Source organism: Eubacterium sp. AF19-12LB (genome assembly GCF_003479125.1).
Classification (GTDB): Bacteria; Bacillota; Clostridia; order Lachnospirales; family Lachnospiraceae; genus Eubacterium_U; species Eubacterium_U album.
Genome location: NZ_QUGP01000010.1, coordinates 1 through 57671, shown reverse-complemented (window position 1 = coordinate 57671; position 57671 = coordinate 1). Strand labels below are relative to the sequence as shown.

Below are 57671 nucleotides of genomic sequence, written 5' to 3'. Positions count from 1 at the left end.
CTAAATTTACTTATCACATTACTAAATAAACTATCCCCTTTCAAAATTAAAAATATCAAAAAATTAAATAACTGTTTTAATTTATTTTTTCAACTACTACTTTGACTACCTGAATTATAACGGTTGGCACAAATGCTAATGCAATTATTTCAATAATCTGAATACCCGTTAACGGAGCAATCATAAACATTGAATGCATAAATTTTACAAAAATTACAAATCCAAGCATTAAAGTTCCGATAACAAATGCTGCTACACTCCATAAATTACTTTTAATTCCAATTTTAAAAATAGAACTTTCACTTCTACAATTAAATCCATGAAATAATCTGGCAAGTGTTAATGTTGCAAATGCCATTGTACTTGCAGTAAGCGGATTAATCTTATCCCCTATATAAAAAGCACTTAATGTTACAGTTCCTATTAATATACCGTAAACTATTAACTTTATAGATATATTTCTTGTAAAAATGCCTTTCTTAGGATTTCTTGGTTTCTTCTTTAATAATAAGTTATCAGATGGCTCCATCCCAATTGCAAGTGCCGGCAAAGAATCAGTAAGCAAATTAATAAATAGCAAATGAACCGGTTTAAATGGAACGTCTAATGCCATTAATGAACAATAAAGTACTACTAAAATAGCTGCCAAATTTCCGGATAATAAAAACAATATTGCATTCAAAATATTTCTATATACATTCCTTCCATTTAAAACTGCCTTAATAATAGTTGCAAAATTATCATCTGCTAAAATCATATCAGCAGCGTCTTTTGAAACCTCTGTTCCTGTTATTCCCATAGCTATTCCTATATCCGCTTTCTTTAAAGCCGGCGCATCATTTACACCATCTCCTGTCATTGCAACTACATTTCCTTTTTGTTGCCATGCATCAACTATTCTTATTTTGTTTTCAGGTGATACTCTCGCATATACAGACACCTTATCTAATACATTTTCAAGCTCATCATTCGTCATTTCATCAACTTCTTTACCTGTAAGTGCCACATCTCCTTCTTTATATATTCCTATAGATTTTGCTATGGCAGTGGCTGTTACTTTATGGTCACCTGTAATCATTATAGGCTTAATTCCTGCCTCTTTTGCTTTCTTTACTGCCTCCATTGATTCTTCTCTCGGCGGGTCTATCATTGAAACTAAACCTATAAAAGTATAACCATGCTCGCTTTTTGTTGATAAGCAATGGCACTCTTCACATTCCTTATATACAAATGCAAGAACCCTAAGTCCATTCTCCGAAAAAATTTGATTTTGTTTTATAATCTTTTCTTTGTCTTCTTTCGTTATTTTTCTGACTCCATTGCTTGTCGAAATATTTTCGATTCTATCAATTAAAACATCTACTGCCCCTTTTGTAAGAATCGTTGGTACCTTATGAATTTCATATTTGCTACTCATAAGTTTTCTTTCTGAGTCAAATGGAATTTCTTCTAATCTTGGCATCAATATTCGTATATCTTCATCTGAAATTCCCATTTTATGCAAATCTGTTTTCTTAACCATTTCAAGCAAACAAGTCTCTGTAGGATCTCCAATATTATTTCCGCCCTGAATTGATGAATCATTATTTAAAATTGCATCATATAGCAAATACCTGTGTAACTGATTATTAACATCCAATTCTTCGGGAATAATGCATTTGCCATCTATATAAATCTGCTGTACGGTCATTTTATTCTGTGTTAGTGTTCCTGTTTTATCCGAGCATATTACAGAAACGCAACCTAAACTTTCCACTGCCTTTAATTCCTTTATAATTGCATTATCCTTTGCCATTTTTCTCGTTCCCATAGCCTGAACAATTGTTACTATTGAACTTAACGCCTCAGGAATTGCTGCTACAGCTAATGCAACTGCAAACATAAGTGAATCTAGTATTTTATTTCCCTGCCATAACGAAAGTCCAAACACGACAACACTTATCCCCATAATTATTAATGCAAGTTTTTTACTAAAATTATCAAGGCTTATCTGCAAAGGAGTCTTTTTATCCTGAGTCATATTCATTAAATCAGCGATTTTTCCCATTTCAGTATTCATTCCTGTAGCAGTTACTAAAACATTTGCCCTTCCATAAGTAACAAGACTTCCTGAATAAATCATATTGCATCTGTCAGCTAATGACACTTCACTTTGAATATTCTTATCAAATTTATCAACATTCGTTGACTCTCCCGTAAGCGAGCTTTCATTTACCTGCAATGAATAATTTTCAATTATTCTTCCATCGGCTACAACCATATCTCCAGTTTCTAAAATTAAAATATCCCCGGGAACAACATACTTAGATTCTAATTCCTGTTTTATTCCATTTCTAAGGACTTTTGTTTTAGGTGCTGATAATTCTTTCAAAGAATCTAATGATTTCTCAGCTTTTACATACTGAACAGTCCCTAATATTGCATTCATAACTATAACTACTATTATTACAACTGTACTTTCTGAATTTCCTGTCATCATAGACACTACGGCGGCTATAATAAGAATAATTACAAGCAAATCCGCAAATTGTTCTAAAAACACTCTTGCAACACTTTTTTTCTTTTTCGAAATTAATATGTTTTCACCATACTTTTCAAGATATTCACTTGCTTTTTCATCATTTAGTCCCTGCGAATTTCCATACTCATTAAATAATTCTTCTTTTGTTTTTTGATACACTTCTTTCATAGCAACCTCCTGATAATAAAAAAGAGACCTTTTGTGCATAAACATTGCACAAAAAGTCTCGTTTAACTTACTTAAATTTAATTAATTATCAAATGATAATTTTATAAATCAAAAATAGTTCTCTGACCTCCGGTTCTTATAGAACGTACTGACGAAAATCAGAACATGCATTGCATGCAACTACTCCCTCTCTGTTATAAAAAATTTATCATAATTTAGTATATGTGTCAATCAGAAAATATCCCCATATTTCGCCTAATTTTTGCTCTCTGTTTTCAAAATAATATTTTTCTATTGTATAACTATCTTTGTACTCTTCCAATCCTTTTAATCTTTTTATTCTGCGAAGTTTAATTCCACATACATCGCATATCTGATCAATTCCTGCTTCCACAATTATATTTGACACCCTTATTTCTTTTGGTGCTCCAAATCGAAAAATAAAACCTATCAAAACATATTCTGGCGAAAGATTCAGACTCTCCTGCATGTTAAGCATCAAAAAGCTATTTACCCCCTCATAACCTTCATAGCCAACTATTCCATAACGATAGTAGCAACCTTACCTGAACCTACTGTTCTACCACCTTCACGGAATTATTTCATCATTGTTTGGTATATCTTGTTTTATTTTCGTTGTTTCCATTGTGTATTGTTGCTGTTTATGTTGTCATTATTTCTACTTGCGTGAGAAAATGACGACAGTTTGACGACACTTTCTTACTACTTATTTCCAATTGTCAACTTGGGATACCAAATGTACGATATAACTATGCTCTACTATCAACAAGCATATGCAAAAAAGGCTGGCTTCATCAAAGGCGTTAAACGAATTACACTCTTTATTCCTTAAATAAGAAAACTCCTTCCAATATTACACATAATAATGCAATACCTAACCCAAAGAAATTACACGTATGTACATTATATATACCAATAAAATTTCCCAATATTTCACTTAATGCAAAAGAAGTAACAATAACACATTCAATAACAAAATGATTACATTTTCCTAATTCATTCTGCTTTCTTTTTTCAAAAAATCGAATACAACAAAGCAAATAAAGCACGTTAATAAAACCTGTATAGGACTTGCCCTTGATAACTTAAGTGAAGCCGTTTTATTAGCCGACAGTGTTGTTAGTTCTTCCGGTAACTCCATATTATTGCACTATTTATTTATATTACTGTTAATTGTGGGAATCGGATTGATTGTACATGGGCTAATGCACATTGAAGATAAATAAATTTAAGGGAGCATACTACAGCTGCTTGTAAATCGCTAATGTAGTATGCTCCCTTTTTTAATTATAGTGTCTCATCGTAAATTGTTTTTTTACCTTTATAGCCAATTACTTTTACCTCTTTTGTAACTGACAATTTCTTTAGATTCTTGTACTTTTTCAAATTAACTTTTTTAATCTGTGTATTGCATATTTTTAGAGTTTTTAATGTTTTTGGATTAAAATTACATTTTTCATAATTGCTAATAAATGTACAATTTAGGTTAGCATTTTTTATTTTGTTATTTTTTCCCAGTGTAATTTTTTTAACTCCGCTTCCGTATAAATTAATCTTTTCTAAATTTTTGTTTTTCGTAAGATTAATTTTTTTCAACAAAGGATTATATGCAAGCTTCAGATTTTTCAATTTGACGTTCTTAGATAAATTCAGTTTTTTAAGTTTTGTACTTTTTATACATAACCTCTCTAAATTATTTAATTTTGTGAAATCATAATTACTGTTATTAACACCACTAATTTCCAAGTTCTTTATCTTCGTCAATTTTGTTAAAACTTTGATATTTTTTATGTTGCCATACTCACTTACATAAGTATCACAATATGTTGTAAGTTTTACTTTTTCAACATTTGTAAAAATTTCTAAGCCTTTGCCGTCTATTATTTCATAATCTTCTTTTGGCTTCTCTTTATTCTCCCAATACAAATTATTCTTATCAATAGTGATTGTTTTCACTGCTGATATTTCTTTTTTGCTAAGGTAACCGTCATTATTTTTATCGATTTTTTCTGACACATATTCTCTTACTATTGTATCTGGAAAATTCTTTGCGTTAATTTTTACATTTCCGCTTTCCTTTGCCTGGCATGGAAATGTAGTTAACATTATACCTGCACAAAGTGCTGCAATTGCAATTGTTCTTTTCATAGTCCTTCCTCCACCATCAATGTAAATAGACACCTAATGCCATCAACGTTCCCATTTCTTCACTTGTTTCTGGTTGTGTTCCTAACCCTAAATTTAAATAATATGAATTATAGTTAGGTTCATTTTTACTATTATCACTTGCATAAAACATCAATCTTTTCAACTTAAATGTTCCGTTATAATAGTTTGAATCAAGTGCCATTTGTTCACTCATAAAGTAATTTGAAGAATATGGTGCTGATGTTTTAATACATTTTTTTAATACATTTGTTCATTATATTTTCTATAACTTTCTTTGCTGCATCATATCTTAATGGAATTTTTCCTGTATCATATGTATCTGGGCTTCCAATATGTACCCAATTTACTGAACTATTTTTTGTCCATGACCTATGTGCATAAGTATCAGAAGTTATATGCATTAATGCTCCCCATAATAAGAAACGTTTATTAGTATCTATCTCTTTATATGTAAAATTATACTTTGATTGAATATTTGCCCAATTCATATTCATAATATCATTTTTCATATAATTCTGTTGTCCCTGACTCATACCATTATTCAAATATGATACATTATTAGCATTACAATCCTTTGTTTTAATTACCTTACTTACATAATATGCACCTGCTATGTAATTCGGATATGCAATATTCTGACTATAAAAATTTTCTTCACATTATCATCAATAGTGTAAAATATCTTATATTCTTTATAGTATGTTTTATGTATTCCTAATTCTGCTAATATAGAATCATCGTCTAGTTCATAACTGGCTGGAAAAACTTCCAACTTATTTATTTGTTCCCTAATACCTTTTACCATATTTTCAGCAGCAATAGGATTAAGCAGTTTAAATGCAATATAATCACCTGCGTTTTCTAAATCTTGTTCAGCTAACTCGCTAATTCTGATTTTATACTGCTGCATTTCTATATTTTTTCTCCAATCTGTCGCATACCTCGTTAAAATCTTTTGTCTTACCTTCTTTAATATTTTCCAAACCTGCAAGAACCATATTTCTAACTTCTTTCTGTTGTTCCTTCAATGCAATATCATAATTATTTTTTACTGCTACTGCCATATAACCATCCTTTCTTGTATGGCTGAAAATGTTTATCTACCTGTCTTTATTGTATGCAATTCAAAAATAAATAGCAACTATTATTTTGATTCTTTCAAATTTTCCAATTAATATAAATTACATTCTCTTATCGCTCATTGTGCTGCTCGCTATCCAACAACACGATAACATGCTTTAGCTTTGTTATATCAATAATTTTATTTAATGCATCTACAACCCCAATGACACCTTATATCGTAATACCATCTTTATTGACAATTCTTGTAGACATTCCAAGAACATCTGAAACGGTAGATTATGCCCATCTACAATAAAAAATTATTTTCATCCTCAAATCCTTTTACCGTAAACCATTACTGAAAACCCAAGAATAAAACAATTGCTTTTTAGGTTTTAAATAGTCATACTCCATTTTTATTTCCTTATGTTCAATTATCTCTAACGCTTCTATGAAAACCTGCTCAACTGTTTTTCCTGCAATATCCAGTTCAAACTCATTCACCAAGCATTTTCTTGCATTAATTTTTTGACTCATTTTCTCTAACAATTCAAAATCTATAAGTCCATTTCCTCTATTTTTCATCTGTTCATAATTTTGTCTATAATCACTGCAAACAAGTTTTATCGTAATATAATTAAATCCTTTGAACACCTCTGGAATATCTCTTGTTCTTAAATCGTCAAAGTCTAGAGCAACAATATTTCTTATGCCAAGTTCCCAGAACTTTTTCACTTGAGTCACACAAGACTCCCAGCAAACCCGCTCTTCAAACAAACCCTCATCAACACCTTCAGGCACTCCGAACTCTGGAATCATACTCATTTCAACATACGCACCCTTGTAATGTTCATATAATTTCGTTGCTAGTGTCGTTTTTCCAATACCACTGGCTCCTATAATAAATATAAAATCTCTCATAGTAAAATCATCCTTTTTGTTCAAAAACTAAAACTAACTTTTGTAACATCTCTTCTGTCAGATTTTTTGTTGATGGAATATGGACAAAGACTACATGTCCATTCATCTTTTTCAACATATAAAAGTAGGCTTCATTACATAAATAATGCGTCGAATTGTGCGATACACTGTATGGGATTGCATTATTTTTCAAACATTCTTCTATTCCAGATAACAGCATTTGCGTATAAATTCGTTCTCCATCTTTCTCAGCACATTTTTCTATACGAACCGAATCCTTTAATGCTTTATCCAATCCAAACATATAAACCTGTTCATATTCTCCCACCAGATTTTCAATATCCCTTTTTAATCCCTCAAAGGAGTTTGTCAGAAAATATTTTTCTCCTTGAAGATTCCGAACTAATTTGTTAGAAGAATTATGAATACCTTTAAATCCTACATATAATGTTTTCAAATAACCTACTCCAATCTCAACTTTTTTGCAAAATTTATCTGCTCCTTCTTCTTTTCAAAGCCAATACTACTATAAAACTTGTGTGATTCTTCTTGTTTTTTTCCAGATGTAAGCCTGATAGCATCTGCACCAATATTCTTCGCCCATTCTTCAACCGAATCCATCAGTTTTGTTGCAATTCCATTGTGTCTATATTCCTCTAACACTGCCAATCCCATAATGTTTACCATTGAATTTGCGTACAATAAATCATACTTTGTCGCATGAACATAACCAACCACTAAATGTTCTATTTCAGCCACAAAAATTTTTGGGTTACCATCACACAAAACTTTCTTTAATTAATATTGTGTCTTTTCTTCTGGATAGTCATATCCCATTGTATATTTATTGATTCTGCAAATAAATTCCGTATCTTTGTTCGTCGCCTCCCGAATGACATATTTCATTTCGCAATTTCCTTTTTCCTTATTTGTACCATAATTTTCATAAACTTCAAATCCTCTGAATTAGGATTGTCAATTCTAAAAGTACATCCACAAACTTTTTCAAACTCTTTTCCAAAAATCACTTTCCGTGTACCACCACTACACGAACCGCAATTTCCACATAAATCTACATGTTTCCAGGCAAGTTCCTTAATTTCTTCATGATTTTCCTTTCAATTTCGCATTTACTTCACTAAAATATCTAACGTATGATTACTTAACCCTATCACATCACTTCTTTCGCATATAGAAAAATGGTATTTTAAATAGATCTCATATACTTCATCGGACCATTCCTCAATCCGCTCTTTGATATAGTTCGAAAACATATCTGTTCCAATAAACTTAATTCTAGTTAATTCACATTTTTCACTTAGTCTTTCAATATCTTCTACTCTAACTAATTCAAATAAATCAGCTGGTTTGGAAATACAAGCAAAATCGTCCGTCAACATATTATTTGACAAACTCTCCAGCATATTATTGCCATCGTCAGCAAATGCCCATTGGATTATCGTTGGTTCATTCATGCAGTAAGCCACGAAAATATATCCATCCTTCTTCAAAATCCTTTTTGCTTCGTTCAATACTTGTACTTTATCTTCTTCGTTGTATAAATGATACATTGGGCCCAAAATAAGTATCGCATCAAAGTAATTATTGTCATAGACTGATAAGTCTAAGGCATTTCCCTGTTTGATATCTATATGTTCATTATCCGTCAACTTAGATTTGAAAACTTCAATATTATGTTCTATTAATTCCATTGCCTGCACCTGATAGCCTTCACGTGACAATGCAATAGAATATCTTCCGGTTCCCGCTCCAACCTCAAGAACTTTTGCTCCCGGCTTTACATAATCATGTATGTATTTCATCGTAGTAATGAATTCAACCTTACCATGCTTTGATGACAATCTTCCATCTTCATCATATAAATTATAATATTGCTCCAAAAAATTATTTTCCATCATTCGTCTCCTGCATTTTTCAAAGTGATATTTTTTGTTTTTCAACATCATTTATTGTTTAATCTATTTCTTCCGATATATCTTATACCCCTTGCAAAATAATTCGACTACATTTTCTTTTCTCACAGATACCTTCCCTGTACTTCTTGTAGCATCTATAATAATTATTTCTTTTTTCTCATCATCCACAAACTCTTTGAAAAACATAACATGACTTCCTATTTTAGCTAATACATCTCCCTGCTGAATTTCATCAATGCTTTCAATTACATTTGCGTAATCAGGAATAATTCTCGTAGATATTTTTTTAGGCAACTCCCAACACACAGTCAACAAGCCAGAGCAATCTACTCCTACACAATCGTAGCTTACGTCTCTTGATTTATCTTCCGGTACATTTCCAACATATTTTCCTTCGGAAATTCCTTTTTTAAACTCCTCTATAGTAGAAGCTAATCCCCATCCGTATGCCACACCTATATTTTTTTGATTCGGTTTCCACCAACCACAGTTCAAAATTTTACCTTTCCAAGTGGTATCCGGTGTATCTACTTCTACGCCATTAGAATCTGTCCCATGCTTTAAATTCTTTTCTGTTGCAATCCATTCGTAGTTAGCATATTCTAATGCTTTCTCAATAACTTTTTTACCCCATTCCATATAAATATCCTCCCGATAATAAAATCTTTTATTTTTGTATTTTCTTTCTTGCAATCAAACCATTCGGAATTTCAATAATATCAAATCCCTTATTTACATACATTGATACTGGACCACCACAATCATTTATAGAAAATTCTCCCCGTGACGGATACCCTTCAATATAATCGTATCCATTTTTCTTTGCATACTGACAGGCACAATCCAGCAGTGCTTTTGCAATTCCTATCCTACGCATATCCGGCTCAACGGTAAAGCATACAATAGAAAGAATTTTATCCCTTTCATCAACACCATTCCAACTATGTGGATCCGTTTCCCTGCTTAATCGAAAATAATTATCTTTTGTGTCTGCATTACAAAATCCAACAATTTGATTATCATAGACGGCTACAAAGCCATTCAAGATACCATTTTCTATCAATTCTTTTGCATAATCTCTTTTACGATACGGTCTTTCATTCTCCGGCATTAGACTCCGCTCCTGCTCATGCTTATCCGTCCAATGATGCCAGACGCAATAACAGCCTTTTTGAATGTTTCCATCAGAAAATGCTCTATGCTCAAAATAGTCAATGTAATCATCTGACATATCTTTTGTGAGTTTGCACACTTTGAAATTCATAAAAAATACCTCCTTGCTTGGATATTCATGTAACAAACTAATTCTTTCCATTCTCAAGAAATGATAGGTAATTCAAACCATTCCATATCCACTGCTTCAATTCTACCATACGCATCAATACATTCACACCCTAATTTTACCAATCTTGCATCTTCATTTCCCAGTTTTTCGCTTTAATAAAATTTTTCAAAAATTACCCATTTTTCCCCTTACTGTCCTTGGCAAGATACGCACTTTGTAAAGAAAAGTGCCTCTTGCTAGGGGAACAGCCCCTAATACCCCTGCTCCATACGGAAATATAGTGATATCCATATAGGAATAAATTTTCCACTATAAATTTTCCACTATAAATTTTCCACTATAAATTTTCCGCACGGATTCCATATGATTTTCCAATTTCCACTACTAATAAACTTTAACAACCATACGGTTAAACCATACAACAATGGATTTTCCGCTATTGGATTTCCGGATGGTTTCTATACAGAAATCTGAAATGCACTACATAAAAAGAAACAGCCAAAATTTCACCTTTGACTGCTTTCATTTCTTATTTTATCTTCATTTTCCTATGAGCAATTACTTACCAATTCTATTGTTTTTCGTCACGGAATTTTTTTGGGTAGTTGTCACTCACCCCGTTTTCCTTTCTTTTTAATTTATGAGGCTTTTACCTCATTTTTTGTTTTTTTTTTGTTTTTGATTTAACCATTCTTCTTCTAAAAAACTCCAGTCTTTTTTTTGCCATCGCTTCGGATGACTTTTCCTTGCCTCTTCATAGACCTTCTTCCTAATTGTCAGAAAAAAGGCATCCCCAAACAACTCTGGGAATGCCATTCATTCATGCATACATTTCTTAATGATTGCTCTGCAATCCTTAAGCTCGCGGCATTCATAGAATGCCCACTTAAATTTATACAAGCAATTCTCTTATCATCTTTGCGTTAAATTCAACTGAATCCACGTCATTTACTTCTATCTGATATAAAGCGTTTGCAGCTATATGTTCTGCTGCCTGCTCTAAATCTCTTATACCACTTGTATTCTTATAAATTTCAATAACTTCATCTAATGCTTCATCTGTCATAATGCATTCATTTTCCTTAAGACTCATACGTTTCAATACTTTTGGAAGTGCAAATTTAGAAAAAATAATCTTCTTTTCTTCTGATGTATAGTCAGGAATATCTATAACTGCAAATCTTGACATTAATGGAGCACTAATCTGATCCTTTTCATTTGCTGTAGCAATAGGATAAACACCTACTGTAGGAATCATACATTCCATGTAATTGTCTGTGAAGCCTAAATTGTCAAGAAGCGTAAGCAATACATCTGCAGGATTTCCATTTCCTTTTCCTGATGATGCCTTATCTAACTCATTAATAATAAATACAAGATTAGACTCTCCTGCCATTGAAAATGCATCCATAATAATTCCCGGTTTCGCATTTGAATATATACGTGAACTTCCTGTAAGTTGTTCAGGGTCATTAATTGAGCTCATATCAAGTGTTGTCCATGGAAGTCTTAATATTCTTGCAACTGCATATGCAATCTGTGATTTTCCTGTTCCGGCAGGTCCTACTAATAAAAGTCCATATGCAGGAAGCGTATGTGTACGATTAATCTGAATTATTGTTTCCATAATTCTCTGTTTAACACGTTCCATACCATATAACTCTTCATCTAATATTCTACGTGCTTCATCAGGATCAATTGCTTCAAAATAATTATTCTTCCATTGAATATTCATCATTATTGAAAGTGCTCTTTGTGCATGATGTCTTTCCTCCTGAGATACCTCGCTTGAGCGTGCAACTGCAAGATTTCTTCTTGCCCATAATCTGATATTATCAGGTAATGTTCTTCCGGCGCAATTCATAAAATCAGTGATGCTTTGAATACTTGTAAGCTTCATGCTGTCTCCTTCTTCATCCATATCATCATCAATGACTTCTTCTGAAGGTGCATTACTTGCTAACAATCTGTCAATCATAAACTGAAGGAATCCGTCTTCTGCTGATAGTTTTGTACCACCACCTGATAAAGTTTCTCTAATCTTATATACTGCATAACCTTCTTCGTTATTTTCTCCCGAAAGACGAACATTAATATGATTTTCTCCTAACCATTTAAGCAAGCTTACAAATCTTGAATCTATCTTTAAAATATCAGCACTTACAATACCATCATCTTCGTTAAATTCAAATGAAGTTCTTTTACATGGATTTGTAAAAATTCCACTTGAATGATGGTTCCATTTCTTCTTACTATTATCAAGCACCATTATAGGTTTATCACCTGTTGGAACTGAATTGTTCGATTGAAATGTTGTGTATGTACATATTGCTTCTTTCTTATCTACAGGTGCGCTGCTAAAATCAAATACCGGCATTTGTTATCTCCTCTAACTTATTAAAATAAAGTAACTTACTTCTTAAAAATTGTTACTCTTCCTTTATTCCACAACGTATTTTACTATTTATTTTGCAAATGAACAACCATTGATATTATTTTTTGTGCTAATTTCTAAACATTTTATTTTTTTTACTTAATTCTAATTTTACACAACACTGCTACTTTTTAAATCTGCAAGGTCGAATTAGTGCAGAAGGATTACTTATGTTTGGAATTGGTGGGCTTGCAATCGTATATTTTATTGCCCCTATTTTAGACAACATGCTTGCCAAAATACGACTACGTTATATTTCTATCATATTTGGAATTTTATTTGTCATTTGTTTAAGTGATGTCATTTATTCAAATTTTCATCCAAATATTGGTCACGGCATTACTGATTACACAAATTATAATTCCATTACAAACACGACGTTTTTTTGATGCGTGTTTGTATTCTCATTCTATATTATAAGTGTTATAATATGTCTATATTTATATTTGGAAACAATATTTATAAAATTCATATTTTACCAATGTTTCCTACTAACAGCCACCGTAAAAAAACGGAGCAATACAATACAGGAGGAATTTATAATGAACAACACTTATATTTCAGATTCAATAAAATATATCGGAGTTGATGATATTGATATTGATTTATTTGAAAGTCAATACATTGTACCTAACGGTGTTTCTTACAATTCTTATTTAATTCTTGATGAAAAAACTGCTGTTATGGACACTGTTGATGCGAGAAAAACTGATGAATGGTTTTCTAATCTTAACTCTCAATTAGCTGGAAGAAACGTCGATTATCTTATTATTTCACATTTAGAACCCGACCATTCTTCTAATATAAAAAATCTTATAGACAAATATCCTAATGTCAAATTAGTTCTTAGTGCTAAAGCATTTGCTATGTTGCCTCAGTTTTTTGATATTGAAAATCTCTCTGACCTTTGTTTAGTTGTTAAAGACGGAGATGAACTTGATTTAGGTTCTCATAAATTAAAATTTATTATGGCTCCAATGGTTCACTGGCCTGAGGTTATGGTTGAATACGAAGTAAGCGAAAAGATTCTTTTCTCTGCTGATGGATTCGGCAAATTTGGTGCTTTATCTGCTGATGAAGACTGGGCTTGTGAAGCAAGAAGATACTATTTTAATATTGTCGGCAAATACGGTGCACCCGTTCAGACATTACTAAAAAAAGCTTCTACTCTTGACATAAAAACCATTTGCCCATTGCATGGTCCAATACTTAATGCGAATTTAGATTACTATATTGGAAAATATCTTACATGGAGCAGTTATGAACCTGAAGATGAAGGTGTTCTTATCGCCTGTGCATCAATTCATGGTAACACAAAAATGGTTGCTGAAAAACTCGCAGATATTTTAAAAGAAAAGGGGTGCAAAAAAGTTGCATTTACTGACTTAGCAAGAGATGATATGGCTGAAGCAATTGAAGATGCTTTTAGATATGATAAGTTAGTTTTAGCTGCTGCTACATATGATGGTGGTGTATTTCCACCTATGGAAGATTTTCTTAACAGACTTGCTCACAAGAATTATCAAAAGCGTAAAATTGGAATCATTGAAAACGGTTCATGGGCTCCAATGGCTGGAAAGTCTATGAAATCTATTCTAGACGGAATGAAAGATTTAACCTATTGTGAAAATATGGTAACAATCAAATCAACTTTAAAAGATACAGACATCGTTTCTCTCGAAGCTTTGGCTAACGAACTCATATAAAAATTTATATGGTCGTGTTATTTATAATAATCTGTACTCTACACTATATAATATGCTTAAATACAAAAACTTCCTGTGAAATTTGATATATTTTTCTTCATTAAATATCCAAAAAAAATATCAAATTTTACGGGAAGTTTTCATGTTAAGTTTATTTTATTTTTATTGATATATATCCTTATAATCATCTGGCAAAAATCTATGATATATTATATGGAAGCCTTCATTTTTAAAGCAATAATAATACGTATCTTCACTATCCTCCTCAAAATATATAAGTGTATCAAACTCATTATCTTCCATCTTTTCTATATGGACTTTTGATGCTTTAGAAAGGAATAAATTTTCTATATCCTGCATCTTTGTTTCATGCTTTCCAACCAATTCAATTAATTTTTTAATAAACTCATCTTCTTTAGTATTATTATGAACATATTCAACACCTTGTTCACTTATATAAAAGCAAAATCTATCAGCCTTATTTGACACGTTTATTTTTCCTAATGTTTCATTAGTATACTCTGACAGTTTTTTCAATCTTTCCGCCATTTCATAAACATTATCTTTACTCGAAAACATATTATTAAGTGAACTTACAGGATAATACAATCTGATTTTTTCCTTTCGATATCCAAGTTTTGCCTGTTCTTCTTTTATTATATCTATAAGATTATTTTCTAATATTTTGTAACCGTTCATTTTTTCATTCCTCTTTTTAATTAATTATCTATCATTCATATTTAAATACAATGATGCCAGGAGCAAAAGCCCCAAACTTTGATTCCAACAGATTGTTCCGTGCTATACTTAATTCATTTCAAATTTTAACTTCTATTTTCTCATTTTTCAACATATATTGACATAACTGTTAATATCTTTTATAGTTTAGAGGTAACAAATTATCTATATGATGTATATTATATTAATACATTAAAAAAAATGGAGGGCTTATGAACGAATTTGAAACATCTACACAACCAAAGAAAAAGAAATTTATACCTGTAATTATTATTGCAGTTATACTTGTCGCCATAATTGGTGGTTCTGTTTACGCTTCAAGAAGCGTTATTTCTAATATTTTTCAGGAAAAATTTGCTAAACCTGAAGATTATTATCACAGAGTTGAAAACAATAATATTAACAATGACATTGATAACAGTATTAAATCCTACTCTACTGCTTATAAATTAATAACTTCAAAAAAATACTCATCAACTGCATCTATACATTTAGATTTTAGTGACGAATTAAAAGATCAATTAGTAAAAATAAATTCTAAATTAAATCAGATTAATTCAGCAGAATTGACTTACAAATCTTCATTTGACAATTCAAAAGAAGCTGTTACCTTAGCTGCAAAAATCAATGATGCTAACCTTGTTTCAGGTAATGGTTTTATTGATTTTGACAATGCAAAAATATATGGTCAGATTCCTGAAATTTCTGACTCTTATTTAGATTTTTCTTCATATCTTAACTCTGAGGAATATGATGTTAATATTGATTCATTAAAATCACTTGGTTCTTTTTCTGATTTATACCCTGAACCTGAAAAACTCGAATCTATATTAAAAAAATATTCAACTCTTTTTGTCAACTCAGTTAGTAATGTAGAAAAAACTAAAACAACTATAACTGCAAATAGTATAACTCAGGATTGTGTAGGACTTACCGTTAAAATGAGTGGTCAGGAACTTTATGATTCTATTCATACTATATTAGAAACTGCTAAAGATGATAAAGATATACAATCTATCATTGATGATATGATTAATTACATTAAATCAATTGATTCTTCTTCAGACTTAAATGATGTCACTTCTAAATCATATTCTGAAAATATTGATTCACTTATACAGGAACTTGAAGAATCAAAAGATGAATTTACAAAATATGAAGACTTATTAGATATGTTTGTTTATGTTGATAACAAAGGAAATATTATTGGACGTACAATAACTATTACAGCTGATAAAACATACACCATAGAATATAAACGTGCTATAAAAGCAACTTCTTTAGGAATTGAGTCAACTATTAAAGAAGGCGATAAGGTAGTATTTTTAGTTAAAGGAAAAGGTTCATCTACATTAACTGAATTTAGTGGAGATTTTGTAATTACTTTCCCAACTGAAGAGGTAACAATAAACGCAACAGTATCTAATGGTGATGTTTCTAAATTGTTAGATGGAACATTTAATGGTGATATAACTCTTACTACTACTTACAAAGATTTAGAAGACTATAAATTGAATTTATCAGTAAAAACATCTCTTTTAAGCAGTTTGGTTAAAGTTGAAGCCCTAGATAAAGAAAACAGTTGTGGTATATTAACACTTAAACAGGAATCTACAAACAAAGCTGATATCGATTTTCCTGATACTAATTCAACATTTATCGATGTTTCTGACTCAAATGCGCTAGATAACTATATTTCTAATTTTAACATTGAATCATTTATTAATGATTTTGCTTCAAGAGCAAATCTTGATATTTCATACTCAGATATAGTATCAGACACTTTAGGTTATTATTCATCTTTAAAGAATGACTATAATGCATCTGATTATAATTTCTCTGATTTTGATGCATCTGATTATAATACTTCTGACTTTGATATATCGGACTACGACTCTTCAGATTTTGATTCGTCAGATTCCTATATTTCTGACTATACATCTGACCTTGATATTTATTAAAAATAACTATTTTCATTTGTTATTGTATCAGATGTGGCTTTAATTAATTGAGATTTATAATTTATTAATATTGAAAATCACTGTATTTAATGTTAAAATAATTTAACTAGTGCCTAATTGGACTATATAATAAATAATTTTACAAATTGTTAAATTATAAATTTATTTTACAAGGAGAATCAAATGCGCACAGCTATTATGACTGATACCAATAGTGGTATTACAACTGAAGAAGGAAAATCTTTAGGAATTTTTGTCATTCCTATGCCGATAATTATTGATGATAAAGTTTATTATGAAGGTATAAATATAACTGAGAAGGAATTCTATGAAGCTTTGACCGGTGGTAAAAATCTTTCCACATCTCAGCCTTCTCCCGGAGAAGTAATGGATATGTGGGACTCTATCCTTGAAAGTGGAGATTATGATCAGGTTGTATATATTCCTATGTCAAGCGGATTAAGCAATTCATGTTCTGCCGCTATGGGACTTGCTCTTGAATATGAAGATAAAGTATTTGTAGCAGATAACCACAGAATTTCAGTTACAATGAGAGAATCTGTTTTATCAGCAAAAGAACTTGCTGACGAAGGCAAATCTGGTGCTGAAATTAAAAAGGCTTTAGAAGATGATGCTTATAACTCAAGTATATATATTTCAGTTAATACGTTGGAATTTTTGAAGAAAGGTGGCCGTATCACTCCTGCTGCTGCAATGATTGGAACAATGCTTAATATTAAGCCTATCTTAACAATACAGGGTGAAAAGCTTGATTCATTTGCAAAAGCAAGAAGTATGAAAAAGTGTCAGGATAAGATGCTTGAAGCTTTAAAGAGCGAAATTGCCGGTCGTTTTTCACATAATGATATGTCTCAATTAAAAGTTGGCGCCGCAGGTGCCGGATTATCAGAAGAAGGAATTGAAAACTGGCTTGGAATGGTAAAAGAAGCTTTTCCAAATGCAAAAGTTTTCTATGGACCTTTATCTGCAAGTATTGCATGTCATACCGGTCCCGGAGCTGTTGGAATTGGAATCAGTTTTTAAATCAACACTATTGTAATTAATTTAATAAATAATAAAAAAGATAGATTTAGAAATTTCATATCGCTTCGTTTCATATTTAATTAAACGATTAATAAGCGATACGTTAATTCCAAAATCTATCTTTTTATTATTTTAATAATGAGCGACTTAACCTTTAACTATTAAAATAAACTCATATTTTTATCTTTCACTATTAAATAAACTTTTTTAATATTTCACAAATGAATTTAATTTTTTAATATTATAATTTACTTTCAATCCATGCTTCTATTATTTCTTTAGGCTGGAATCCTGTTCTTGTAGCAATTTTTTCACCATTAATAAACATTGTTACGGCCGGAATATTTTCAACATCATATTTTTTAGGTGATTCCTGATTTATTGCAATATTAGCTCTATAAAAATCAACTTTTCCTGCATATTCATCTGCTGTTTCGTTAATTATCTGTTCCATTATCTGGCATGATTCATTTCCTGTAACTGAAAAATTAACTATCGCTATTTTACTTGCTTCTACTTCGCTAAAATCATTGTTTTTAATTTTCTTTACCATTTTATTGTCTCCTTTGTAAATTTATAGTCTGTCCATCATTTCTGACGGAACATATGCCTCAACATAAATTCCATCATCTCTATATTCTTCTTTCAATAATTGTCCATATTTTCTTATAAGACCGGGCTTTCCGGCATCAGCATAAGAAAATACCTTTTCAATATGAACTCTCATTGATTTAAGAGCTTTACTTATGGCATCGTTTAATTCCTCAATACCGACTTTATTTTTTATTGCAGCATTAACAATATAATCAGCCTTAAAATCTCTTAAAATCGGCTTATTTTCAAGTCTGTCCTGCTTGTTAAATACTGTAATTATAATTTTATCTTTTACATCTAACTGTTCTAATGTTTCATATACAGCATGTATATGCTTATCCATCTGTGGATTAGAACTGTCTATTACATGAATAATAATATCTGAATATTTTGCTTCCTCTAATGTACTTCTAAACGCATCTATTAAATGATGTGGAAGTTTTCGGATAAATCCAACTGTGTCTGTAAGCAAAATTTCCTGTCCGTCAGGAAGTTTATAATTTCTTGTTGTAGGATCAAGCGTAGCAAATAACTTATCTTCCTCTAAAACTTTTGCATCCGTAAGAGTATTTAATAATGTAGATTTACCTGCGTTTGTATATCCAACAATTGCTGCTACAGGCACAGGGTTCTGAGATCTCTTAGCTCGTGTAACATTTCTATGTGCTTCCATATCTTTAACTTCTGCTTTTAACTGAGAAATTCTGTCCCTTATTAATCTTCTGTCAACTTCAAGTTTCTTTTCTCCGGGACCTCTTGTTCCGATTCCACCACCCTGTCTTGATAGATTTTTCATACCAATAAGTCTTGATGATCTGTATCTAAGCTGAGCAAGTTCTACCTGTATTTTTCCTTCTGCAGTTTTTGCCCTGCCTGCAAAAATATCTAATATAATTAAGGTTCTGTCCATAACTTTTACGTTAAGTTCATCTTCTAAATTTTTATATTGAGCAGGTGTTAACTCATCGTCACACACAATAGCTGTTGCCTGTGTCTCCCATATCAACTCTTTTAATTCTTCGACTTTTCCCTTACCTACATAAGTTCCCGGATGAACTGCCTCTCTATTTTGAATTGTTCTTCCAACTACCTGTGCACCTGCAGTGTTTACAAGTTCTTCTAACTCATCTAATGATTCATCCGCATCATTGCTATCATCTAATGATACAGCCACAAGAATAACTTTTTCAATTTCTTCTTTATTTTCAATTAATTTTGCCAAATACATCACCTCGTTTTATTGTTAGTTCTCACTTATCTTTGAAATTACATTTAATTTTTTCCATTTGCCACGTTTATATCTTACTAAACTTATTGTTCCGTTTAAGAACCATGTAAGTCCTGTTGCAAAAAATACACCATATCTTCCAAACATAGGCACCATCGTAAGTGGTCTTGCAAGGAATATTCTTCCGCACATTTCTACTATTCCTGTCATTAATGAGAACATTGCATCTCCTGCTCCATTCAAGACATTTCTAGTAGTATAAATTAATCCTAAAAATGCTAAAAAGCAACTATCTATTCTAAGACCTACAGTACCTATTGCAATTACATCCGGGCTCTTTCCGAATATAGATATTATCTGTGGTGCAAATCCCCAGAATATTGGTAATACAGCCAATGCAAATACTGTACTTATAATTGTACCAGAGAAAAATCCCTGTTTTACACGCTTTACATTTCCTGCTCCCATATTCTGTCCTGTAAATGTAGAAATGGCTGAACCTAATGACATAAATGGCTGCTGAACTAACTGTTCAATTCTTGCAACAACTGTAAATGCCGTTGTAAATGTTGCACCAAATCCATTTACTACTCCCTGTAAAACAATAAGTGAAACAGCTATCAATGCATTTTGCAATGCAACCGGAATTCCTAACTGTAAGCATTTATATAATATTGCTTTTTTTATCTTTAAGTTTTCTTTTGTAAGTCTGAAAAATGTTGTACATTTAACGGCATATATAATACATGCCACTGCTGATATCAATTGTGCAAATGCCGTAGCTACTGCAACGCCAACAACACCCCATTTAAATTGGAGTACAAAAAGCAAATCTAATGCTACATTTATCAAACTGGCTACAATTAAAAATGTAAGTGGTGTCTTAGTATCTCCAAGTGCTCTTAAAATACTTGATACACCATTATACATTCCTACACAAATAAAACCAATTGCAGTAACTTTTAAATATATAACTGCATCTTCTAATATTGCCGGATCAGTATTCATTAATACAAGTGCCGGTCTTGCAAGGAAGAATCCTACTAACGACATTAATACTGAGCAAATCGAAATTGCCCATATTGCGTTACCTATTGTATTCTTTACGTTTTCTTCATCTGATGAACCAAAGTATTGTGAAACTACAATCCCAATTCCTATTGATAATCCTAAAACAAGCGAAAAGAAAAAGAACTGTAATGAATTAGTTGTACCAATAGCTCCTAAAGCATTTTCACCAACAAAGTTTCCTACAACAATAGAATCTACCATATTGTAAAGTTGCTGAAATACATTACCTATCAACAAAGGAATTGTAAACTGAAGAAGTAATTTTGCAGGGTTTCCCTTTGTCATATCCTTAACTCTTTTATTTTCCATAGTTACTCCTTATTAGGTTTTTAACCTTTCCATTCTGTATAATTTATTTTTTAACCTTGAATAATTATAATCTGCTTTTATCTAATAGCTATAAATAACAGACTTCCTAAAACCCCACATATACTTCCTGTAATCGCTCCTACGATTACATCCTTTGGGAAATGAACACCTCCGATAACACGCAGCACAGCTATCAAACAACTTATAGCAAATAAACATATGCCTAATTCTAAGTTAGCATATATGAATGTAGTTGCTATAACAAAAGCTGAAAATACGTGTCTGCTTGGAAATGAATTCCCTTCTTTTTCCTTTTTTATTATTGGTTCATAATTATATACCGTATAAGGACGCGGTGCATCAAATTTTTTTCTAAAATAAGATACACCTATAAATGAAACTGCCGTGACAGCAACAATCCTTATAACATCACATTCCTTAGTTATAATCATAAACACAACAACTAAAATATAAATAATATAAACAACAGAAGTTGAAAATAAATTAAGTTTTCTTACTATCTGCTCTCCATATTTATATTTTCTTATTTTGTTACTTATTTTTCTGTAATCATTTTCTGTCATAAATCACCTTATTGCTTTCTTGCAATTCTGTATTCATCACCATAAGAAAAATACGGACAGCTTGCCGTAGGATTCTGCAACTGTCTTGCATAATCATCTTCATCCATGCTTACAACGCATCCATATTCTTCATATTCTTCATCATATACATAATTGCTACAAAATTCGCAACTATACTGACCCATTTTTTTCCTCCTAATTTTTAATATTATGATGTAAGTATGCAATGTTGCATTCTTTGTCACATAACATGATTTCTCGTAATACTACTCTTCATCAACATCATATATCACTATCTTTTACTTACATACTATAGGAGTTGCCAATTAAATTTGCAACTCCTATAATAACTAATTGATTTATTTTTACTTATAACTATCTGCTAACTTTTTAAATGCAGGTAATGCTCTTTCAATCTGCTCAGTCTGAACACAATATGATACTCTTACGTATCCCGGCGTTCCAAAGCTATCTGCAGGCACAAGTAACAATTCCTGCTCTTTTGCCTTTTCACAGAATGCCTTTGCATCATCTTCCATGGCTTTTACAAATAAATAGAAAGCTCCATCGGGATATACGCATTCAAATCCCATTTCCGTAAGACTGTTATATAATAAATCTCTGTTAGTTTTATATATCGAAATATCTGCTGTGTCATCAATACATCTTTCAATAACCTTTTGGAATAAACTTGGTGCACATACATATCCTAATACTCTTCCTGCTCCACATACAGCTGCATATGCATCCTTGCTGTCAACCATTTTGTTTGACACAACTATGTAACCAATTCTTTCTCCAGGTAATGATAATGCTTTACTGTATGAATAACATACAAATGTATTATCATAATAATTAATCATATATGGTACATCAATATCATCATATACTAATTCACGATATGGTTCATCAGTAATTAAGAAAATAGGATGTCCATATTCTTTTTCTTTTTTTCTAAGGATATCACACATTTTAACTATTGTTTCTTCTGAATACACAACACCTGACGGGTTGTTAGGTGAATTAACAATAACTGCTTTAGTCTTTTCATTTACTGCTGCTTCAAATTTTTCCATGTCAATCTGAAATGTTCCTTCTTCTCCCGGAACCTGTACAACCTTAGCACCTGACTCCTTAATAAAAATAGTATATTCAGGGAAGAACGGCGTAAATACGATACATTCTTCATCCTTTTCCATTATTGCATTCAATACGATTGTAAGAGATGCTGCTGCACCACAAGTCATATAGATATTATCTTTTGTTATATCTGTTCCAAATTTTTTATTTATATAATTAGCAATTGTATCTCTTACATGGGCATCCCCCTGTGCTGATGTGTAACCATGTGTAGCTACCGGATCGCCATTTTCAACAATATCAATAATTGCTTTCTTTACACTTTCCGGAGCAGGAACACTTGGATTACCAATACTGAAATCAAATACATTTTCTGCACCAATTTCCTGTTTACGTTTATTTCCATATTCAAATATTTCTCTTATTTCTGAACGAACTTTTCCTAAATGTACCATATCTTCTACAAACATATCTCTTCTCCTTTAAAATTAATTTTGTATTTTTATGCTGTCAGTACCAAAATATATCTTACAGATTATTTTTATAGTCATGCATCATTTACAAATTCTGTATTTTAAATTCACGCTCATGCTCACGTTTCTGGTCTCGTTTTGCAATGTCGTCTCTCTTATCGTATAATTTTTTACCTCTTGCCAAACCAATTTCCACTTTTACCAGACTTCCTTTAAAATAAACCTGCAAAGGTACTAATGTCAAACCTTTTTCTTTAATTTTACCAACAAGTTTATTTATTTCATATTTATGCATCATTAATTTCTTTGGTCTAAGCGGATCTTTATTGAAGATATTTCCCTTTTCATATGGGCTTATGTGCATTCCATAAATAATCACTTCTCCATCTTCTATTCGGATAAATGACTCTTTAATGCTACATTTTCCCTGTCTTAAAGACTTAACTTCAGTACCATGAAGTACAATTCCGGTCTCATAAGTATCTTCAATAAAATAGTCATGGCGGGCCTTTTTATTATTTGCAATTAATCTATTTGCCGCCTTTGCCATATCTTCACCTTTCCATATTAACTTTACAACTTTTTCCATACAATTTTACATCATTTTATTACTAATTTCACTATAAATTTGTATATATTTTGATTATGCCAGTACAAAATCTATTGTTTTTGTCATCTTATCTGTATGAACAACCCTAACCTTTACAGACTGTCCTAGTTTGTATGTCTTTTTTGTATGTTCACCTACAAGAGAATATGTTGGTTCATCATATATATAATGGTCATCCTCCATATTGCTTACGTGAACCATTCCTTCTATTGTATTAGGCAACTCAACATACATTCCCCAGCCGGTAACACTTGAAATTACACCTTCAAATTCTTCTCCGATATAACTTCTCATATATTCAACTTTCTTTAATTTCTCAGTATCCCTTTCTGCATCATCAGCACGTCTTTCGTTTATACTACAATTCTTAGTTATATCAGGCAAAATTGTATTGTAATGTCTTATATATTTTTCATTTAACTTGCCATGAATATTTTCTTTAATAATTCTGTGTATCTGCAAATCAGGATATCTTCGTATTGGAGATGTAAAATGGCAGTAATATTTTGCTGATAATCCAAAATGTCCTTTACATTCCGGAGTATATTCTGCTCTCTTCATTGAACGCAAAGTAATTCTGCTTATCAAAGCTTCTTCACTTGTTCCTTCCACACTTTCTAATAACTTCTGAAGTTCTTTTGGATGAATTTCATCTCCCATCATCTTTATATGATATCCAAAGTTATTTATAAATGTAGCAAGTTGTGTCATTTTCTCGACATCCGGCTTATCATGATTTCTATATACAAATGGGAGTTCCTGCCAATAATACTCTTCTGCAACCGTTTCATTTGCCATAAGCATAAAATCTTCTATAATTTTAGTTGCTGAATTTCTCTCATAGGGTTCAATGGAAATAACTCTTCCTTTATCGTCTAATTTAATTTTACATTCAGGGAATTCAAAATTAATTGCTCCTCTTCCATATCTTTTCTTTCGCAAAATATCAGACAATTCTTTCATTAACTTAAACATCGAAATGAAATCTTTATGTTTTTCACATGCCTCTTTTTCACCTATAAGTACATCCCTTACCTGTGTATAAGACATTCTTCTGTCTACATTAATTAATGTTTCCACTATTTCATGACTTATAATATTTCCATTTTCATCAATTTCCATAATACAGCTAAGTGCAAGTCTGTCTTCTCCCTGATTTAATGAGCAAATACCATTAGACAATTTATGTGGAAGCATTGGTATTACCCTGTCTACTAAATAAACACTTGTGGCCCTTTTTCTAGCTTCTTTATCTAATGGAGAATTTTCCGTAACATAATTACTTACGTCCGCAATATGAACTCCTAAAGTATAAACTCCATTTTTCTTAGAGATTGTGATAGCATCATCTAAATCTTTAGCATCTTCTCCATCTATTGTTACAGTCTGCCAGTTTCTAATATCTTTTCTTCCGTTCTTTTCTTCTTCTCTTACATAATCAGGTATGTTCTCTATCTGTTCCATTACATCTTCCGGAAACTCTGTAGGTATATCATAAGCTTTAACGATAGATAAAATATCTACTCCCGGGTCATTTACATGACCTATAATTTCAACTATTTTTCCTTCCGGCTTTCTTCCTTCCTTTCCATAATCAGTAATCTTGGCAACTACTTTATGTCCGTTAACAGCCCCCATAGATGCTTTGAGTGGAATATATATATCTTTTACAATTTTTTGATTATCCGATAATACATATCCAAAGTTTTTGCTTTTTTCAAATAATCCAACAACTTCTGTTATTTCATGGGATATGATTTTTATAATTTTACCTTCTTTTCTTCTTTTTCTTGTTCCATCATTCTTAGTTTTGTCTTCAGGTAATACTGCAACTAAAACCGTATCATGGTGAAAAGCATTATTAACATTCGCAGCCGGAATAAAATAATCCTCTTCTTCGCCCTCTACAGTAACAAATCCGTATCCTTTTTCATGTGCAGTAAATATACCTGTAACTAATGTTTCTTTTGCTATCGAATACTTTCCTCTTTTTGAAACAGATATCTTTCCTTCATTTATTAATTCATTTAAAACTATTTCTAATAATCCTCTATCTTCCTTTTTTACATTTAATATTATTGCTAATTCTTTTATTTTCATAGGAACATAGTTTTTATCATTCATTAAATCTAATATGATTTTCTTTCTTTCATTAATTAATTCCATGATTTCTCCTTACTCTATTATTATAAATTTGTAAAATACTTTCTATTTATGCATTTATTTTTCAAATGAAATCTCTTCATTTCAAATTTATTTCTATAATTATTTTAGCCATTTTTTCTTTTTATAATAAAAAGAAAGTGTTCCTAAAAGGAACACTTTAAAAATCATAATTATCCTAAAAATTTAAGAACTTCATATTAAGAACAATTGAAAGTACAAAGAATAAAACAATCATAACCTTTGTAATCTTTTCTAACTTTCCTTCCATTGAACGTCCTTTATTCTTTCCCCAGTATGATTCTGCTGCACCACTGATTGCTCCTGTAAGTCCAGCCTGCTTTCCTTCCTGAAGTAGTATTACTACTGTTATAACTACACAGATGATAATGTATATCACTGATAATACTCTTAATAATGTAATCATTTCGAACCTCCTATTAGTATGTATTGCCCCCTCCCTTGGGTCAGCGGCTAGTCGTCGGAAACATTTATTGAAAATGAACTTCATTCATTTCGTTTCCTTCTATACCTATTCAAACGCGAATACATAAATATTATCATATTTGTATGCTATTATCAAGTAATTATTCCAATCTTTTCTAAATTTTAGGTCTTTATTTAATTTCATTTTTCAATTCTCTGACCGCTTTCTCTAACCGATTTAATGCTTTATCCAAAATACTTTTAGGGCAGGCAATATTTACTCTGATATAGTTATCTCCTTCTTTTCCGAATATGTACCCCACATCTAACCATAATCCTGCCTTATGAATTATAAATTCTTCCAGTTTTTTTCCTGAAATACCAAGTTTTGAACAATCAAGCCATACAAGATATGTTCCTTCCGGCTCTACCAGTTCAATTTCAGGAATATTATCTTCCAAATAATTTCTGAGGTAACCTAAATTTGAATATATATATTGTTTTAGTTCATTTAGCCATTCCTCCCCTTCTTCATAGGCTGCCTGACATGCTACTATTCCCATTATACCTACACTGCTATAACCAACTTTCGCAATTTCTTTTTTAATCTTCTTTCTTATTTCTATGTTGGGTATAATAATATTTGATATCTGAACCCCTGCAAGATTAAATGATTTCGAAGGTGCTGTACATGTTATGGATATTTTTTCATATGCCTCCGATAGAGTATTAAACATTGTATGCTTATACCCCGGATATACAAAATCACTATGTATTTCATCACTCAAAACATACACATTATGCTTTATACAAATATCACCAAGTTTTTTTAATTCCCATTTTTTCCACACTCTTCCTACGGGATTATGTGGGCTACACAATATAAATAACTTTACGTTGTTTTCAATTATTTTTCTCTCAAAATCTTCAAAATCTATTTCATATTTATTTCCGTTTCTTACCAACGAATTATTAACAAGTACTCTTTCATTTTCTCTTATTACATCACTAAAAGGATAATAAACAGGGTTTTGAATCAATACCCCATCACCTACATTAGTCAATGCTCTTATAACCATTGCAATCGCAAATACCACACCCGGAGTTTTTACAATCCATGATTTTTTAATTTTGTATCCAAAATGTTTTTCATACCAATTTGACACTGCTATATAATAATCTTCTTTACTATCACTATATCCATATATTCCATATTCAACTGTATTCTTAAGTCTGTTAATTATTGCTGGAGCTGTTTTAAAATCCATATCTGCAACCCATAAAGGTAATATATCTTTAGGTATTAATTTTTCTCTCGCAAAATCATATTTTATAGAATTTGTATTTTTTCTATCTATTATAATATCAAAATCGTATTTCATATTTCCTCCTTTTTATTTTATCTTTTGTTTATTTCCTATTATTTTCTATTCATTTAGTAGATATTGTTTTTCTCATCGTTTGTCAACTTTATTTCTATTTTTATTTATAATTTTTCTTCAATTCTCAATAACTGGTTATATTTTGCTGTTCTTTCACTTCTACATGGTGCCCCTGTTTTTATAAAACCTGTATTAAGCCCTACCGCCAAATCTGCAATAGTTGTATCTTCTGTTTCTCCTGAACGATGTGACATGATAGCTATATATCCATGACTTTGTGCCATTTGCACAGCTTTAATCGTTTCTGTTATACTTCCTATCTGATTTGGTTTTATCAATATTGCATTTGCACATTTCTCTTTTATTCCCTTTTTTAATCTCTCTACATTTGTAACAAATAAATCATCACCGACTAAGTGGATTTTTCTACCTAATTTCTCAGTAATCTTTTTCCATCCATCCCAATCTTCTTCATCTAATGGGTCTTCTATTGAAAATATCGGATATCTGTCAACAATATCACTCCACATATCTATTAATTCATCTGTTGTCAATTCGATTCCTTTTTTAGGTAATTTGTATTTTCCTGTAACTTCTGCTTTCCATTCTGAAGCTGCTACATCCAAAGATATTTTAAAGTCTTTTTCAGGAATATATCCTGCCTTTTTAACTGCTTCAATAATTAAATCAAGTACTTCCATTTCGTTATTTAAATCCGGTGCAAATCCACCTTCATCACCAACTGCAACAGATAAATTTTTGTCTTTTAATAATTTTTTCAGTGCATGGTAAACTTCTGCACACCATCTCAATCCTTCTTTAAATGTTGTCGCTCCAACAGGTAAAATCATAAATTCCTGCACGTCTATATTATTAGATGAATGAGCACCTCCGTTTAAAATATTCATCATGGGCATAGGCATTTTGCACGCACTTATGCCTCCTGTAAATTTGTAAGTAAAAATATTTAATGCTTTTGCACATGCATTTAAATTAGCCATCGAAACAGCCAATATTGCATTTGCACCTAATTTTGATTTATTATCTGTTCCGTCTTCACTTAACATCATTCTGTCAATTCTTCTTTGATTAAGTGCATTTTGTCCTATAAGCATTTCATTTATTATTGTATTTACGTTTGTTACAGCTTTTTTTACACCGGCTCCTAAATATCTATCTTCACCATCTCTAATCTCCGCTGCTTCAAATTTTCCTGTTGATGCACCGGACGGTACGGTTGCTCTTCCTGTAATCAAATCAGTTTTTGGATTTTCCCCTCTAACCGTAACTTCTGCTTCAACTGTAGGATTTCCACGTGAATCTAAAATTTCTCTTGCTTTTACATTTACAATCTTTAAATATTGTTCCATATTCTCTATCAGATGCATTTTTAGCACCCAATTTCTCCTATATTATTTAATGTTCCGTTAATATATAAAGATTTTTCAATCTACTATGCCTTACTATTTTCACGAAGCACTTACTATTTAGACAACGATATATATATGTCTTTTATATAAAACAAATTTATATACGTTCTTTGTATAAAACACTGTTATATACATTCTTTATACATAAACAGGGAAACACTATTTTACTAGTGTTTCCCTGTTACTTATTTTTATTCAATTAAGTCAAAGAGTTCTACATTGACCTCTCTATTTATTATTTTACAAGTAATGATTTTCCTGTCATTTCTTTTGGCTGTTCCATTCCCATTAATTCGATTAATGTAGGAACGATGTCTGCTAAGCATCCACCTTCTCTTAATTTATACTTAGGATCAGCATTTACTAAGATAAATGGTACAGGATTTGTTGTGTGAGCTGTAAATGGTTCGCCTGTTTCATAATCAACTAACTGCTCAGCATTTCCGTGGTCAGCACAGATAAACATCTGTCCATCAACTTCCTTAATAGCTTCTACTGCTCTGCCTACACATTCATCTACTGCTTCAATAGCCTTAATAGCTGCTGATTCAACACCTGTGTGTCCTACCATGTCAGGATTTGCAAAGTTAATGATAATAACATCATATTTCTGTCCTTTAATTGCGTCTACAAGCTTATCACATACTTCATAAGCACTCATTTCAGGCTTAAGGTCATATGTTGCTACTTCTTTAGGTGAATTTACTAAAATTCTATCTTCTCCCTTATTTGGTTCTTCTACACCACCATTAAAGAAGAATGTAACATGAGCATATTTTTCTGTTTCAGCAATTCTAGCCTGAGTCATGTTATGTGCAGCTAAATATTCACCAAATGTATTTCTAATTTCAACTTTCTTAAATGCGATTAATTTGTTAGGAATTGTAACATCATATTCTGTAAAGCATACAAATACTAAATCTAATCTTTTTCCTCTATCAAATCCATCAAAATCATCTGCACAGAATGCTCTTGTAATCTGACGTGCTCTGTCTGGTCTGAAGTTACAGAAAATAACAGAATCTTTGTCATTTACTGTTGCTACAGGAGCATCATTTTCCATAATTACTGTAGGAATAACAAATTCATCTGTCTTATCTACTGCGTATGAATCTGCAACTGCCTGTACAGGGTCTGTAGCTTTATTTCCTTCTCCCTTTGTAATAGCATCATATGCCTTAACAACTCTATCCCAGTTATTATCTCTATCCATTGCATAGTAACGTCCTGAAATTGAAGCAATCTTTCCAACACCAATTTCAGCCATCTTATCTACTAATTCCTGAACATAATCTTTTCCTGATGCAGGAGGTGTATCTCTACCATCTAAGAATGCATGTACATATACCTTTTCAAGACCAAATTTCTTAGCCATTTCAATTGTTCCATAAATATGTGTATTATGGCTGTGTACACCACCGTCTGATAATAATCCAAAGATGTGTAATGCACTGTTGTTTTTCTTGCAATTTTCCATTGCCTTAACTAACTCTTCATTCTTAAAGAAATCTCCATCCTGAATTTCTTTTGTGATTCTTGTTAATTCCTGGTATACAATTCTTCCTGCACCCATATTTAAATGACCTACTTCAGAATTTCCCATCTGTCCGTCAGGAAGGCCTACTGCCATTCCACTTGCATAACCTTTTACAAAAGGATATTCTGCCATAAGCTTGTCCATTACAGGCTTTTTAGCTTCTGCAACAGCATTTGCTTTTGCATTTTCATTTAATCCATATCCGTCTAAAATCATTAAAACTGTTGGTTTTTTGCTCATTTTTCTCTCCTTAAATTAAACTTTATTTTTCTATTCCCCATGAAATTTCCTGCTTCTTCAAATTAATTGCCACTGCATTCTCACGGGTTCTTTCGCTATTTCCTCTGAAATACAAAATATCGTATCCTTTGAAAATAACATTCATATCATAACCACAGTTACTAACTGTGTTGGTTAACATTTCCTCAGTCTGTTCTTTTGTAATATTAGTCTTTACTTTTGAGTAGCTGCTTGCAGAGCCTACATTCTGCTGCACACAAAAATATATTGGATTTCTCTTAACATTAGAGAATGTATTATTTTTTACATGTATGCCTTCTATTCCGCCACCTGAAATAGCATGTGCTCCACTACTATAAGCTTTCTTACTCTTTAATCCAATTTTGTTAAAAGTATTATTTTCAATGGTTGCATTCTTCCAGTTAAGTATAAATACACCATTGTCAAAAATATTTTTAAATGTATTATTAGTTATTACTACATTTTCGTGATAAACATTTTCACCATTCTTCTGTGAATACTTATGTGTACCAACACCACGTGTAACTCCATCAAATACATTGTTTGTTATTGTTATATTTTTATTATCTGTTCTATCCTGTGCAACCCACACTGCATTAAGACCATGTGTTTCAGGGTCCGGAGTATCAAGATTAATAGCCTCTTTCATATAATTTTTAGCCCTTGTACTTGCTTTAGAACCTTTAAATGTACAATTTTCAATAACAACATTCTCTACACCTGTTATTTCAAGGAAATGTCCTCCATTCTGATTTTTAAATGTTATTCCTGAAACTTTTACATTTTTATTGTGGGATATTACAATTGTTCCTCCACCTTCAACAAAATTATTGTCAATTGTAGCATTCCCTTTACCTGTTATTGAAATGTTCTTTGCACCACTTACTTTTTTACATGACCCTTTTATCTTGCTTTTTGATGGTGGACATAATGAAAATACATTATTTGATGGTGGATATCCTGCTCCACCAGTTTGATATATATTTTTTAATACAACTCCATTCTTCAACACAACCTGAACATTTGATGGAATATATACAGAATTAGACATTTCGTATGTGCCTTTTTTTATAATAAATTTACCACCGCCTGCTTTTTCTAATTGCTTCATATAATAATTAAAAGCTACTGTATACTTCGTATATTTGTTATAATTAGAATACTTTTTTATTTCTGAAGGAATTGACTTTGTTGTCATTGTTATTGTTTTCTTAGCATATACATTCTTTGCCTGTATATGGGTTACTCCTGTTACACATAGCATAACTGCCAATGTAGACACTAATCTTATAATTATTTTATTTCTTTTCTTCATATTCATATTCCTAACGAATTTTTTGTTTGATATTAAACAAAAGAATTTTAATTTTAAAACTTACTCCTTAAATTTAATATCTGATAATAGTTAATTGTTATTAAATACTCAATCTGTTCTTCAATAAAGGGCTGATGCAATTTTGTTGCAACAACCCTTATTTAAAATCTTATTTATTATAGTTGACAATCTTTCCAAATTCTGCTTTAAGGCTTGCACCACCAACTAAACCACCATCTATGTCAGGTTTAGCAAGTAATTCTGCTGCATTTCCAGCATTCATTGAACCGCCATACTGAATTCTGATAGCTGCTGCTGTTGCATCATCATATACTTCTGCGATACATTCTCTGATTGCTGCACAAATTTCTTCTGCCTGATCAGATGTAGCTGTCTTACCTGTTCCAATAGCCCAGATTGGTTCGTAAGCGATAACTGCTTCCTTAGCCTGGTCTGCTGTTACATTTAAGAATGCGATCTTAATCTGCTGACGGATGAAATCAACTGCAACACCCTGTTCTCTCTGTTCAAGAGTTTCACCACAGCAAATAATAGGTGTAATACCATGTTCAAAAGCTTTTAATACTTTCTTATTTACTGTTGCATCTGTTTCTGCGAAATATTCTCTTCTTTCTGAATGTCCAATGATAACATACTTAACTCCAACATCTGTTAACATGTTAGGAGCTATTTCTCCTGTATATGCACCACTTTCTTCAAAATACATATTTTCAGCACCGATGTTGATGTTTGAACCCTTTGCTGCTTCCATAGCCGGTACTATTGAAATAGCTGGTACACAAAATACTACATCTACATCTTCATTAGCTACTAAAGGTTTTAATTCATTGATTAAAGCAACTGCCTCACTAGGAGTTTTGTTCATTTTCCAGTTACCTGCGATAATTTTCTTTCTCATAATTATATAATCTCCTCTATATTTAAGACATATCAGTTAAAAGCATATTAAGCCTTTAACTGCTGATGATGCCTTATATAATATTGTATATCCTACTTATCGTTTGCTGCTGCAACACCTGGTAATTCCTTACCTTCGAGGAATTCAAGAGAAGCTCCACCACCTGTTGAAATATGTGACATCTTATCACCAAATCCTAACTGGTTAGCTGCCGCTGCTGAATCACCACCACCGATGATTGTTGTAGCATCTTTAAGATCTGCCATAGCTTTAGCAATTGCAATTGTACCATTAGCAAAGTTAGGCATTTCGAAACATCCCATTGGTCCGTTCCATACAACTGTCTTAGCTCCTTTAATAGCATTAGCAAATAATTCTGCTGTCTTTGGTCCGATATCTAAACCTTCCATATCAGCTGGGATTTCTCCACGTCCTACAACCTTGAAGTTGCAGTCATTTGAGAAGTTATCTCCAACTACTGTATCGACAGGGATTAATAACTTAACACCCTTTTCTTCAGCTTTCTTCATCATGTTTACAGCATATTCTTTGTAATCTTCTTCAAGAAGTGATTTACCTACTTCTTCACCAAGACCAGCCATGAATGTGTATGCCATACCACCACCGATGATTAATGTATCAACCTTTTCAAGAAGGTTTTCAATAACTGAAATCTTTGATGAAACTTTTGCTCCACCAAGGATAGCTACGAATGGTCTTTCCGGATTGTTAACTGCGTTTCCAAGGAAATCGATTTCCTTCTGCATTAAGTATCCTACAACTGCTGTGTCAACAAATTTTGTTACACCAACGTTTGAACAATGTGCTCTGTGAGCTGTTCCGAACGCATCATTTACAAATACATCACAAAGTGAAGCTAATTCTTTGCTGAATTCTTCTCCGTTCTTTGTTTCTTCTGCACGATAACGTGTGTTTTCAAGAAGAATAACATCTCCGTCTTTCATTGCTTCAACTGCAGCCTTAGCATTTGGTCCTACTACTTCAGGATCTGCTGCGAATTTAACTTCCTGTCCTAATAATTCTGAAAGTCTTACTGCAACTGGTGCTAATGATAATTCCGGCTTTGGTTCTCCCTTTGGCTTTCCAAGATGTGAGCAAAGGATTACCTTTCCACCATCAGCTATTAATTTCTTTATTGTTGGCAAAGCTGCTACTAAACGGTTTTCGTCTGTGATTTTTCCATCCTGTAATGGTACGTTGAAGTCACAACGAACTAACACTCTCTGTCCTTTTACATTGATATCATCTACTGATTTCTTATTAAGCATTATATGTGCTCCTTTCATTTAAGCGCGTCATGCGCGTAGTCTCATAAATCCCGGAATCAGTATAAACTTTATTCCAAGATTATATGCGCCCATGAAATGTACATCCATATAGATGTGACATTCATATTATCAGCGCAATATAAAAGGGTCCGGTCCAATTAAGACCGGACCCTTATGGATCTTATTTAAAGATTTCTTATTTATTATGCTAATTCTGAGAAGTATTTGATTGTTCTAACCATCTGGCTTGTGTATGAGTTTTCATTGTCATACCATGAAACAACCTGTACTTCATAAGTATCATCATCAACCTTTGATACCATTGTCTGTGTAGCATCAAATAATGAACCATATCTCATTCCAACGATATCGCTTGATACGATTTCGTCTTCATTGTATCCGTAAGATTCGTTTGAAGCTGCCTTCATAGCTGCATTGATACCTTCAACTGTGATATCTTTTCCTTTAACTACAGCTGTAAGAACTGTTGTAGAACCTGTTGGAACTGGAACTCTCTGTGCAGAACCGATTAATTTTCCGTTTAATTCTGGAATAACTAATCCGATAGCTTTAGCAGCACCTGTTGAGTTAGGTACGATATTAACTGCTGCAGCTCTTGATCTTCTTAAATCACCTTTTCTCTGTGGTCCGTCAAGAGTCATCTGGTCACCTGTGTAAGCATGAATTGTTAACATGATACCACTCTGGATTGGAGCGTACTTGTTAAGTGCATCAGCCATAGGTGCTAAGCAGTTTGTTGTACATGAAGCAGCTGAAATGATTGTATCATCTGCCTTTAATGTTTCGTGGTTTGTATTGTAAACGATTGTTGGAAGATCGTTTCCAGCTGGAGCTGAAATAACAACCTTACGAGCACCAGCATCGATATGAGCCTGTGCTTTAGCCTTAGATGTATAGAAACCTGTACATTCTAATACTACGTCTACTTTTAATTCGCCCCAAGGACACTTTGAAGCATCAGCTTCTGCGTAAATCTTGATTTCTTTTCCATCAACGATGATTGAATCATCTGTAGCTGAAACTGTTTCAGCCTTGTCATATTTACCCTGTGATGAATCATACTTTAATAAGTGAGCTAACATCTTAGGACTTGTTAAGTCATTGATAGCTACTACTTCATAACCTTCTGCTCCAAACATCTGTCTGAAAGCAAGACGTCCGATACGTCCAAAACCGTTAATTGCAACTTTAACTGACATTTAATTGTCCTCCTATTAAATAAGATATATTTTGTTAATTAATATTAACCTATTGATTATTCTACATAAATACTTTCCAAATATCAAGAAGTTTTTTGCATTTTTCTCATATTTTGTTAATTTTTTGACAAATAAAACGTTTTTACTTTTATCTTCTCATTAATATAGTAATTTTCAGCAAAATTTGTTATATTCTACTCATAATTTTTTTCTTTGCTAATTTGTAATTATTTCAGATTCAGGTATAAATATATATAACAAACGATAGGAAGTTTTTCGCAATTTTGCGAGCATAGTGTAAATAAAAAAGTAATGTTTGAGCCTTTAGGCGAGTTTTACTTTTTTATTTATTATAAACGGCGCAGCAAAATAAGAAAAACAACGTGTTTGGAATATATATTTATACCTGAATCTGAAACATTAACAAGTTGCAATACATATTACATAAGGAGAATATACGTTATGTTATCTGATTTTCATGTACATTCTAAATTTTCTGCTGATTCAGATGAGAATTTGGAAAATATAATAAACAAAGCCATAAGTTTAAATATGAAAGATATTTGCATCACTGACCACCAGGACTGGTTCTGGCCTGTTCCGGGTGAATCATTTGATATAGATACCGATTCATATTTTAATGAATTAAACATATTAAAAGATAAATACTCTTCAAAAATCAATCTTCATATTGGAGTTGAGCTTGGCATTACATGCGACAACTACAAAAAAAATGCTGATTTTTTACAATCATATCCATTTGAATATGTCATTGGCTCCTGTCATATTGTAGACAACATGGACCCATATTATTCTGAATTTTGGGAAAATCGTAATGAAGCTGATGCTTTCAGGACTTATTTTTCAACTTTACTTGATGCATTAAAATTGTTTAATTCATTCAATACATTAGGCCATTTAGACTACATAGTCAGATATGCGCCAAATAAAGATAAAAACTATAATTGTAGTGATTATTTCAACATTGTCGAACAGATATTTAAAGAAATAATTCATAAAAATATTGCTTTAGAAATTAATACCGGTGCACTTGCAAAAGGAATGGATTTTGTAAATCCCCACTTTGATATGCTTTCATTTTATAAAGATCTTGGTGGAAAACTTGTGGCTGTAGGCTCCGATGCCCATGTTGCTGATAATATAGGATATGGTTTTGACAAAGCCGCACAACTTATAGAACATTTTAATTTTAAAAATATTAATGAATAACTAAAAAAACTACAAAACTTCATTTAACAATCTGAAGTTTTGTAGTTTTTTCATTTTTATTATAAAGATTAATTTATCCTATTTTACTATTCCATGTTCAAGGAAAAACTGTTTCCATCTTGGCACACATGAAGGCATAAGATGAACTCCATCACTTGTGTATTTAGGGTCAAGAGCCCCTGTATCTTTTTTATCAAACACTTCGTTTTCATCAAGCCATATTATGTCGTATCCGTTTGTAAGTTCCTTAAGTTTCTTATTTCTTTTATCTATTTCCTTATTTTTTATATAAGTTTCTTCTTTGTCTTTCTTTTTTGTCACATGCATAATACTTTGAATAAATATTATTGCATCAGGCTGTTTTTCTCTAATAGTATTTATTACTTTACCATATTGCTCAGCAAATGTATCTGCTGTTCCTGTTCCAATTTCATTTATTCCAAGCATTATATAAATTTTTTCAAATTTATTTTTTTCAAGGGCTTTTTTTACAGTTATTTTTTTCTTTCCTGATTTAACGATTTTTTCATCTAAAATCTTCCATACGGACACACCCTGTTCTGCGTAAAATACTGTTTTATCCCAATTTGCATACAAAGATATTGTCTGTGTTCTTGAATCTCCTATAAATAAGGCTCCATCCAAATATGATTCATCTACAGTTACAAAATCACGATGCTGTTTTTCCTCTGTAACGGCTTCTGTCTGAGTTTCTCCCGATTCATCCGTAACTATCCGGATTTCTCCGGTATCACTTTGGATTACTTTTTTTCCTTTATTCTCTTTACTTTCCTGTTCCGCTATCTTTTTAGTTTCGTTGTATTTTATTATGTCTTTTGTTCCCAGAAATATTCCAAAAATCACAACAGATACAACCATCACAATCAAGAATCCATATTTATCAAATATAGCCTTTTTATCCATCTGTTTTCTCCTGTTAAAATATAAATATTAACTTAAACCTTAATCCGCTAAGAGGTTATTATCATTTTTAAAATCTAAAGTACAAAAACGGATTGCTTGCCGCTGTACTCATTCTATACACACATACCCAGAATATTATAATCAAAATTACTGACGCTACTTTTGTTCTTCTATATTTTTCAAATATCTTCATTGGAATACTTAAACTAAAGATAACTGCAAATACAAAGAATATTCCGTAATGTTTTATCGCATCAACATAATCTAATTTGTTTACAAATTCTGTGCTTACATGTGAAATCATTGGGAATAATTTTGCAAAATATAATTTTATGTCTCCCATTTTATCAAGTGCAAATATCATCCAGCTCATCGGAATTATAAATATTATATATAAATGTCCAAGTGCAGGATATTTATCTAATATATTTTTTAATCCAAGCTTTTCTATTGTCAATAATACAAAGAACAACAATCCCCAACATACGAAATTCCAGCTTGCTCCATGCCACAATCCCGTAAGTCCCCATACCACAAACATATTAAATATTGTTCTTGCAAATCCTTTTCTATTACCACCAAGCGGAATATAAACATAATCTCTAAACCAGCTTCCAAGAGTAATATGCCATCTTCTCCAAAATTCAGTAACGGATGTTGATATATATGGATTGTTAAAGTTTCTTGGAATTTTAAATCCCAACATTTTTCCAAGACCTATTGCCATAAGTGAATATCCATAAAAATCAAAGTAAATCTGGAATGTATATGCAAACATCGCAATCCATGCCATTGGAGTTGATATGCTTGCAATTCCGTAAGTCTTGATTGACTCCCAGCACATTCCCATTATATTTGCCAAAAGCATTTTTGATGCAAGACCCATAATAAAAATTCTTATTCCATCCTGCAATAAAAGTAATGATACTTTTCTTTTTCTTATCTGTTTAGCAATGTCCTTATATACAACAATCGGTCCTGCGATAAGTTGCGGAAACATACAAAGATAAACTCCTAAGTTAATATAGTTCTTTTCTGCTTTTGTTTTCTTTGTATAAACATCAATAACATAAGATGCTATCTGGAATGTGTAAAAACTAATTCCAAGTGGTAATGTAAGACTTGTTTCTATTCCCGTAAAAAAAGTAAAATATTTAAACACAAATAAAAACAGGAAGTTATATACTAAAGCTACGATTAATGTTATTTTGTCATAATTATTTTTTTCTTCTCCATTATGTTCAAGTATCTGATTATCATATTGAAATTTTCTGATAAAAATAGCTGCAAAATAATTTACTGTCAGCGATAATAAAATTAATGGAACATATTTCATTTCACCGACTGCATAAAATATTAAGCTTGCGATAAATAAACATATATTTTTAAACTTCATTGGTACTAAAAAATATATCAATATCACTATCGGTAAAAAATAAAATATAAACTGATTACTGCAAAATAACATCTCTTCCTCCGCCTGTGTCATACACAATTATTTTATAACTGTGACTTTATATAATTATAAATATTTTCGTAAGTTTCTTCTGTATAATGAAGTCCATCCTGAGTTTCAAATCCGATGGCATTCAAATAACTGTTTGTGTCTATTACAATGACATTTTCATCTAATCTGTCTATGATTTCCTGATTAAAATAATCTATGTCATCATTCTTAATGTGATAACCACTATATGTCTCCTGTTCTTCATCTACAGGATTTACAAGCATATAATAAATCTGACAATCAAATGTCTGTGACATTTCATTTATTTTATCTACGTATTTGTCGATGTTTACTAAGTCATTAACTCCTAATCCTATAATTAATGCTGTATTATCATCAATCTCATACTTTATATTATTCATCTGGTTTATCAAATAGTCGTATCCTTCACCAACTTCACAAATAAACACATCTTCATCTGTCGCATTTGCTTTTTCCATTCCCTTATATCTGGAATCTCCTACAAACAAATATTTTCCATATTCTCTTTTTGTTCTTGTAGTTTCATTTTCACTATCATGTCTGTTTGCTTTTCTATACTTACTTTTGTAAGTTTGTGCCTCAGGTACATTTTCATGTATATTATCTGCTAATGATTTAATCATTTTAGATTCAAGCCCAAATCCTGCTCCTTCTACACAAATAATAATAGCTGCTATGATAGCAATCATTATCGTGCCTAAAACTATACTTGTCCTATTGTTTTTCTTATTATTCATCATTTTCATATTATCTTTCCTCTTACTAACCAGCATTATTGTAATCTGCCTTTTCTTTAAGTAATGTTATTTAAGGCCAATAATTTTCGTAATAGCCATAGCCATTCTATCATATAAACAACAAAAAACAACAGATTTTGACAAAGTTAATCTTTATTTAATAAATTTCGGACTTATGTAATATTTAGGTAACAAAGTTATTACATTTTTCTCTGTTTCATTATATTTATTTGATATTTTATGATATAGTTTTACTGTTTTATTTCATAGTTTTACTGTTTTATTTCATAATTTTACTGTTTTATTTCATAATTTTACTGTTGAAATTCAAAGATTATTGAATACATATAAAAACATCCCCACAAACTTATTTTATAACAATGATGTTTATGCGGATGCTTTTACTTTTATATAATTCATTAGTTTTCTACTGTTCTCTTTGCAGTTTTATTAACTTTTTCATTATTTCTACTGTCCTGTCAATTTCATCTCTTGTATTTTCATGTGATATAGTTATTCTTACTGTTCCATAAGCATACTCTTTCTGAACATTTATAGCCATAATAACCTGCGACGGTTTTCCTCCTGCCGCCGCACAGGCCGAGCCTGCTGAAATACAAATGCCTTCATTTCCCATATCTTCAACCAATTTAGCAGCGTTTATATTTTTAAAACTAAAATTTGCGTTTCCGGGAAGCCTTTTAAATTTATGTCCGTTAAGTTTTACATCATCAATTTCATTCATAACACGATTTATGAGATAATTACGCAAATACTGTTCTTTTTGCATTCTATAACTCATGTTCTTAATCGACTGAATTGCTGCCTGCTCCATTCCAGCAATTCCTGCTACATTTTCAGTTCCTGAACGCTTTCCATTTTCCTGTCCCCCACCCCATATAAGTGGTTCAAAATCATCTATATTTCTTACATAGAGAAACCCAACACCTTTAGGTCCGTTAAATTTGTGTGCACTTACGCTCATCAAGTCAATATTCATCCTTGCAACATTTATCGGAACATGCCCAAATGCCTGTACGGCATCTGTATGAAAAGTTATTCCATATGCTCTTGCTAAACGCCCTATCTTTGCTATCGGTTCTATTGTTCCTATTTCATTATTTGCAAACATGACCGATATAAGCCTTGTATTTTCCTTTATAGATTTTTCTAATTCATCAATATTTATTTCTCCATCCGGATTTACATTTAGGTAGGTTACTTCTGCACCTTTTTTTCTAGCGTATTCACAGGTATTTAATATTGCATGATGTTCAATTTTTGTTGTAATAATATGCGAATTTTCAATATCCTTTATTTTAAGCACAGCACTATTATCTGATTCAGTTCCTCCTGATGTAAATATGATATTTTCAGGATTTGCATTAATCATTCCTGCCATCCTTATTCTTGCTCTTTCGACGATACTTCCTGCCCTATCTCCAAAAGGATAATTTGCAGATGGATTTCCATACTCATCTTCTAAAAGCGGAACCATCGCTTCTTTTGCTTCTTTACATACTGCCGTAGTTGCAGCGTTATCTAAATATATCAAAATTTCACCCTCTCATTAATCATTTTTAAGTACTTTGCATCATATTATGAACTAATAAATTTTCTGCTTTATTTTTCTTTATAGTAAAAAGCAGAATGGAGAATTTTATGTCAAAACAGACTACTATTATTTTAGGAACCATTATGCTTACATTTTCCGGGATTGCAAGCAGAGTTATTGGTTTCTTATATAGAATATTCTTATCTAACTTAATTGGTGCTAAAGGGCTTGGCCTTTTTCAAATGATTTTTCCCGTACTTGCTTTCTTTATTTCTTTTTCATGCGGTGGAATACAAACTGCTGTATCAAGATTTGTTGCTGAAAGTAAAGATTTAAAAAAGAGTTATTCAATATTTACGGCAAGTATTATCATGTCTGAATTTCTTGCTGTTATCGCCTCGTTTATTATGTATTTTTTTTCTAATGTTTTGGCTTCTTTTTTAGGCGAACCAAATTGTGCCATACTTTTAAAATATGCTTCCTATACTATACCTATGACTGTACTACATGCATGTACCGTGGGTTTTTATCTTGGTTTAAAAAAGCCTCTTATCCCATCAATAGCTCAGGTTTTAGAACAGGTATTCAAATTGGCTTCCTTGTTTATTTTTTATGTTATTTTTACATCTAAAGGGTATGCCCTAACACCTAAAGTTGCTGTCTTTTCTCTTATTTTATCTGAAATTGCAGGAACCGTTTACTGCATATTGGTTGTCTCAAATTATGGAATTTCATTCTTTTCAAAAGATAATTTTTCAAATATTTTTTCAAAAATGAAAATGCTCTTTAACGTTTCGTATATCCTTACGCTTAACAGAATTTTACTGACTTTCTTTCAAAGTGCGGAAGCTATACTAATTCCGTTTATGCTTGTTAAATACGGCCTAAGTTCTAATTCAGCTATTACCTTATATGGAATTCTTGCAGGAATAACTTTGCCTGTAATTACATTTCCATCAGCTATTAGCAATTCTATTGCAATGATGATTATGCCTACAATTGCTGACGCAAATGTTTCAGGGAACAAAGAAAAAATAAAAATTACAACAAATTTCACAATATGGTTTTCTTTAGTTACAGGTATTTTTTGTATTGGCTTTTTTATTTTTTTCGGAGATTTTATTGGGAAAGATATATTTGGTCATGCAAGTGCCGGTTCTTATATTAAAACACTTTCATGGTTATGTCCTTTAATGTACATGTCCATATCTTTTGGCTCTATTTTACACGGTCTTGGCAAAACTACTGCTGCGTTTATTCATAATATGGCCGCCATAATTATTAGATTATTATTTTTACTTCTACTTGTTCCTTTTTATGGAATAAAAGCTTATTTCTGGGGAATGCTCTTAAGCGAATTGATAACTGTTTCACTTCATTTACGCTATATTTCTAAAGAAGTTGCTGTTAATTTTTCTCCTGTTGCAAACATAATAAAACCTGTCATCTGGCTAACCTTAAGCCTGACAACAGGTTATATTTTTATACATATTTTTAGTGGTTCATCAACTTCCCACTCTTTAATTTTTAATTATGGCTCGCAATTTTTGTGTGCAATAATTATTAGCCTTATATTTTTTTCATTTGCCTATAAACAATGGCAAAAGTTTAAGAATTTACTGAACTAAACTGATTGTTGTAAAGTTCATAATAAAATCCTTTATTTGCAAGCAGCTGATTATGATTTCCCTGCTCTATAATCTTTCCATCATTCATGACAAGTATTGTATCTGCTTCTTTTATAGTTGAAAGTCTATGTGCAACAATAAAAGTTGTTCTTCCTTTCATCATCTTAGCAAATGCTTTCTGGATTCGTATTTCCGTTCTTGTATCAATAGATGATGTAGCTTCATCTAAAATAAGCATTGGTGGAAGGCAAAGCATAACTCTTGCTATACACAGTAACTGTTTCTGTCCCTGTGAAAGATTTCCGCCATCATCACCAATTACAGTATCATATCCATTTGGGAGCCTCTTAATAAAACTATGTGCATGGGATAACTTGGCTGCTTCTATTACCTCTTCTAATGTTGCATCCTCTTTTCCCATTGATATATTATCTCTTATCGTACCATTTTTAAGCCATGTTTCCTGCAACACCATTCCGTAAGATTTTCTAAGACTTTTTCTTGTTATATCTTTTATATTATGGCTATCCATCGTGATTTTTCCACTGTTTACGTCGTAGAATCTCATTAAAAGATTAATTATTGTTGTCTTTCCACATCCTGTCGGTCCTACAATGGCAATCATTTTACCCGGTTCGACACATAAATTTAAATCTTCAATTAATTTCTTATCAGGTGTATATGAGAAATTAACATGGTCTAATTCAACACTTCCTGATGCATTTTCAATATCTATTGCATTTTTATTTTCGATTTCCGGTTCTTCTTCAAGAAGGACAAATACTCTTCCTGCACAGGCAATCGCATTTTGAAGTTCCGTAACAACGCCTGAAATTTCATTAAATGGTTTAGTATATTGATTTGCATAACTTAAAATACATTGTAAATTACCTACTGTAATTCCTCCTGTTATTGCAATAATACCACCTGAAATTGCTACTCCTGCATATACAAGACTGTTAACAAATCTTGTTGACGGATTTGTAATTGATGAGAAAAATGTACCCTTTAAATAATATTTTCTTAAATCCTCATTAATTTCATCAAACTGTTCTACAACTTCATCTTCTCTTCCAAAAGCCTTTACAACTTTTCCATTTCCAATCACTTCATCTATCAATGCCGTCTGCTTAGCTCTTGTTTCTGACTGTTTTTTAAACATTGAATAAGTTCTTGTTGCAATAAATTTAGCTACAAATAAAGAAACAGGTGTTACTAAAACTACAACCAATGTAATTTTAATACTTATTGTGAGCATAAATACTAACGTCAATATAATTGTAACAATACCTGTAAATAACTGAGAAAATCCCATAAGCAAGCCATCTGCTAACTGGTCTACATCTGTGATTATTTTACTTACTGTTTCTCCATTAGAATGACTATCAATATATTTAAGTGGCAATTTCTGTAAGTGTTCAAATGTTTCTTCTCTAATATCTCTTACTACATTATAAGTAATTTTATTATTACAGTTATTCATTATCCACTGTGCAAATGCAGCTATTAAAGTAAACGCGGCTATTTTAACAGCTATAAGTCCAATCTCTGTAAAGTCTACCTTTCCCCTACCTAAAATAAGGTCTGTAGCATTTCCTAACTGAATTGGTACATACAATGAAAGAGCAACATACACTAGTGCAAAAAATAGTGAACCTCCAAGTAAATACCAATATTTTTTTATATGCTTTATTACTTTTTCCAAAGCCTGCTTTTGAGTCAATGTCTTTTCTTTCATCTTACATTTCCTCCTTTTCCGGCTTTTTAAATTGTGATTCATATATTTCCTTATATACCTCACAATTTTCTAATAATTCCTTATGGGTTCCAATTCCCATAATATTTCCATCATCAAGCACAACAATCTGATCTGCATCCATAATTGATGCTGTTCTTTGAGATACGATAAATACTGTCATATCTTTTAGCTTTGCTATCTCTTTTCTCAAATTAGCGTCAGTTGTATAATCAAGTGCTGATGAACTGTCATCTAATATAAGAATTTCCGGCTTTCTTACTAAAGCCCTTGCAATTGTAAGTCTCTGTCTCTGTCCACCTGAGAAATTTCGTCCATTTTGTTCTACAACAGAATCTATTCCATTTTCTTTCTGCATAACAAAATCATAGCTTTGTGCCTGCTTTAACGCTTCCATCAAATCATTTTCTGTTGCACTCTCATTTCCCCATAAAAGATTACTTCTAATTGTTCCTTTAAATAAAACTGCTTTTTGTGGAACAATTCCTATTTTATTTCTAAGACCTTCTTCAGTGTATTCCTTAACATTTGTTCCATTTACTAAGACTTCACCCTTAGTTGCATCATAAAATCTTGGAATCATATTTATAAGAGACGTTTTACCTGAGCCTGTTCCGCCTATTACACCTATAGTCTGTCCTTTTAAAACCTTTAAATTAAGTCCTTCTATCGTATTTTCACTAGAACCTGCATACATAAGTGAAACATCTTTAAATTCGACTGCAATTTCTTTATTCTTTCCTTCTGTTTCATTTCCAAATTTCATTGAAGATTCAACTTTCATAACATCTTCAATTCTATTTGCACAGGCAAACGCTTTCGTCAGATTAATAATAAGATTTGCAAGTTTTATCAATTCTATTAAAATCTGTGACATATAATTGATAAGTGCTACAACCATTCCCTGTGTAAGATATCCGGCATCTACTCTTATTCCCCCTACATAAATAATTCCAATCATGGCAAAATTTACTACCACGAATGTGAGTGGATTCATAACTGCGGATATTTTTCCAACAAAAATCTGAAATTTATTTAATGCATCATTACTTTCATTGTAACTATCAATTTCATTCTGTTCTTTATTAAATGCTCTGATTACTCTTGTTCCGGATAGATTTTCCCTTGTTTCAGATAAAATTTTATCCAAACCATTCTGAACTTTTTTATACATTGGGATTGTTGCAAGCATAATTCCAAATACAATTACTGCAAGAATGGGAATCGCTACAACAAATACAAGTGCTGCCTTAACATCTACCGTAAATGCCATAATTGTTGCGCCAAACACAATAAACGGAGACCTTAGGAACAATCTTAAAAACATATTAACCTGAGACTGAACCTGATTCAAATCACTTGTCAATCTTGTAATAAGTGTAGATGAGCCTAATCTGTCAATCTCATCATAGGAAAATGTCTGAATGTGTTTAAACAATGCATGTCTTACTTCTGTTCCAAATCCTGCCGCTGCCTTTGCTGCGAAATACTGTGCCGTTAAAGAGCATGTAAGTCCAATTATAGCAAGTAAAAGTAAAGCTCCTCCCATTTTCAGAACATAAATATTATCCCCTTTAGCAATACCATTATCTATTATTTTCGCCACTACTAAAGGCACAAATAATTCAAACGATGCTTCTAACATCTTAAAGAGGGGAGCAAACACTGATTCTTTCTTATAATTCTTTAAATACTTTAATAAACTTTTCATTTAAATTTCTCCCATTTTTTAAATGCTATTCTTATTATGTAAAAATATTATGGCAGGTATACTTATTTGCACACCTGCCATAGCATTTTATCACATTATAGTAGAAAAATGTTAATCAATTTCAACGCTTCCCATATCACATTCTATACTTATCATCTTTTCTGCACCATTATCTTTATTTCCATCACTTGAAAAATCAGATTTGTCGATACAATTTTCAACATACAAATCAGCCATATTTATATCCCACTGATAATTATATGCACTAGTTCCATCATTCAATGTCATTTCTGCATTTCCCATAGAGCAGACAATCTTTGCCGCACCATTTATCACTCCTTCTATATCTAAATCTCCCATAGATATATCTGTATTCATCGTATCTGTTGATAAGTTGTCAATTGATAATTCTCCCATATTCACAGTAATGTCTGTAGATGCTGATTGCAGGCTATCAATTGATGTACTTCCTGCATCATTATTAATTGTTGCATATACAGCTGATATATTTTCAATATCTGCTTCTCCTGCTGAAAGACTATAATTAAAATTGCTATATGATTTTCCTCTTGGCAAGTAAACTGTTACATCTCGTTCACCTTTTTTCCATTTTTTCTTGTATTGTATTAAAACATTTAGTGAATCTCCTTCATTTAAATAATAAACTTCCATTATATCTGCATCATAAGAAAATCCTATCTGTTCTTTGTTCCATTCTTCAATATCATATGACGCTGTTGATAAATCAAGTCTTAAATTATTAACTGATAACATGTCAATTGTATCACTGTTGTTTTGTAATTTTGTCATTCCTGTAGTATCGTTCTTTTCTATCTTAACCTTAGCCTTCGCAAAAGTTTTCCCTATCTCTTCTTTAACAATATTACTTCCACCTTTCGAGATTCCAGCCACTATACACACGATTCCTAGTACAACAATAATAGCACCAACAACTGCCGTAATTTTTATTAATTTTTTCATACATTAAACTCCTTTCTGCCTGTTATTTTATGAATTAATTCTGCAACCTGTTTAAATAACCATGGCAAAAATTTAATACAAAACAACGCTTCCGGTATTACTAACAATATTGCTACACCAAATAAAATTAATCCTATTCCCATAAGCAATACTGATGTTGCAAATCCATACCCTGAAACTATTGCAACTACAATCAATGATATTCCTGCTACTCCTAACCCAATTATAGTTCCGCCAAGACCAAAAACAATTCCTATAATAACTCCTAATATTCCACTCCATATTGGAAATGTAACTGCCGCAATTATGATAGCAACAATTATTTTAATTGCTCTTTCATCATTTTTCTTATTGTATTGTCCTGCATTATTATATTCATATTGTGCTGTATTTTGAGAATTATTATATGAATACTGTCCTGCATTTTGACTATTATTATAGCTATTGCCAGTATTTTGCTTTGTATTGTATGAACCACTTGTATTATCTCTATTATAAGTTCCACCTATATTAATATTTTCACTGGTTATATTCTCTCCGCTATTAATGCTTTTCTTTAATCTCATCGCTATCTGTTCAGGTGTTCCTACACTTTCAGGTACAACCATATCTTCCGTGATTCCTGCATCATCAAAATATTCTTTATAATAACTTAAAGCATCATATCTATCATTAAAAGAAACATCTGATAACATTCTTTCTAACGTTTCCATAAAAACTTTTCTAGTCATTTTCATTACCTCCTGATTTTTCATTTTCAAATAAATCCGTTATCTTTTTAGAATAATTACCCCATTCAGTTACATACATATTAAGCTGGCTTCTTCCTGTATCAGTAATTTTATAATATCTTCTATTTCTTCCATCTATGGCTTTATCATACAATTCAAAATAACCTTCTTTTTGTAATCGTCTAAGCACCGGATACAACGTTGATTCAGATACGCTAAGAACACTTCTAACATCCTGGGTTATCTTATATCCATAAGTTCCATCCTTTTCCTTCGATACAACGGCTAATACTATTGCATCCAATAAAGCAGCTCCTGTATTAAATATCATAGATACTCCTCCATATTATTTCTTTTTTTATATTATATGTCGTATAGTATTGTATGTCAACTACATATTATGTGATACAAAATAACCAGGAATAAAATTTTTCAGTTTTTTTCCAAAAAATGCAATCATTTGTTAAATGTATTATAACTAAAAACTCGCAACTCTAATTTAATGTAATTATATAATTCACAGTTTCTATAACAATAATAAAAGCGTAGCTGTTGTTCCAACCTACAATTGTCAGATTTATGTCTAACCTTTTTAGATTTGGTACAAACCACTACGCTATAATTTCTTTATTTATTAAATTTACAAATTTCTATATTTACCAAGGAACTCTTTTGTTCTCTGATTTTCTGATGCAAATACCTCACTCGGTGTTCCATCTTCTACTATAACACCATGTTCCATAAATATAATTCTGTTTGAAACTTCCTTTGCAAATGACATTTCATGTGTAACTATAACCATTGTCATATGTTCATCTGCTAATTCTTTTATGACTTTAAGAATTTCCTGTGTTAACTCAGGATCAAGGGCTGATGTTGGTTCATCAAAAAACAAAATATCCGGTTTCATTGCAAGTGCTCTTACAATAGAAACTCTTTGCTGCTGACCACCTGATAACTGACATGGATAAGAATCTTTCTTATCTGCTATACCCATTTTTTCAAGCAATTCCATCGCAGTCTTTTCAACTTCTGACCTATCTCTTTTTTGTACATGAATTGGTGCATCAATAACATTTTTCCATACTGAATAATGTGGAAAAAGATTGAAATTCTGAAATACAAGCCCAAATGAATCTCTGATTTTCTTTAATTCATTTTTCTTTGCATACATTACTTTGCCATTCTGTGTATCAGCCATCACATCATTATTATATGTTATTTTTCCACCATCAATTTTTTCTAAATTAACTGCACATCTTAATAATGTTGACTTTCCTGAACCTGACGGTCCAATGATAGACAATACTTCACCTTTATTAACTGAAAGGGAAATGTCTTTTAACACTTCTAAATCACCAAAGTGTTTTTGAATATTATTCATTTCTAAAACGCTCATATTCCCCTCCTATTTGTAATAATTTAATTTCTTTTCTGCAAAGTTCATTACCCATGCAACTACACTATTAAAAATAAAATAGAACACACCTGCAATAATAAATGGTGTAAAGCTTGTATTAGATGATGCAATCTGCTTTGCTACTGTAAACATTTCCAAATAAGCAATTGAGAATGCAAGTGAAGTATCCTTTACAAGACATATTACTTCATTTGTAATTGATGGAAGAATTCTTTTAATAACCTGCGGTAAAATTATTTTAAAGAATGTCTGTGCCTTATTATATCCAAGTAATCTTGCTGCCTCATATTGTCCAACAGGCATTGATTCAATACCTGAACGATATATTTCTGCAAAATAAGCTGCATAATTTAAGGCAAATGCAACTATTATGGCAATAAATCTGTAACTTCTTGGTATACGAATATGAAGTAAATAATTAGGTCCAAAATAAATTGCCATTACCTGCAACATCAATGGAGTTCCTCTCATTATTGCTATGTACACTGTTACTATATATCTTATTATTCTGTTTTTTGCCATTCTGCCAAATGCAATAACCAAACCAAGCGGTAATGAAAACAGAAGGGTTAGAAAAAATATTTTTAATGTTTCTACCATACCTTCTGACATCTTAGATATCATCATATCCAATGGCATTTTTGCTGCTAACAACATCATTCCTGTTTGTAAAGTCATTATTTCCTCCAGATTATCTTAGATTATTCTCCTAAGCAAATCATATCATCAATTCCATATTTTTCAGCAAGTTTTGTTACTGTTCCGTCTTCATACAACTTCTTAATATCTGCATTCACCTTATCTCTAAGTTCAGTATTGCCTTTCTTAAATCCAATTGCATACTGTTCAGAATTCAATTTCTCATCAAGGATTTCATATCCATCATCTCTTGATTCAATCTGATACTTAGCAACACCTATATCCATTGCAACTGCATCTACTGTTCCTGCCTGTAATTCAGCAAATGCTGTATTGTAATCTGCATATTCCTGTAAATCTGCAAATGTCTTAGCTAAATCTTCCTGATCCCCACCTTCTTTTAATAAACCAAGTGCTGCACTTCCTGCCTGAACACCTACATATTTATCTTTAAGGTCAGCTAACTTCTTAATTCCTGAATCTTTAGCAACAATCATAACCTGTTCATTATTTACATATGGGTCTGACCATGTATAATCATCTTCTCTTCCATTCATTGTAAATCCATTCCAAATACAATCAATGTTTCCATTATTTAACTCTAAGTCCTTTGAATCCCAGTCGATAGGAGTCTTTACAAGTTCCCATCCTTCAATATCACATACAGCCTGTGCAAGTTCAATGTCAAATCCTGTATATTCACCATTGTCATCCATATATCCATAAGGTGGATATTCAGCGTCAAATCCTACTGTAAAAGTTGTTTTTCCACTATCACTCTTGCTACCATTATCTTTACTTCCATTATCCTTGCTTCCACATGCAGTCATTGAAAATACCATTGCACATGATAAAGCTAATGCTACTAATTTTCTCATAATTTCCTCCTAAATTAAAGATGTTTTCTTTCATTTATTGTTTTACTACTTTATCAAACTAAAGTGTACCACGTAATGCTATCAAATTGCAGGGAAAAAGTCAACTTATTTATTTGAATACATAATTCAAGTTAAATAATAATTTTCTTTAAAAAATCCATATTATCATCAATAATATATTCATCATTCAGTTTATTCTTTAGAAGATTGATTGCTATGAGCAATTCTTTAAAAAAATTTTTTCTTTTTAGTATCCTTAAATCCAATATATTTGAATTCTTTTCCATCATCCAAATACAAACTGTCATATATTTTTTTGAATATTGATAAATTTAGTTTCAATATCACTATCTCCTATTAAATATGGTGATAAATCATACCCCATATCTGCCCAATCTGCATTAGCAGTCGTTGCATCTTTAATATTTATTATTTTGTATCCATCAAGTGTTATTTTATTTCCAAGTTCATCACTTAATTTAACATAATCAATTGTCTTACTACCACTCTGGTCTCACTTAATCCACCCTCAACAATCTTCTTTACTTCATCCGCACCTTTTCCTTCCTTAAATAAATCGAATGCTTCGTCTCCGTAACTGTTTATAAGGTTTACTGCCTTTTTGGCTTCTGCAGGTTCAAGGTTGTCGATTATCTTTGCAAGGTCGTCTCCATACTTCCCTGCAAGGTTCAGACCATCCTGTCCGAATTTCTGCAGTATGGCTGCCGTTCTTTGATGGTATCTAAATCTACTTCCCTAACACGCTGATATAAACGCACCCTTTCGCAACATTTTTTCTTGTTGCTAGGCGTGCGTTTATATCAGCATATTGGAACTAAATATTCTATCTTGATTTTTCAATATCCTTTCTTATACCAAGCTCGGCAAAATTTTGCTAGTATCTATTAATTAACATCATGGATTCTTAATTGCTTCTGGGCAACTATGATGATTAATTAATAGACATGCATGAGTTATAGGTTGTTGGGAATCCGAAAGTACAACCATAATCAAAATTATTTAGTTGCATATCTTTTTACTTTACACAAAAAATATTCACAAGCTTCCGTTTCTGTTTCAAATATTTTTAGTCCACTTTTCTTTCCTCGTTCGCTATAATAAACCTGCCATTTATCATCCTTTACAATACATAGTTTTTCATTAGGTAATCCACCCGTCATTATAGAATACAAATCACTCGCTATTCCCAATTGTACTAATTCATGTTCTAATTCTATTATTGTCACTACTTAATCCTCCTTAATATACCAGCATCTAGTAATTTATCCACTGTATCAGGTAATAAATATTGTATTCCTCCTGGTTCATCAAACCATGGTGCTATTTCACCTGCCTTCACATTAATTGGTTCAACAACTTCAAATACACTATATGGTTTCATGTCAGTTCCTGGTGCTAGCGCTCTCATCTCATATGGAATCCCTTCTGGTGAAGTAAATGTGCCAAAATCACTTCCATATCTATCTATTCTCGTTCCAGATTGTAAAACTTCATCTATAGGTATTCTCACAAAGCCATTGTTTTGAGGCCAATGAATTTCTCCTGTTATTTGATCATAATACTTAGGATTGTCAAATACATCCTTATATTTCAAATACAATTCGTCGCTAGGTGTATTATTCCAAGCATCTATTTTTGCTCTATCTTCTTGACTTATTACTTTACCTTCGCCCTCAACAATCTTCTTTACTTCATCCGCACTTTTTCCTTCCTTAAATAATTCAAGTGCTTCATCTCCATAACTGTTTATAAGGCTTACTGCTTTTTTAGCTTCTGTTGGCTCCAGATTGTCGATTATTCTTGCAAGGTCATCTCCATACTTTTCTGCAAGCTTTAGTCCGTCTTCTCCAAACTCCTGCAGTATGCTTGCTACCTTTTCACCATATTTTTTGCTAAGCAACTCCCATGCATCAATGAAATTCCAGTAATCCGGGCTTCCTCCTCCGGGAATATATCCTGTATCAGGTGTGTCTATTAATTAATATCATGGCTTATTAATTGCTTCTGGACAACCATGATGATTAATTAATAGACGTGCAGAAGTTGTAGGTCGTTGAATGTTCAAAAGTATAAGCCTAATTTAAATTGGAAAAGTTGAATAATTTATCTTAGAACTTATTAAATAACATTTCTTTATGTTTCTTTCCAACCTGAGCTTTATTTTTTCATCAGATGTTTGAACTTTTACCAATTTCCAAACAAACTTTAACAATTCTTGTCTCCATTTTTCAACCGTTTCCTCAGAAATGTTTAACAATTTATAGTTCTCATAAACTTCTTTTTCTTCCATGGCCATTGCAAACAATGAGCCATCATACTTAAAAAATACTTTTTTTACCTCTTCACATGTCATATTTACCTACTTTCTTACAGCTTTCCACAAGCCATCACCAGTTGATTCAAATGTATACCCTTTACTAAGTATATAATTTATTTATCTCTGATAAAATCTTTTTGCACCATCATCAAAATAATATTGGTTCTAAATCTAAAAAAAATTCAGTTTTAATTTTAAATGTCCTTATGTATACCCAATTGGTAATTTTTGATCTAGTGTCTACATTTTAATTTACATGTATTACATCACCTTCGGTGAGAACCATTCCGATTATTTGACCGTAGTTAAATTTTTTGTTGCTTTCCTTAAGTGAAGACATACTTTTATAAAACTACTTCCAACCATGAATCTTTAAATATTTATCAGGAATTCTCAACTCAAGCTCTTCAATAACATTTTGTAAATAGCTATCCATATCCATATTCGAATAACAATTATGTTCATTAATTACACTTAGTAACTTCCCATTTCCAACTTCTATCGAGAATCCAATTATATCAAGCTCATAACTAAATACTACCGAAAAGTAATTATATGCTATAAAACATATTTTAAATGACCAATGTCCTGTTTTCTCAACTATATCATAAAACTCCATACCTCTTATTTTATTGCCAAATGATTGCTTTATTTTTCTCCCAATTTCCATTCTAATTTTATTAAAATCATTTAATTGCATACCAAAAATCTCCTCTCTTCTCCAACGCAAAATATCCATGTTTTTCTTGCAAATAATCCCATTCCCATTTTAACGCACATTCTCCATATGCCTCTGGATTATGTGAAAATCGTATTTCCTTACTAGCACTTACAGCATCATCTAATGCAGGCTTATTAAAATAGTCAAACATATTTTGACCTGTTGCATCTAAACCATATGTATCCGTAATTTTATCCCACTCCGTTCCAAGACTAAAATATGTTGTATTTCCAGCCTTAACAGTATATGACCCTGTTCCTGGTACTGAATAATCTTTAGTTCCGTCCGCCCTTATAGTCGGTTCGTACTTACCTAATGTCATTATATTCGAGTCTGCATTATGCACACTATCAACTCGATACTTTTCATATTCTGCCAGTGGAATCTTTCCATCAACTTTTCCATCAATTATTTTTAATCCATTAATAGTGTTACATCCACCCTCAACAATCTTCTTTACTTCATCCGCACCTTTTCCTTCCTTAAATAAATCGAATGCTTCGTCTCCGTAACTGTTTATCAGGTTTACTGCCTTTTTGGCTTCTGCAGGTTCAAGGTTGTCGATTATCTTTGCAAGGTCATCTCCATACTTCCCTGCAAGGTTCAGACCATCATGTCCAAATTCCTGCAGTATGGCTGCCGTTCTTTCACCGTAACTTTGTCTTAACAGCTCCCATGCATCAGTGAAATTCCAATAATCAGGGCTTTCTCCTCTGGGAACATGTCCTATATCAGGTGTGTCTATTAATTAACATCATAAATTCTTAATTGCTTCTGGGCAGCCATTATGATTAATTAATAAACGTACAGGAGTGATAGGTTGTTGTGATTTCTAAAATATAATCGTTAATAATGTATTTTTATCTGCATATATTTTAACAAACTTGTATTATTCATTATAAAAAATCCTGTTTATTTGCTATCTCCAAACATCTTCTCGTTTTGATACTTTATAATTATATTATATGCATCCATTGTACTTTTTTGAGCCAAGACAACTTCCTCTTCGGTTATCTGGATTTTCTCCATTCTATCACATATTTCGCCAGCATCATAAATCATATAGTAACTATTATCACATTTTACTATTTCAATTCCATTTCCCGTAAAAATTTTTTCCATTTTAAACATCTTACTACTTTCCTAAAATATTTTCTGTCACTATGTATTCTGTTTTTGGTACAGGGTCAATAACCGCTTCCATAACACCACCTGGCGTCCAATAACCTGGCCATGCACCAGCTTCATTTCCACTTGGTATTCTTATATTTTGAGGATTTGGTATATCTACTCTTACAGGGTTAGTTCCCAAATCTCCTGGATTTAGACCTAATAATTCCTCTAATCTTGAAACATCACCACCAGCCTGTGAAATTACTTCATCTGCAACCGACTTAGGCATAACAAAAGTACCTAATCCTACACCTTCTGTATCAACAGGTGCCTTTGATTTAATTTTTGTTACACCATCTTGAAAATGACTAAGATGACTATCTATGTATTCTTTGCTTAAATAAGTAGCTGGGTCAGGTCTACTTCCCTTCGGAGTAGAAAGTATTTCACTTATCTTATTTTCATCTACCCCTTCTTTCGTTAACATATCTAATATTTCATCCCATGTCTTTATTCCACTAGTTTTTAAAACACTCTCACTTAAACCACCCTCAACAACCTTCTTTACCTCATCAAAGCTTTTTCCTTCCTTAAACATTTCCAGTGCATCATCACCATAACTGTTTATAAGGCTTACTGCTTTTTTAGTTTCTGTTGGCTCCAGATTGTCGATCATTCTTGCAAGGTCATCTCCATACTTTTCTGCAAGGTTCAGACCATCCTGTCCGAATTCCTGCAGTATGGCTGCCGTTCTTTCACCGTAACTTTCTCTTAATGATTCCCATACATCAGTGAAATCGCTTGCACCATTTTCTTTTAGTTATTCCCACAAGTTAATAAACAATTCTTTTCTCCATTTTTCTACCATTTCCTCAATGTTTTCTGAGTCTATCTTTACAAGCTCATTTTTCCTTGAAAGCGCCATCTTAAATACTTTTCCTTCGTCATTTATTTTATTGTTCTATAGCAAAATTTTACTTTTTTATAAAGTTTTTCCAATGCTTCCTCTTCACTTTTAAAATATTCTTCGTATTTTAATCCTCTTTCATTATTTTCATAAACTTTCCACATTTTCTTATCTTTATCAAATCCATATCCCAAAACAAAATCAGCATTTGATATATAATTTATACATATTCTCCACCTTTCTATTTTATCTCTAAATAATAATATTTTAGAAATTAATATTCTCTTTTCCACTTTACACCTCTATTCATACAATATTCCAATTGTTTTCATAATGTTGCCATTTAATGGCATTACAAATTGTCTAGCTCCACCAGACAACTCTGACCAAGCGCTTGCAATACCTTTTACACCATATGTTGCATCTATATTACCTATTTCTTTTTGAATATTTTTCATGAAAATTTTATATTCGTAACGTAATTCTTCAAACTCCTCAATGTCCCATTCTTCAATATTTTCTTTTTTTAGTATCTTATTAAATTCATCTATGTTCCCATTCTTTATTGCATCTATTTTATCAAAATATGAGTCAACATTAAATGTTACGATATGATACGCCTCTTCATTCTCTAAATAAGGAATTGCTCTTTCACTATAGGTATATTTTCCTGACAACGGCACATCCGCAAAATTATTGCCTCCCATATAACCATATCTGTCCCATATTATAGACAAACCATTCTCTCTTGTTATTGGTTCTATTGTTCCATCCTTAAATCCAAGTTTCATTGGCCAATCATATATTACATTTCCATTTGAATCAAATTCTTTTATGTATTTAACATCCTTAGGTACATTTACATCTGTTTTATATTTTGAATCCTTAAATAACTTCTGTAATTCCTGTACTTTCTGTACTTTCTGTACATTATCTAAATCTTTTCTTTTTCCTATTTCACATGCCACTCTATTGAATTTATCAAAAGATTCTATTCCACCCTCAACAACCTTCTTTACCTCATCAAAGCTTTTTCCTTCCTTAAACATTTCCAG

General features: G+C 31.7%; 58 protein-coding genes. 5 read left to right on the top strand and 53 right to left on the bottom strand.

All coding sequences use genetic code 11. From position 1 onward, the window contains the following. Positions 1-76: 76 nt before the first annotated feature. The 15 genes from DWX29_RS10390 to DWX29_RS10325 form a co-directional block, all read right to left on the bottom strand. Positions 77-2689, bottom strand: a complete 2613-nt coding sequence (locus DWX29_RS10390; RefSeq protein WP_118565812.1) for a cation-translocating P-type ATPase — start codon at positions 2687-2689, stop codon at positions 77-79. A 208-nt stretch (positions 2690-2897) separates the two neighbouring features. Then, on the bottom strand, positions 2898-3191 hold the full coding sequence (locus tag DWX29_RS10385) for a hypothetical protein (RefSeq protein ID WP_147365049.1): 294 nt from the start codon (positions 3189-3191) through the stop codon (positions 2898-2900). Positions 3192-3997: 806 nt separating this feature from the next. Further along, positions 3998-4858, bottom strand: a complete 861-nt coding sequence (locus DWX29_RS10375; RefSeq protein WP_118565809.1) for a hypothetical protein — start codon at positions 4856-4858, stop codon at positions 3998-4000. A gap of 16 nt (positions 4859-4874) precedes the next feature. After that, entirely contained in the window at positions 4875-5060 is a 186-nt protein-coding gene (locus tag DWX29_RS10370) for a hypothetical protein (protein WP_022089319.1), read from the bottom strand. A gap of 43 nt (positions 5061-5103) precedes the next feature. Further along, a complete protein-coding gene (locus DWX29_RS10365) occupies positions 5104-5388 on the bottom strand; it encodes a hypothetical protein (protein ID WP_147365048.1) in 285 nt (94 codons plus the stop codon). 101 nt (positions 5389-5489) lie between these two features. Then, entirely contained in the window at positions 5490-5789 is a 300-nt protein-coding gene (locus tag DWX29_RS10360) for a type II toxin-antitoxin system RelE/ParE family toxin (RefSeq protein ID WP_022089317.1), read from the bottom strand. Then, complete coding sequence (locus DWX29_RS12835) at positions 5776-5943, bottom strand: hypothetical protein (protein ID WP_022089316.1); 168 nt, start codon at positions 5941-5943, stop codon at positions 5776-5778. The genes DWX29_RS10360 and DWX29_RS12835 overlap by 14 nt, the downstream gene beginning before the upstream one ends. Positions 5944-6283: 340 nt before the next feature. Then, complete coding sequence (locus DWX29_RS10355; protein WP_118565807.1) at positions 6284-6862, bottom strand: hypothetical protein; 579 nt, start codon at positions 6860-6862, stop codon at positions 6284-6286. 7 nt (positions 6863-6869) lie between these two features. Next, positions 6870-7319 carry a hypothetical protein gene (locus tag DWX29_RS10350; RefSeq protein WP_118565806.1) on the bottom strand — a complete coding sequence of 150 codons (450 nt, stop codon included), beginning with the start codon at positions 7317-7319 and terminating at the stop codon, positions 6870-6872. Positions 7320-7324: 5 nt separating this feature from the next. Then, on the bottom strand, positions 7325-7648 hold the full coding sequence (locus tag DWX29_RS10345; RefSeq protein WP_118565805.1) for a GNAT family N-acetyltransferase: 324 nt from the start codon (positions 7646-7648) through the stop codon (positions 7325-7327). Positions 7649-7992: 344 nt separating this feature from the next. Then, positions 7993-8778: a class I SAM-dependent methyltransferase gene (locus DWX29_RS10340; protein ID WP_117909115.1), complete on the bottom strand. Its 786-nt coding sequence runs from the start codon at positions 8776-8778 to the stop codon at positions 7993-7995. A gap of 63 nt (positions 8779-8841) precedes the next feature. Continuing rightward, positions 8842-9438, bottom strand: a complete 597-nt coding sequence (locus DWX29_RS10335) for a hypothetical protein (RefSeq protein ID WP_022089309.1) — start codon at positions 9436-9438, stop codon at positions 8842-8844. 28 nt (positions 9439-9466) lie between these two features. Further along, positions 9467-10063 carry a GNAT family N-acetyltransferase gene (locus tag DWX29_RS10330; protein ID WP_243053261.1) on the bottom strand — a complete coding sequence of 199 codons (597 nt, stop codon included), beginning with the start codon at positions 10061-10063 and terminating at the stop codon, positions 9467-9469. Positions 10064-10738: 675 nt separating this feature from the next. Further along, the gene (locus tag DWX29_RS12705; RefSeq protein ID WP_158562641.1) at positions 10739-10900 is read right to left on the bottom strand and encodes a hypothetical protein; all 162 of its coding nucleotides are present in this window, start codon (positions 10898-10900) and stop codon (positions 10739-10741) included. A gap of 76 nt (positions 10901-10976) precedes the next feature. Further along, positions 10977-12461: an AAA family ATPase gene (locus DWX29_RS10325; protein WP_117909111.1), complete on the bottom strand. Its 1485-nt coding sequence runs from the start codon at positions 12459-12461 to the stop codon at positions 10977-10979. Positions 12462-13060: 599 nt separating this feature from the next. Between DWX29_RS10325 and DWX29_RS10315 the strand changes: the two genes are divergently transcribed. Then, on the top strand, positions 13061-14224 hold the full coding sequence (locus tag DWX29_RS10315) for an MBL fold metallo-hydrolase (RefSeq protein ID WP_118565803.1): 1164 nt from the start codon (positions 13061-13063) through the stop codon (positions 14222-14224). Between the two features lie 162 nt (positions 14225-14386). Here the strand turns inward: DWX29_RS10315 and DWX29_RS10310 are convergent, their stop codons facing one another. Then, positions 14387-14923: a DUF3877 family protein gene (locus tag DWX29_RS10310; protein WP_118565802.1), complete on the bottom strand. Its 537-nt coding sequence runs from the start codon at positions 14921-14923 to the stop codon at positions 14387-14389. A gap of 251 nt (positions 14924-15174) precedes the next feature. Between DWX29_RS10310 and DWX29_RS10305 the strand changes: the two genes are divergently transcribed. Both DWX29_RS10305 and DWX29_RS10300 read left to right on the top strand, forming a co-directional pair. Beyond that, the gene (locus tag DWX29_RS10305; protein WP_118565801.1) at positions 15175-16923 is read left to right on the top strand and encodes a DUF6583 family protein; all 1749 of its coding nucleotides are present in this window, start codon (positions 15175-15177) and stop codon (positions 16921-16923) included. A 183-nt stretch (positions 16924-17106) separates the two neighbouring features. Continuing rightward, positions 17107-17967 (top strand): DegV family protein, encoded by an 861-nt coding sequence (locus DWX29_RS10300; protein WP_118565800.1) that lies wholly within the window; start codon positions 17107-17109, stop codon positions 17965-17967. Between the two features lie 241 nt (positions 17968-18208). Here the strand turns inward: DWX29_RS10300 and DWX29_RS10295 are convergent, their stop codons facing one another. From DWX29_RS10295 to gap, 16 genes are all read right to left on the bottom strand, one after another. Next, positions 18209-18520, bottom strand: coding sequence for a thioredoxin family protein (locus DWX29_RS10295; RefSeq protein WP_117909099.1), 312 nt, complete (start codon positions 18518-18520; stop codon positions 18209-18211). Positions 18521-18541: 21 nt separating this feature from the next. Beyond that, positions 18542-19783, bottom strand: coding sequence for a GTPase HflX (gene hflX, locus DWX29_RS10290; RefSeq protein WP_243053260.1), 1242 nt, complete (start codon positions 19781-19783; stop codon positions 18542-18544). Positions 19784-19804: 21 nt separating this feature from the next. Further along, positions 19805-21169, bottom strand: coding sequence for an MATE family efflux transporter (locus DWX29_RS10285; RefSeq protein ID WP_022089300.1), 1365 nt, complete (start codon positions 21167-21169; stop codon positions 19805-19807). Between the two features lie 77 nt (positions 21170-21246). Further along, positions 21247-21753, bottom strand: a complete 507-nt coding sequence (locus DWX29_RS10280) for a phosphatase PAP2 family protein (RefSeq protein WP_118565798.1) — start codon at positions 21751-21753, stop codon at positions 21247-21249. A gap of 8 nt (positions 21754-21761) precedes the next feature. After that, a complete protein-coding gene (locus tag DWX29_RS12830; protein ID WP_022089298.1) occupies positions 21762-21938 on the bottom strand; it encodes a DUF6472 family protein in 177 nt (58 codons plus the stop codon). A 180-nt stretch (positions 21939-22118) separates the two neighbouring features. Then, a complete protein-coding gene (locus DWX29_RS10275) occupies positions 22119-23303 on the bottom strand; it encodes a pyridoxal phosphate-dependent aminotransferase (RefSeq protein ID WP_117909093.1) in 1185 nt (394 codons plus the stop codon). 88 nt (positions 23304-23391) lie between these two features. Next, the gene (gene smpB / locus DWX29_RS10270; RefSeq protein ID WP_118565822.1) at positions 23392-23856 is read right to left on the bottom strand and encodes an SsrA-binding protein SmpB; all 465 of its coding nucleotides are present in this window, start codon (positions 23854-23856) and stop codon (positions 23392-23394) included. Positions 23857-23949: 93 nt separating this feature from the next. Next, a complete protein-coding gene (gene rnr, locus DWX29_RS10265) occupies positions 23950-26082 on the bottom strand; it encodes a ribonuclease R (protein WP_118565797.1) in 2133 nt (710 codons plus the stop codon). Between the two features lie 175 nt (positions 26083-26257). Beyond that, positions 26258-26506 carry a preprotein translocase subunit SecG gene (gene secG / locus DWX29_RS10260; protein ID WP_022089294.1) on the bottom strand — a complete coding sequence of 83 codons (249 nt, stop codon included), beginning with the start codon at positions 26504-26506 and terminating at the stop codon, positions 26258-26260. A gap of 190 nt (positions 26507-26696) precedes the next feature. Next, positions 26697-27887 (bottom strand): MalY/PatB family protein, encoded by a 1191-nt coding sequence (locus DWX29_RS10255; protein WP_118565796.1) that lies wholly within the window; start codon positions 27885-27887, stop codon positions 26697-26699. A gap of 104 nt (positions 27888-27991) precedes the next feature. After that, positions 27992-29275, bottom strand: coding sequence for a phosphopyruvate hydratase (eno, locus tag DWX29_RS10250; protein ID WP_243003020.1), 1284 nt, complete (start codon positions 29273-29275; stop codon positions 27992-27994). A 277-nt stretch (positions 29276-29552) separates the two neighbouring features. After that, positions 29553-31094: a 2,3-bisphosphoglycerate-independent phosphoglycerate mutase gene (gene gpmI, locus DWX29_RS10245; RefSeq protein WP_022089291.1), complete on the bottom strand. Its 1542-nt coding sequence runs from the start codon at positions 31092-31094 to the stop codon at positions 29553-29555. 22 nt (positions 31095-31116) lie between these two features. Beyond that, a complete protein-coding gene (locus DWX29_RS10240; RefSeq protein WP_022089290.1) occupies positions 31117-32430 on the bottom strand; it encodes a right-handed parallel beta-helix repeat-containing protein in 1314 nt (437 codons plus the stop codon). Between the two features lie 169 nt (positions 32431-32599). Then, positions 32600-33352 (bottom strand): triose-phosphate isomerase, encoded by a 753-nt coding sequence (tpiA, locus tag DWX29_RS10235; RefSeq protein WP_118565794.1) that lies wholly within the window; start codon positions 33350-33352, stop codon positions 32600-32602. Between the two features lie 89 nt (positions 33353-33441). Further along, complete coding sequence (locus DWX29_RS10230; protein ID WP_117909084.1) at positions 33442-34638, bottom strand: phosphoglycerate kinase; 1197 nt, start codon at positions 34636-34638, stop codon at positions 33442-33444. A gap of 203 nt (positions 34639-34841) precedes the next feature. Next, positions 34842-35858 (bottom strand): type I glyceraldehyde-3-phosphate dehydrogenase, encoded by a 1017-nt coding sequence (gap, locus tag DWX29_RS10225; RefSeq protein ID WP_022089287.1) that lies wholly within the window; start codon positions 35856-35858, stop codon positions 34842-34844. A 462-nt stretch (positions 35859-36320) separates the two neighbouring features. On the opposite strand from gap, the gene DWX29_RS10220 reads away from it, so the two are divergent. Next, on the top strand, positions 36321-37088 hold the full coding sequence (locus tag DWX29_RS10220) for a histidinol-phosphatase HisJ family protein (protein ID WP_158562639.1): 768 nt from the start codon (positions 36321-36323) through the stop codon (positions 37086-37088). A gap of 78 nt (positions 37089-37166) precedes the next feature. Here DWX29_RS10220 and DWX29_RS10215 read toward each other — a convergent pair whose 3' ends face one another. From DWX29_RS10215 to DWX29_RS10200, 4 genes are all read right to left on the bottom strand, one after another. After that, a complete protein-coding gene (locus DWX29_RS10215; protein WP_117909080.1) occupies positions 37167-38012 on the bottom strand; it encodes a GDSL-type esterase/lipase family protein in 846 nt (281 codons plus the stop codon). Positions 38013-38079: 67 nt separating this feature from the next. After that, positions 38080-39480 carry an MBOAT family O-acyltransferase gene (locus tag DWX29_RS10210; RefSeq protein ID WP_022089284.1) on the bottom strand — a complete coding sequence of 467 codons (1401 nt, stop codon included), beginning with the start codon at positions 39478-39480 and terminating at the stop codon, positions 38080-38082. A 32-nt stretch (positions 39481-39512) separates the two neighbouring features. Continuing rightward, positions 39513-40247 carry a hypothetical protein gene (locus DWX29_RS10205; RefSeq protein ID WP_158574536.1) on the bottom strand — a complete coding sequence of 245 codons (735 nt, stop codon included), beginning with the start codon at positions 40245-40247 and terminating at the stop codon, positions 39513-39515. A gap of 418 nt (positions 40248-40665) precedes the next feature. Continuing rightward, positions 40666-41793, bottom strand: a complete 1128-nt coding sequence (locus DWX29_RS10200; protein ID WP_117909076.1) for a cysteine desulfurase family protein — start codon at positions 41791-41793, stop codon at positions 40666-40668. Positions 41794-41900: 107 nt separating this feature from the next. On the opposite strand from DWX29_RS10200, the gene DWX29_RS10195 reads away from it, so the two are divergent. Beyond that, positions 41901-43421 (top strand): oligosaccharide flippase family protein, encoded by a 1521-nt coding sequence (locus DWX29_RS10195; protein ID WP_158562638.1) that lies wholly within the window; start codon positions 41901-41903, stop codon positions 43419-43421. Here DWX29_RS10195 and DWX29_RS10190 read toward each other — a convergent pair. The 17 genes from DWX29_RS10190 to DWX29_RS12700 form a co-directional block, all read right to left on the bottom strand. Beyond that, entirely contained in the window at positions 43402-45159 is a 1758-nt protein-coding gene (locus DWX29_RS10190; RefSeq protein ID WP_118565793.1) for an ABC transporter ATP-binding protein, read from the bottom strand. The genes DWX29_RS10195 and DWX29_RS10190 overlap by 20 nt on opposite strands. A gap of 1 nt (position 45160) precedes the next feature. Next, positions 45161-46888, bottom strand: coding sequence for an ABC transporter ATP-binding protein (locus DWX29_RS10185; RefSeq protein ID WP_118565792.1), 1728 nt, complete (start codon positions 46886-46888; stop codon positions 45161-45163). Positions 46889-46999: 111 nt separating this feature from the next. Then, on the bottom strand, positions 47000-47869 hold the full coding sequence (locus tag DWX29_RS10180; RefSeq protein ID WP_117909068.1) for a DUF4097 family beta strand repeat-containing protein: 870 nt from the start codon (positions 47867-47869) through the stop codon (positions 47000-47002). Then, positions 47866-48600 (bottom strand): hypothetical protein, encoded by a 735-nt coding sequence (locus DWX29_RS10175; RefSeq protein ID WP_022089277.1) that lies wholly within the window; start codon positions 48598-48600, stop codon positions 47866-47868. Before DWX29_RS10175 ends, DWX29_RS10180 begins: the two co-directional genes overlap by 4 nt. After that, positions 48593-48931 (bottom strand): PadR family transcriptional regulator, encoded by a 339-nt coding sequence (locus DWX29_RS10170; protein ID WP_117909066.1) that lies wholly within the window; start codon positions 48929-48931, stop codon positions 48593-48595. Before DWX29_RS10170 ends, DWX29_RS10175 begins: the two co-directional genes overlap by 8 nt. 309 nt (positions 48932-49240) lie before the next feature. Continuing rightward, complete coding sequence (locus DWX29_RS10165) at positions 49241-49999, bottom strand: amino acid ABC transporter ATP-binding protein (RefSeq protein WP_117909064.1); 759 nt, start codon at positions 49997-49999, stop codon at positions 49241-49243. A 9-nt stretch (positions 50000-50008) separates the two neighbouring features. Continuing rightward, complete coding sequence (locus DWX29_RS10160) at positions 50009-50659, bottom strand: amino acid ABC transporter permease (RefSeq protein WP_117909502.1); 651 nt, start codon at positions 50657-50659, stop codon at positions 50009-50011. A 62-nt stretch (positions 50660-50721) separates the two neighbouring features. Further along, positions 50722-51537, bottom strand: a complete 816-nt coding sequence (locus DWX29_RS10155) for an amino acid ABC transporter substrate-binding protein (RefSeq protein WP_117909062.1) — start codon at positions 51535-51537, stop codon at positions 50722-50724. Between the two features lie 1016 nt (positions 51538-52553). Next, positions 52554-52784 carry a hypothetical protein gene (locus DWX29_RS10150; protein ID WP_118565791.1) on the bottom strand — a complete coding sequence of 77 codons (231 nt, stop codon included), beginning with the start codon at positions 52782-52784 and terminating at the stop codon, positions 52554-52556. Continuing rightward, positions 52784-53458, bottom strand: coding sequence for a TNT domain-containing protein (locus DWX29_RS10145; protein ID WP_118565790.1), 675 nt, complete (start codon positions 53456-53458; stop codon positions 52784-52786). The genes DWX29_RS10150 and DWX29_RS10145 overlap by 1 nt, the downstream gene beginning before the upstream one ends. Before the next feature lie 180 nt (positions 53459-53638). Then, positions 53639-53911 (bottom strand): hypothetical protein, encoded by a 273-nt coding sequence (locus DWX29_RS10140; protein WP_022089268.1) that lies wholly within the window; start codon positions 53909-53911, stop codon positions 53639-53641. Positions 53912-54227: 316 nt separating this feature from the next. After that, complete coding sequence (locus tag DWX29_RS10135) at positions 54228-54575, bottom strand: hypothetical protein (RefSeq protein ID WP_022089267.1); 348 nt, start codon at positions 54573-54575, stop codon at positions 54228-54230. Then, complete coding sequence (locus DWX29_RS10130) at positions 54562-54918, bottom strand: hypothetical protein (RefSeq protein WP_118565788.1); 357 nt, start codon at positions 54916-54918, stop codon at positions 54562-54564. The genes DWX29_RS10135 and DWX29_RS10130 overlap by 14 nt, the downstream gene beginning before the upstream one ends. Before the next feature lie 590 nt (positions 54919-55508). After that, a complete protein-coding gene (locus DWX29_RS10125; RefSeq protein WP_022089265.1) occupies positions 55509-55727 on the bottom strand; it encodes a hypothetical protein in 219 nt (72 codons plus the stop codon). A 4-nt stretch (positions 55728-55731) separates the two neighbouring features. Further along, a complete protein-coding gene (locus DWX29_RS10120; protein ID WP_022089264.1) occupies positions 55732-56385 on the bottom strand; it encodes a hypothetical protein in 654 nt (217 codons plus the stop codon). A gap of 272 nt (positions 56386-56657) precedes the next feature. After that, positions 56658-56909, bottom strand: coding sequence for a hypothetical protein (locus tag DWX29_RS10115; RefSeq protein WP_022089262.1), 252 nt, complete (start codon positions 56907-56909; stop codon positions 56658-56660). A gap of 9 nt (positions 56910-56918) precedes the next feature. Beyond that, positions 56919-57671 (bottom strand): hypothetical protein (locus DWX29_RS12700; RefSeq protein ID WP_347497676.1); only part of this gene is annotated, 753 nt, incomplete at its 5' end.

Excerpts from the sequence above, each read along its gene's own strand:
- DWX29_RS10390 (WP_118565812.1), bottom strand. The coding sequence starts at position 2,689 with ATGAAAGAAGTGTATCAAAAAACAAAAGAAGAATTATTTAATGAGTAT.
- DWX29_RS10375 (WP_118565809.1), bottom strand. The coding sequence starts at position 4,858 with ATGAAAAGAACAATTGCAATTGCAGCACTTTGTGCAGGTATAATGTTA.
- DWX29_RS10370 (WP_022089319.1), bottom strand. The coding sequence starts at position 5,060 with ATGGCACTTGATTCAAACTATTATAACGGAACATTTAAGTTGAAAAGA.
- DWX29_RS10365 (WP_147365048.1), bottom strand. The coding sequence starts at position 5,388 with ATGAAAAATGATATTATGAATATGAATTGGGCAAATATTCAATCAAAG.
- DWX29_RS10360 (WP_022089317.1), bottom strand. The coding sequence starts at position 5,789 with ATGCAGCAGTATAAAATCAGAATTAGCGAGTTAGCTGAACAAGATTTA.
- DWX29_RS12835 (WP_022089316.1), bottom strand. The coding sequence starts at position 5,943 with ATGGCAGTAGCAGTAAAAAATAATTATGATATTGCATTGAAGGAACAA.
- DWX29_RS10355 (WP_118565807.1), bottom strand. The coding sequence starts at position 6,862 with ATGAGAGATTTTATATTTATTATAGGAGCCAGTGGTATTGGAAAAACG.
- DWX29_RS10340 (WP_117909115.1), bottom strand. The coding sequence starts at position 8,778 with ATGGAAAATAATTTTTTGGAGCAATATTATAATTTATATGATGAAGAT.
- DWX29_RS10335 (WP_022089309.1), bottom strand. The coding sequence starts at position 9,438 with ATGGAATGGGGTAAAAAAGTTATTGAGAAAGCATTAGAATATGCTAAC.
- DWX29_RS10330 (WP_243053261.1), bottom strand. The coding sequence starts at position 10,063 with ATGAATTTCAAAGTGTGCAAACTCACAAAAGATATGTCAGATGATTAC.
- DWX29_RS12705 (WP_158562641.1), bottom strand. The coding sequence starts at position 10,900 with ATGGCATTCCCAGAGTTGTTTGGGGATGCCTTTTTTCTGACAATTAGG.
- DWX29_RS10325 (WP_117909111.1), bottom strand. The coding sequence starts at position 12,461 with ATGCCGGTATTTGATTTTAGCAGCGCACCTGTAGATAAGAAAGAAGCA.
- DWX29_RS10315 (WP_118565803.1), top strand. The coding sequence starts at position 13,061 with ATGAACAACACTTATATTTCAGATTCAATAAAATATATCGGAGTTGAT.
- DWX29_RS10310 (WP_118565802.1), bottom strand. The coding sequence starts at position 14,923 with ATGAACGGTTACAAAATATTAGAAAATAATCTTATAGATATAATAAAA.
- DWX29_RS10305 (WP_118565801.1), top strand. The coding sequence starts at position 15,175 with ATGAACGAATTTGAAACATCTACACAACCAAAGAAAAAGAAATTTATA.
- DWX29_RS10300 (WP_118565800.1), top strand. The coding sequence starts at position 17,107 with ATGCGCACAGCTATTATGACTGATACCAATAGTGGTATTACAACTGAA.
- DWX29_RS10295 (WP_117909099.1), bottom strand. The coding sequence starts at position 18,520 with ATGGTAAAGAAAATTAAAAACAATGATTTTAGCGAAGTAGAAGCAAGT.
- DWX29_RS10285 (WP_022089300.1), bottom strand. The coding sequence starts at position 21,169 with ATGGAAAATAAAAGAGTTAAGGATATGACAAAGGGAAACCCTGCAAAA.
- DWX29_RS10280 (WP_118565798.1), bottom strand. The coding sequence starts at position 21,753 with ATGACAGAAAATGATTACAGAAAAATAAGTAACAAAATAAGAAAATAT.
- DWX29_RS12830 (WP_022089298.1), bottom strand. The coding sequence starts at position 21,938 with ATGGGTCAGTATAGTTGCGAATTTTGTAGCAATTATGTATATGATGAA.
- DWX29_RS10275 (WP_117909093.1), bottom strand. The coding sequence starts at position 23,303 with ATGTTTGTAGAAGATATGGTACATTTAGGAAAAGTTCGTTCAGAAATA.
- smpB (WP_118565822.1), bottom strand. The coding sequence starts at position 23,856 with ATGGCAAAGGCGGCAAATAGATTAATTGCAAATAATAAAAAGGCCCGC.
- rnr (WP_118565797.1), bottom strand. The coding sequence starts at position 26,082 with ATGGAATTAATTAATGAAAGAAAGAAAATCATATTAGATTTAATGAAT.
- secG (WP_022089294.1), bottom strand. The coding sequence starts at position 26,506 with ATGATTACATTATTAAGAGTATTATCAGTGATATACATTATCATCTGT.
- DWX29_RS10255 (WP_118565796.1), bottom strand. The coding sequence starts at position 27,887 with ATGAAATACGATTTTGATATTATAATAGATAGAAAAAATACAAATTCT.
- eno (WP_243003020.1), bottom strand. The coding sequence starts at position 29,275 with ATGCATCTGATAGAGAATATGGAACAATATTTAAAGATTGTAAATGTA.
- gpmI (WP_022089291.1), bottom strand. The coding sequence starts at position 31,094 with ATGAGCAAAAAACCAACAGTTTTAATGATTTTAGACGGATATGGATTA.
- DWX29_RS10240 (WP_022089290.1), bottom strand. The coding sequence starts at position 32,430 with ATGAAGAAAAGAAATAAAATAATTATAAGATTAGTGTCTACATTGGCA.
- DWX29_RS10230 (WP_117909084.1), bottom strand. The coding sequence starts at position 34,638 with ATGCTTAATAAGAAATCAGTAGATGATATCAATGTAAAAGGACAGAGA.
- gap (WP_022089287.1), bottom strand. The coding sequence starts at position 35,858 with ATGTCAGTTAAAGTTGCAATTAACGGTTTTGGACGTATCGGACGTCTT.
- DWX29_RS10220 (WP_158562639.1), top strand. The coding sequence starts at position 36,321 with ATGTTATCTGATTTTCATGTACATTCTAAATTTTCTGCTGATTCAGAT.
- DWX29_RS10215 (WP_117909080.1), bottom strand. The coding sequence starts at position 38,012 with ATGGATAAAAAGGCTATATTTGATAAATATGGATTCTTGATTGTGATG.
- DWX29_RS10210 (WP_022089284.1), bottom strand. The coding sequence starts at position 39,480 with ATGTTATTTTGCAGTAATCAGTTTATATTTTATTTTTTACCGATAGTG.
- DWX29_RS10205 (WP_158574536.1), bottom strand. The coding sequence starts at position 40,247 with ATGAAAATGATGAATAATAAGAAAAACAATAGGACAAGTATAGTTTTA.
- DWX29_RS10195 (WP_158562638.1), top strand. The coding sequence starts at position 41,901 with ATGTCAAAACAGACTACTATTATTTTAGGAACCATTATGCTTACATTT.
- DWX29_RS10190 (WP_118565793.1), bottom strand. The coding sequence starts at position 45,159 with ATGAAAGAAAAGACATTGACTCAAAAGCAGGCTTTGGAAAAAGTAATA.
- DWX29_RS10185 (WP_118565792.1), bottom strand. The coding sequence starts at position 46,888 with ATGAAAAGTTTATTAAAGTATTTAAAGAATTATAAGAAAGAATCAGTG.
- DWX29_RS10180 (WP_117909068.1), bottom strand. The coding sequence starts at position 47,869 with ATGAAAAAATTAATAAAAATTACGGCAGTTGTTGGTGCTATTATTGTT.
- DWX29_RS10175 (WP_022089277.1), bottom strand. The coding sequence starts at position 48,600 with ATGACTAGAAAAGTTTTTATGGAAACGTTAGAAAGAATGTTATCAGAT.
- DWX29_RS10170 (WP_117909066.1), bottom strand. The coding sequence starts at position 48,931 with ATGATATTTAATACAGGAGCTGCTTTATTGGATGCAATAGTATTAGCC.
- DWX29_RS10165 (WP_117909064.1), bottom strand. The coding sequence starts at position 49,999 with ATGAGCGTTTTAGAAATGAATAATATTCAAAAACACTTTGGTGATTTA.
- DWX29_RS10160 (WP_117909502.1), bottom strand. The coding sequence starts at position 50,659 with ATGCCATTGGATATGATGATATCTAAGATGTCAGAAGGTATGGTAGAA.
- DWX29_RS10155 (WP_117909062.1), bottom strand. The coding sequence starts at position 51,537 with ATGAGAAAATTAGTAGCATTAGCTTTATCATGTGCAATGGTATTTTCA.
- DWX29_RS10140 (WP_022089268.1), bottom strand. The coding sequence starts at position 53,911 with ATGACATGTGAAGAGGTAAAAAAAGTATTTTTTAAGTATGATGGCTCA.
- DWX29_RS10135 (WP_022089267.1), bottom strand. The coding sequence starts at position 54,575 with ATGCAATTAAATGATTTTAATAAAATTAGAATGGAAATTGGGAGAAAA.
- DWX29_RS10130 (WP_118565788.1), bottom strand. The coding sequence starts at position 54,918 with ATGACATTAGGTAAGTACGAACCGACTATAAGGGCGGACGGAACTAAA.
- DWX29_RS10125 (WP_022089265.1), bottom strand. The coding sequence starts at position 55,727 with ATGTTTAAAATGGAAAAAATTTTTACGGGAAATGGAATTGAAATAGTA.
- DWX29_RS10120 (WP_022089264.1), bottom strand. The coding sequence starts at position 56,385 with ATGATCGACAATCTGGAGCCAACAGAAACTAAAAAAGCAGTAAGCCTT.